A 56,204-nucleotide genomic window follows, 5' to 3' on the forward strand; every position below is an offset into this window, starting at 1 on the left:
CAAGGGCGGCAAGCAGTGCTCTCATGGGGGTGGCCCTTCGGGTCAGGCGGATGGCCGAACCATAAGATGTCGGGCAGATGGCCGCAATATTTCGACGATATTGCGCAAGGAAATAACTATCAGGCCGCACATGGTCGGCGTCTTTCGCCTGTTCGGCGCAGGTGGCACGGCCTCCGCGAAGGAGTCGCCGTACGCAAGGGACGACGTCGGCTGAGCGCAAACGGCCGCAAGACTTACGTTCGGCCACGGTCCGATCTTGCGCGCGAATGCGAGCCTCACTCCGTACGGTGGAGGCATGTTCTTCGAACCGCCACCCGCGCTGGAGGAGGACGCCTCCGCGGCACCACCCGGATTACCGATCTGGTACGCCCCGCCCGCCGACCAGGCCGGCACGATGACGCTGACCGGCCTGGAGCTGGCCCGCACCCCCAACGTCGTCGTCACCCTGCCGTCGATCACGGCCTACCGCGCCGGCTGCCTGCTCAACGTGGAGGTCGCCATGCGGCGGCACACGCTGTCGGCCGACGACTACCGGGCCCTGCAGATGTCCGTCTTCCCGGTCATGGTGCCGGGGGTGACCTCCGGCCGGCCGCTGCCGGACACCCTGCTGCGCTTCGGCGTCCGCTTCGCCGACGGCACCAAGGCCACCACCGTCGGGCAACGGTTCGAGCGGCTCAACATCCCGCGGGAGGAGCCGCCGGGACCGCGCCTGTCCTGGCTGCTCGGCGGCATGTCGATGCGCAGCGGCGGTGAGGATGCCGGCATCGTCACCCCGGTGGGACTGTGGCTGTGGCCGCTGCCGCCCAGGGAACCCTTCGAGCTCGCCCTGGAGTGGCCGGCCGGCGGGATCGAGCTGGGCTTCACCTCCCTGGACGGCTCGGCCATCGGCTCCGCCGCCGACCGGTCGGCCCCGCACTGGCCCCAGCAACCCTGACGGGGACCGCCCGCACCGGCGTGTGGCAGGGTGTCCCGATGCGGCGAATCACCGGACCGGCGGCGCCGGCGAAGCGGGGCCCGGCGTGAACGTGGGAGTCGCCGGGCAGGCGGCGGGCCTGTTCGCGGTCACCAACGTGGACGACCTGCTGATCCTGGCCCTCTTCTTCGCCCAGGGCGCCGGACGCCGGGGGGCGGCGGCGCGGGTGGTCGCCGGCCAGTACCTCGGGTTCCTGGCCATCCTCGCGGTGGCCGCGGCCGCCGCCTTCGGCGCGAGCTTCCTGCCCGACCCGGTCCTGCCCTACCTGGGCCTGCTCCCGCTCGCGCTGGGACTCAAGGCGGCCTGGCAGGCGTGGCGGAACCATCGCGACGGCGACGAGGACGCGCCCGCGGGCGACCGTGCCGGCGGGCCGAAGGCGCTGGAGGTCGCCGCGGTCACCTTCGCCAACGGCGGCGACAACCTCGGCGTGTACGTGCCGGTGTTCGCCACCGCGGGCGCAGGCGCGATGAGCGTCTACGTCGCCGTGTTCCTCGCCCTGGTCGGCGTGTGGTGCGCCGCGGGCAGGTACTTCGCCACCCGCCCGGTCGTCGCCAGGGTGCTGGGCCGGTGGGGGCACCTGCTGCTGCCGTTCGTCCTGATCGGCGTCGGAGCCCTCATCCTCGTCGAGGGCGGCGCCTTCGGCCTGTGAGCATGGACGCGCTCATCCGCGTGGAGGACAGCGCCGCCGACCTGTGCACGTGCCGCGCCCCTTCGAGCAGGCGTTCGCGGCGGCCCCCGGCCTTCGGGGACCTATCACCCCCGGAGGCGCCGGAACCCGATGTAGGTGATGACCAGCGCGACGACGACCACCACCGGACCGACGACGGCCCAGGTGGTGACGCCGCTCATCGCGCTGCCGCCAACAATGCCCAGCCCTTGGAGCGTCCACAGGACGCCGGTCGCGGCGAGGAGCAACCCGATCGCGACGATGATCCGTGCCTTCATGTCCCTACTCCCAGCTCGCCGATCACCTGTGCGGTGCTCGATACCGGCCACCGGAGCCGTAAGGTACAGCCTGCACCACCGCCCCGGCGCCCGTCCGGCGGCGGGACGGATTCACCGTTAGGAGATCTTCCCGCGGATGCGGTGCCGCCCAGCTCGGACTCCGCGCGGTTCACCGGGTCAGGGGCCGCGGAACGTGGCGCGGTAGGCGCTGGGTGAGACCCCCAGTTCGTCTTTCAGATGCAGGCGCATCGAGCCGGCGGTGCCGAAGCCCGCGGTGACGGCGATCTCGTCGATGGGCAGGTCGGTGCGTTCCAGGAGGGTGCGGGCCCGCTCGATGCGCTGCTGGGTGAGCCACCGCCCCGGCGAGGTGCCGATCTCGTCGCGGAAGCGCCGGGTGAACGTCCGCGTGCTGGTCGATTCCTGGGCCGCCAGTTCCTGGAGCGTGACGGGCCGGTGCAGGTTCTCCAGCGCCCATCGGCGGGCCCTGCCGGTCGAGGAGGTCCTCGGGTCCGGCATCGGGCGCTTCACGTATTGCGCCTGCCCGCCCTCGCGGTGTGGCGGGACGACGGAGCCGCGCGCCACCTCGTTGGCGACCGCCGCGCCGTGGTCGGTGCGGATCATGTGCAGGCACAGGTCGATGCCCGAGGCCCCGCCGGCGGAGGTGAGGACGCCGTCGTCGTCGGTGTAGAGGACGTCCGGGTCGAAGGCCACGTCCGGGAACCGCTCGCGGAACCGGGCGGACGAGCGCCAGTGCGCGGTCGCCCGCCGCCCGGCGAGCAGGCCGGCCGCGGCCAGCACGAACGATCCCGAGCAGATCGAGGCGATCCGCGTGCCGGGCCGGATCCGCGCCAGCGCGGCGGCGAGCGAGGGATCGAGCGGCTCGTTCCGGGGCTCGAAGTCGTCCGCCGAAGCCGGGACGACGACGGTTTCGGCCTCGGCCAGCGCCTCGGGGCCGTGCGCGACGGCGAGGGTGAAGTCGGCGTCGGTGCGGACGTCCCCGGGCTCGGGTGCGCAGGTCACGACCTCGTAGAGTGCGGCGCCGGCGGCCGAGCGCGCCTGGCCGAAGATCCGGTGCACGATGCTGAGCTCGAAGGACAGAACCCGGTCACGGGCCAGGACCGCCACTCGGTGGCGCGCGTCACCGCTGAAAGCAGCCATGGCCCGATCTTCGCACATGTTGTCCATCAGGCCAGTCGCCGGGGCGGTGCCGCCCGGAGCAGCCTTGACCTCATGAACGTGCTCTGGATTCTCGCCCACCCCGAACCGCGCTCGCTCAACGGCTTCCTGGCCACGGAGGGGCGGCGCACGCTCCGTGCCGAAGGTCACCGGGTCGAGGTGTCGGACCTGTACGCGATGGGCTGGAACCCCGTCGTCGACGCCGCCGGCTACGCCCACCCCCCGGCGGAGCGGTTCCAGGTCGCCGGCGCCGCGAAGCAGGCGTACGAGAGCGGCGCGCTGAGCGCCGACATCCGGGCCGAGCAGGAGAAGATCGACCGGGCGGACACCATCGTCGTCCAGTTCCCGATGTGGTGGTTCGGCATGCCCGCCATCCTCAAGGGCTGGTTCGACCGGGTCTGGCACCAGGGCTACGCGTACGGGTCGCGCGGCCCGAACGGCGAGTGGATCGGCTACGGGGACGGGTTCCTCGCGGGCAAGCGTGCGCTGGCGGTGGTGACCATGGGCGGGCCGGCGTGGTTCTACGGCGAGCGGGGCATCCACGGAGCCGTCGGCGAACTGCTCTTCCCGTTGCAGCACGGCACCCTGTTCTACGCGGGCGCGGAGGTGCTGCCCCCGGTGCTGATCACGGGCGCCGACAGGTTCACGCCCGAGGAGGGCGAGGCGGCGGCCAAGGAGCTGCGTGAGCGCCTGCTCGCGATCCCGGCGACCCGGCCGATCGCGTACCGGAGGCAGAACGGCGGGGACTACGACGACGACTTCGTGCTGCGACCGGACGTGGCACCGGGCCTGACCGGACTGGGAGCGCATGTGGCCTGACGCCCGGCAGGGGGTGTGCGGGCGCCCGTCCCCTGGGCGGGCGCCCGCGGTCCCAGGGGTCAGCAGTTGGTCTTCTTCTTGGTCAGGACGACCTTGTCCGGCATGGAGTAGCCGACCTTCTTCTTGCCGCTGGTCTTCGCGTTGACCCCGACGCACTTCCAGAAGAAGTCGTGGTTCTGCTTGACGAACTTCAGCTCGATCCACCGCTTCTGGTTGCAGTGGTTGTTGAAGTACACGGTGGTGGAGACGTTGCCGTCGCCCCAGGAGACGTTGATCTTGTTTCCCTTGGGCGAGGTGCACGAGGCCGACTTGCGGTGCACGCTGAGCGTCCCCGCCTCGGCCGTCGCGGCGGGCGAGGACGGGGCGGCGGCGTTCGCCGGGGTGGACACGGTCAGCATCGCGAGAGCGGCGCCGGCTCCGGCCAGCGCGGGAACGAGCTTCGAGTACCTCATGATCCTCTTCCTGTCTCGGTGACGTGGCGATCCGGGCCCCGGACCGGCTTCGCCTGCCGCTCCCGTCGGGCGGCGACCTCGGCGCCGGGGCTCGTTCACCACGCTGACCGCCGGCTCCGCGAGACGGCAAGGGATCTTTGTCCGGAGTACGTCCAGCGAAGTCTGGACGAACTCCGGACATTGGATCAGCGCACGTCAGCGGGTTCCGGGCTCCGGCGAAGGGCATGTGAGCGCCCGGCGCCCGACCCGGCGGCCGGCATGACGTACCTCAAGTGGTGGGTGGGCGGGTTCAGCGGTCGGCGCCCGCGGGGGCCGGGGTGAAGTCGCGGTGGCCCACGACGTCGGAGGCGGCGGAGGCGAGGTGGGCCAGGTCGTCGGAGGTCAGCTCGACGCCGAGGGCCGCCACGTTCTCGTCGAGCCGTTCGCGCCGGCGGGTGCCGGGGATCGGCACGACCCCCTGGGCCAGCAGCCAGGCCAGGGCGAGCTGCGCCACGGTGACGCCCTTGCCGGCGGCGAGGGTCTCGATCCGTCCCACCAGGGCGCGGTTCGCGGCGAACGCGGCGGGCTGGAAGCGGGGCAGCCCTCTGCGGGCGTCGTCGGGGGCCAGCTCGTCCAGGCTGCGCAGGCGATCGGTGAGCACGCCGCGCCCGAGCGGGGAGAAGGCGACGAAGCCGATGCCGAGCTCGTCCATGACCGCCTTCTCGCCGTTGTGCAGCACGTCCGGCGAGAACAGGGAGAACTCCGACTGCACGGCGGCGAGCGGATGCACGGCGTGCGCCCGCCTGATGGTCGCCGCCGAGGCCTCCGACAGCCCGATGTGGCGCACCTTGCCGGCCTTGACCAGCTCGGACATCGCCCCGACCGACTCCTCGATCGGCACGTCCGGGTCCACCCGGTGCAGGTAGTACAGGTCGATGACGTCGGTGCCGAGGTGGCGCAGCGACCGGTCGGCGGCGCGCCGGATGTAGGCGGGGGTGCCGTTGCGGCCGTGCACGGTGCCGTCGTCGTCGGTCTCCGCGGACGCCTTCGTGGCCAGCACGATCTCATCGCGGCGGTCGCCGAGGGCGCGGGCGATCAGCTTCTCGTTCTCGAACGGCCCGTACGCCTCCGCCGTGTCGATGAAGGTGACGCCCGAGTCGACGGCGTGCCGCAGCGTCGCCACGGACTCCCGCTCGTCGGCGCCGCCGTAGAAGGCGCTCATGCCCATCGCGCCGAAGCCGAGCGCGGACACGGTCAGCCCGTCGCCGAGTGGGGTGGTTCTCATGGTTGCTCCTGTTCGGTGACCGCCCGGTAGGCGGCGATCTTGGCGTCGATGGCGGCGAGGTGCTGTTTGGTACGTTCCAGTTGTTCGATCACGCGCTCCCGGTGCCGGGAGAAGAACGCCAGCCGTTCGGCCTCGGTCCCCTCACGCCGGCTCAGGTCGGCGATCACGCGCAGGTCGGCGATCGACATCCCCGTCTCGCGCAGCATGACCAGGCCGGCGATCCAGGCCAGGTCGCCGGCGCGGTAGCGGCGCCGGCCGCCGGGGTCGCGCGGGGCGGGGTCGAGCAGCAGGCCCTCGCGCTCGTAGTAGCGCAGCGCCTCGATGCCGACGCCGGTGACGCGCGCGACCTCGCCGATCGACAGGCCCTCCGGCGGGATCTCGACGTCGAGCTGGGGTAGCAGCAACTCGCTCATGCCCACCATCGTGCGACCTGTAGCGCGCTACAGGTCAAATCCGCCACGCCGGTCCCGCACGTCACCCGGCCGCGGTCGCGGCGGGACCGCACAGGCGCAGGCGCGGCCGCGACCTTCCGGCCGCGACCGCGCCTGTGACCGCAGGTGCCTCCCGCACCTCGGTGGTGGTCACCCGCCCGGCCGCCAGTCCGTCCGGCCGGTGAGCGGGTGCCGGAGCGCCGTCACATGGGATGACGCTTCAGGAACGTGTGCGCCGCCTCCCCCACGGCCAGCGGGTTCATGCTCTGCAGCCCGTGCGTGGCGTTGGGGATGCCGCACCGCTCGGCCTGCGGGAGCCAGTCCATGAGGAAGCGCTGCGTCGCGCGGAAGCCGGGCATGACGGACTCGCTGTCCAGGCCCATCACGGCGAGCACGGGCATGGCGGGCTTCCGCTCGGCCAGGCTGTCGGCCTCGGACGGCTTGAACCCCCACTGGGAGATCGCGGGGAAGTCCACGGTGAACGTCGTGTCGACGCACTCCTCGACCCGGTTCCACACGTCGAGCGGGCCGGTCATCTCGACGGCGGGCAGGAAGCTGGGCCCGCACACCGCCTCCATGTAGAGCTGCGCCGCGCCGAGCTTGTCGCCCGTCTCGTACACCTTCATGGCGTTCATGAAGGCGTCGATGTTCGCGGTGATCGCGTCGGGCTCCTCGCGCGGCAGGTACGGCTCCAGCAGGATCGCGCTGTGCGCCCGCTCGGGGTGGGACAGCAGGAACTGGAAGGCGATCACCCCGCCGAAGGAGAAGGCCATGATGTGGGCCTTGTCGATGCCGAGGTGGTCGAGCAGTTCGCGGACGTGCTCGGCGCCGCCCTCGATGCTGAGGGCGTCGCCGTCCAGGGTGCTGCCGTTGTAGCCGGCCCGGTAGTAGCTGATGAGCTGGTAGTCGTTCAGCAGCGGCGGGTAGAACCGCATCGGCGTGATGAGGCTGTCGGCGATGCTGGTGCCGTGGATGCACAGCACGGGCTCGCCTTCGCCGAGCACCGTGTACCTGAGCTCGCCGCCGGTGACCTTGGCCCGGCGGTCGTGCTCGACGTTCCATTCGCGCCCGATGTACAACGCGTCTCGCATCATGTCGTGGGCTCCAATCCGACCAGGAGGCCGGTCTCGTCGAGGCTGGGGACGAGGTCGAAGACGAGGAATTCGAGGTAGTGGCGGCCCCACAGCAGGTCCCAGAGCGGGAAGCGCTCGTTGAACTCCTCGCCGCGCTCGCGTGCCAGCCGCTCCTCCAGGTCCCAGATGAGGGTGTTGAACTCCTGGACGGTGAACGGGTAGCCGGCTCCGGCGGCGGCCGCGACGACCTCGTCCTTGGGCTTGTCCTTGAGCCGTTCGCACAGTTCCGGCCGCTGCGCCAGGGCGCGCAGGAAGTCGATGACGTTCGTCTCGCTCACGACAGCTCCTCGCCGGTGTATCGGGCGGCCACGTGGTGGACCAGGTAGTCGAGATACCGGGTGCCCCACATGTGCCGCCACAGGGTGGCGTCCCCGTCGAACGGCTCCCTGTCCTTCTCGATGATCACGCCCGCCTCCAGCCGGCCCACGACCCGGTCCGCGTCGGCCTCGGTGAAGTCGAAGCCCTCGTTGCGGGCGTGGAACAACATCCGGGACAGGTCCATGGGCGAGTAGCGGGCCAGGAACTCGGGACTCGATCCGGCCGTCTTGAGAAAGCGGACGAACTCCACCTCTGACACAGGGATCTCCTAGCTGTCCAGCGCGTGCCTGATCACGTCGTCGATGGCCTTCACGTCCTGCTCGGACAGGCCGAAGGTGGCCAGGTGGCCGAAGATGCTGTCGATCTCGCGGAAGGTGGCGCCGGGGATCGCCTCGGCGTACCGGCTGAGCTCGCCGGGCGGGAAGAGGGCGTCGCCGGTGAAGGCGGCGATCGTGGTGGCCGGCCGTACCCGGGCGAGGACGTCTCCCAGCGACTCGCCCGGCTCGCCCGGCCAGGCCGCGCGTGCCTTGCGCGCCTGGGCGAGCACGTCGTTCGGGTCCTGCGGGAGCCAGAAGTTCTCCCAGAAGCCGGCCACGAACGCGTCCACGCTGTCGAAGCCCAGGTTGCGCCAGACCTCGGCGCTGTCGTAGTAGAACGTGCGCGGCGGGGCGGTGAGCGCGGAGCCGTGCCCGACGCGGGCGAGGCCGCCGCTCACGTCGGCCGCGTCCGCGTAGGCGCCGCCGGCGTAGTTCGGGTCGGAGGTGATGGGCTCCTCCACCACGGTCTTGAGCCAGAGCTTGGTCCAGGCGGGCGGGGTGGGGGCGCCGGCGATGGGGGCGATGGCGCGGACGCGGTCGCCGAAGCGCAGCGCCCACTCGTACACCTGGATCGCGCCGATGGACCAGCCGAGCACCAGCTTGACCTCGCTCACCCCGAACTCCTCGGCCAGCAGGCGCTGCTGGGCGATGACGTCGTCGGCGATGGAAACCTCGGGGAAGGGGCCGGGGGTGTTGCTCGGCGCCGACGACGGCGGCAGGCCGAAGTGACCGGGCAGCACGATGAAGCTGGTACGGGGGTCGAGCGCGCGGTTCTCGCCGATCCACCCGTTGAGCACCTCGGCGGGCGCGCCGAGGAAGGTCGGGAAGACGACCACGTTGTCCTTGGCCGCGTTGAGCTCACCGAAGGTCTGGTAGGCCAGTTCGGCGCCGGGAAGGGTGGCGCCCGAGGTGAGCTGGAAGTCGCCGAGCTCGAAGGTGTTCATGTGGGGGGCTCCTGACGTCTTCACGTGTCGAATCGGAGGATGGTCTTGATGTTGCGGCCTGCCTTGAAGTCCTCGGCCGCCCGCTGGATGTCGGTGAAGGCGTACTCCTTGATCAGCGGCTGGACCGGGAGCCGGCCGCCGCGGATCAGGCGGGCCAGCAGCGGGATCAGGCGGTCGGGGTCGCTGTCGCCCTCGCAGACGCCGAGCACGCGGCGGCCGGGCAGCAGCCGGTGCACGTCCACGGAGACCTCCACCCCGTACGGGGGCGCGCCCACGACGGCGACGGCGCCGCGCGGCGCGAGCGCGTCGATGCCGGCCTTCAGCACGTCGGGGTTGCCGACGGCCTCGACGACGTAGTCGACGCCGGCTCCGCCGGTGGCCTCGCGCAGGGCGGCGGCCAGGTCCACGCCGGTCGAGTCGATCGTCATGGTGGCGCCGATCTTGGCGGCCAGCTCCAGCTGGGAGGCCCGGCGGCCGACGGCGATGATCTCGTTGACGGGGGTGAGCGCGGCGCCCATGACGGCGGCCAGGCCGACGGCGCCCACGCCGATCACGGCGATCGAGGTGCCGGGCTCGGGCCGCAGCGTGTTCCAGACCGCGCCGGTGCCGGTCTGGACGCTGCAGGCCAGCGGGGCGAGCAGCTCGAACGGCACGTCGTCGGCGATCTTGACCACGCTGCGTTCGTCGGCGATGGAGTGGCGGGCGAACGACGACTGGCCGAAGAAGCGCCCGCCGAGCGCGGCGCCGTTCCTGCTGATCGGGGAGGTGCCGTCCGCGCGCTTGCCGCCGATGAGGTTCTGCGGGATCCAGGTGGTGCAGTACGCCGGGTGTCCGAGACGGCAGGAGGCGCAGGCGCCGCAGGAGGTGAACGTGAGCACGACGTGATCGCCGGGGGCCACCTTCGTCACGCCCGGCCCCACCTCCTCCACCACGCCGGCGCCCTCGTGGCCGAGCACGCCCGGCAGGGGGAAGGGGATGTGGCCCGCGGCCATGGTGAGGTCGGTGTGGCAGATGCCGGCCGCCTCCATGCGGACCAGGACCTCTCCCCGGCGCGGGTCGTCCAGCTCGACGTCCTGAAGGGTGAAGGGCGCGCCTGGCGATTCGACGACGGCGGCCTGGGTGGTGGTGGTCACGGGGTCCTCCGATCGGCGAAGGCCAGGGGGTGGGCGGTGGTCACGGCGTGCCCCGTCCGGCGGAAGTGCCGACGGGAGTGCCGGCGGGGGTGCCGGCGGGGCTCAGGGTGTTGGAGCTCGTGACGCGGAACCACTCGCCCGGGCCCCACTCCGCGCCGTGCCCGATCGGCGGGGGCGCGCCCACGACGCGGGTGACGTAGTAGTCGAGCAGGCCGGGGGCGCGGCGGGTCCAGATCGAGCCGAGCTCGTCGTGGTGCCGCTGGCCGAAGTAGAGCCGGTCGGCGCCGCGGTCGCCGGAGCGGGCCAGGCCCAGCAGGTCGTACTCGAGCGGGCAGTCGTCCACGCCCGGCAGGTCGAGCGGCGGGCAGCCGCCGTACGAGACGTCCTGCCACTCGCCGGCGCGCCAGTTGCCGTCGCCGGACTTCGCCTCGTCGGCGGCGGCGACGAGGCCCGGGTCGAACAGCCGCAGGCAGACTTTGACCCGGGAGAAATCGGCGTCGCGCGCGCCGGGGGTGACCGGGCTGGGCCCGCGCAGCTCGAACATTCCCATGATGATGAGTTCGAAGAGCCGGCCGTCGCAGCCGGGGTCCTTGTAGGCGTTGAAGTGAATGGCCCAGAAAGGACTGTGCAGCCAGAAGTCGTCGATGCCGAATATTCCGGGGAACACTTCGGCGGGCTCTGGGCTGCGCCACCGGCCGGACAGTTCCTCGACCGTGAAGTCAGCGCTGATGTTCATCGGACCTCGCATATTCGATTCTTTTCCGGCGGCCCCGGCCGGCGTCAAAACAATGGCGCGTACAATGGCAAGTCGGCCGGGGCCGGCGATTCATGTGGGAAGCAGTTCCGGCGGCACGTGCGCGCGTACCTCGGCGGCGAGTTCGGCCACCCGCGCGCCCGCGGCGGCGACCACCGGATCGCCGCCCGCGCGCCCGGCCTCGCGGCAGCGTTCCACGAGGATGAGCATGCGCTCGTGCAGCAGCGCCCACGCGGGCTCGCGCCAGGGCACGAAGTTGCTCATCGCGTAGTACATCTCGTACGCGAACCCGGCCGTGCGCCCCGGATGCTCGGGCCCGGCGGGCAGCGCGGTCATGGCGTGGGCCAGCGGCCGCAGGACGTCCGCCATCATGCCGATGGACAGGCGGATGAGCAGGCCGAGCTGCTCCTCGCTCTCGTCGGTGTGGGTGAAGAAGCGGGTGAGCGCGTGCAGGACCAGCTCGTAGGCCACCGCCGCGGGCTCGGCGAGCCGCCGGGCCGCGGGGTCGGTGATCAGCGGCTGGGGCGCGGCGATGTCGAACGGCTGCCGCAGGTAGCCGGCCAGCGCGGGCCTGGCCGGTTCGAAGCCGGGGTCGCGGGCGCGCAGGTCGGCGTACTGCTCCCAGATGGCCAGGAAGCGGCCGTAGTGGGCCTGCCGCCAGTCGCCGCGCGCGCCCTCGCCCTGCTCGATGATCAGGTCGATCGCGGCCTGCGCGGACTTCAGGTCCGTGACCGCGACGAGCTGCGGCCAGCGGAACCGTTCCGGCGTGGCCTGGGCGCGCGGGGGACCGACGAACACCGCGCGCTCCCCCAGCCGGTCGCACAGGGCACGCAGCCCCTGCTCCAGGCCCCGGTACAGGTGCCCGATGGTCTGGTACTCCTGGCCGCGCGGCATGAGCTCGCCGGGGTCGAGGCCGGTGCGGGAGGGCGGGATCGGCTGGAACGACTCGGCGTCCTGCAGTTCCATGCCCTCGGGCCGCTCCAGGTACAGGAAGTGGCGCAGCGCCTGCTCGCCGAAGGGCAGCAGGTCGAGCTGGATGCCGGCGGGGAAGTAGCCGGAGCGCTGCGGGAAGTTCGGCCGGCCGAGCGTGGGCGCCGCCCCGATCGACGCCAGCAGGTTGGTGACCAGTGCCAGGTGCAGCATCTCCTCCACCGCGATGGAGCGCAGCACCCCGCCCCATTCGGTGACGGCCGCGGCCTGCTCGGGCGTGAGCCCCTCCTCCGTCCCGCTCTTCAGGCTGGCCTCGGCGAAGAGGTACTGACACAGGATCATGTGCTCCAGCTGTGAGGCCTCGTTGAGCAGCCACCACAGGTGTTCCCGGTTCGCGACCACGATGGGGGGCTCGGTCGGGGCCTGGGACATGCGCGGGTCCTCCTTCAGTCGTGCTGCAGTACGGCGCGGTAGCGCACCTGGCCGGCCTCCACGCGCTTCAGCACCTCGTTGATCTCGCCGAACGGGTAGCGCTCCACCCGCGGCGTGACCTTGCCCGCCGCCATCAGGTCGAGCACCTCGACCAGGTCGGCCCGGTTGTTGTGCGTGCTGCCCTTGATCGAGCACTGCTTGAACAGCAGCGTCGTCATGTCCTCGATGCGCAGCGGGCCGGTGACGCCCATGGTGACCAGCCGGCCGCCGTAACGCAGGCCGGACACCACGCGGGCGACGAGGTCGGCCGAGGTGGTGGTGGCCAGGATGACGTCGGCGCCGCCGGCGTCGGTCAGGGCCTGGCCGGGGTCGTCGGTCACCACGATGCCCTCGGACGCGCCCAGCTCCCTGGCGTACTCGGCCTTGTCGGGCGAGGTGGTGAGCACCACCGTCTCCAGGCCGTTCGCGGCGGCGAGCTGCACCGCCATGTGCCCGAGTCCGCCGACGCCGAGCACGCAGACGCGCTCGCCCGGCTTGGGGTCGGCGTTGCGCAGGCCGCTCATCGAGGTGAACCCGGCGCAGAAGGCCACGGCGGCGTCGGCGTAGTCGAGGCCGTCGGGCAGCAGCGTGCAGCCGGACTCCCAGGCCAGCATCAGGTCGCTGTAGCCGCCGCCGAGGTCCATCCAGGTCTGCGTGTGCGCGCAGGCCGTCGGATGCCAGCTCTGGCAGTGGACGCAACGCCCTTCGCCGCGCTGCATCCACGCGACGCCGACCCGGTCGCCCACCCGGAGCGTGGTGACGCCGGGGCCGAGCGCGACGACCTCGCCGACCGGTTCGTGTCCCGGCACGATCGGCAGCTGGACGGGCCAGTGGCCGCGGTGCACCAGGACGTCGCTGAAGCACATCCCGCACGCATGAATGCGTACGACGACCTGGGCGGGGCCCGGGGCCGGGTCGGGGAGGTCCTGGAACTCCCACGGTGCGTTGAGTCGGGTGATCACCGCTGCGCGCACGGTCTCCTCCTTCGCGCGGACAGATCAGGAGGCCACGATAAAGAGCGCGCCCGCGTCCCCGGCACCCCGACTTAACGCAGCCGGTGCGGTAATTCGGAGCCCGCCGGTCAGGGTGGTTCCGGGGGCGTGCGGACCTGACGAAATCCCGTCCGAAATACTTCGGGAGCGGACCGAGAATGGTACGAATGGGGGTCACTGGTCGCGTCGGTCGTTTCTGCGGGGATTTCATGCTTGTCGGTATCGCGCTGGCCGGCGGCCGAGGCGTGCGCGCCCGGCCGCTCACTCTTGAGTCACCCGGGCACATTCGGAGCAAGGCGGCCGTGTCCTTTCTCGGCCGGCCGCTCATCGAATGGCTCGTGCGGGCGTTCCGGGCCCAGGGGATAACGAGCTTCCATATGGCCGCGAATGGCCGGGAGAATCGTTATCAGGTCAAGGAGGCGGTGGGTTACGGCGAGCGTTTCGGCGTGTCCGTACGCTATTCGCGCCCCCGCTCCGACCGGCTGAACACCGGTTCGGGCCAGGCCACCCTGGCCATCCTGGACGAGCACGACCTGCGCGGCCACGCCGTGGTGTTCCCCACCGACTCGCTGTTCGAGCTGGACCTGGCGGCGCTGGCGCGCGAGCACGTGGCCAGCGGCGCCGTCGTCACGGTCGGCACGGTGTACCGGACGGCGGAGCAGGTGGCGGGCACCTACGGCACGCTGGTCGCCGACGAGTCGGGCCGGATCGAGCGGTTCGTGGAGAAGCCGGGGATCGAGACCGTGGCGTCGATGTTCGCCGACCTGTCCCGGGTGCCGATCAACGCCGGCCTGTACGTGATCGACTGCGCGCGGCTGCGCGGGCTGGGCGCGACGGCGGAGCTGGCCGCGCTGGCCCGGCACGGCCTCGACTGGGGCGGCGACCTGCTGCCGTGGCTGGTCGCGCACGGCCATCTCGTCCGCTGCGCGCCGATCGCGAAGGCGGGCGACCTGGGCAACCCGCGCGACTACCTGCTCACCATGGCCGAGGCGATGGCCGGGGGTCATCCCAGTCTCGAACTGCCCCGCGCGCCGGTCATCCACCCGTCCACGCTGGCGCGGCGCGACGAGGTCAGCGGGCTGACGCTGGCGGAGAAGCTGGCCGGCGGGCTCGTGCACATCGGCCCGGGCGCGTGGATCGGCAGGGACGTGGAGATCGGACCGGGGGTCGTGCTGCGCGACTCGTACGTCGGCGACGAGGCCGACCTGCACTCCTGGTGCCGCCTGGAGCGGGTGGCCTGCCTGGACGGCGCGATCATCGGCCCCGGCGCCCGGCTGAGCGACACGCACGTCGGGCTGATGGGGCAGGTGGAGTCGTCGCTGCGGCGGCCCACGGTCATCGACGGCTTCAGCGCGCTCGGTCACGAGGCGCGGGTCATGGAGGGGGCCCGGTTGAGCGGGGTCATCGCCCTCCCGGGCGAGATCGTGGAGGCGGGGCTGCTTCAGCCGCCGGCCTCGCCGACCTCATCGACGTCACCGACCTCTCCGACGTCGTCGGGCTCGTCCAGCCGGTCGTAGCGCAGGCGGGTCTCGATCGCGTAGGCGTGCGGCGCGTACGCGGTGCGCAGCCCCTGGAAGACCGTCCACGCCTCCTGCGGGTCGCGCTCGTCGGGCAGGCCCGCCTCCATCGCCACCCGCAGCGTGTCGGAGAAGTTGCGTTCCTCGCGCCCCTGGAGGCTGACCACGATGGGCGGCAGCCTGATGCACAGCCCGTCGGCCAGCCGGCGCACGCAGCGGGTGCCCGTGGCCAGCAGGGCGCGCGTGTGCGCGGGCGCCCAGTTCGGCGCGATCGCCTCGGTGAGCGCGGCCACGTCGAGCACGATGACGGCGGCCTTGAGCCAGTCGAGGTCGCCCGCGGGCCGGCGGAAGGTGAGCGCGGGATGGGCCCGGTGTGAGCTCTCCACCTCGGTCATCCAGCCCGTCCATTCGGCGAACAGGGAGTCGAGGTGGTCGCGCGAGCCGGTCCTGAGGTAGACGGCGAGCAGGTTGTCGGCGTCCCTGGGGTTGCAGACGCTGCCGCCGAGCCTGGCAACCAGCCGCTCGCGCCTGCCGTAGGCGTGCATGAAGCGGACGAGGTACGCGGTGATGGCGGCGAGCAGCAGCAGCCGGGAACTCCATTCGGCCTCGCGCAGCGGCGTGCCCGCCATCAGGGCGAAGCCGGCGTGCGAGACGCCGAGCCAGATCGCCGCCACGGCGAAGACGGCCAGCGGCCCGCACAGGTCGAGCAGCGGCTCCCGCGCGGCCGGCGGGAGGCGCCCGGAGATCGCGAGGAGGGGCGAGGCGACACCGCGCAGGGTGCCGCGGACGAGCCGGGTGGGTTTGCCCCGGGGCGTGAACACGGTCAGCATCACGCTCAGCCAGACGGCCGCCACGAGCGCGACGCCGGCTGAAGCTGTCAAGACGGCTGTCACCATGTGATGTATCCTCCAGCCCCTGACAAACCCACCCAAGAATCAGTTAATACTGGTAGTCGGAATACCACTTAGCGCGATATTTCGATATGGGCAGTATTTTTTGGCGATATACGGTTTTTCGGGCGGTTTTATCTGTCAGGCGTTCGCCGAAGCGCGTAACCGGGTGGCGAGTTCGAGCAGGGTGTCCGGGCCCAGCAGGTCGCGCAGGGGCACGTCCACGCCCAGGTCACGCCTCATCCGCTCCTTGAACCTGGTGGCGAGCACGGAGTCGAGGCCGAGCAGGGTGAGCGGCACGTCGACGCCGATCTCGTGCCCGGGCAGCGACAGGACCTGAGCCGCCAGATCGGCCACCCGACCGGCCACCTCACTCTCCGACAGCGCGGCCAGATCCGGCTTCGCCCCGGCACCGGCCGCCGCGGCAGGACTCGCCCCGGCGATGACGGCGGAGTCCTCCGCGCCCACGCCGGCGGGACCTCCCGAGACTGCGCCCGCGTCCGCGAGGGCGCTGGTGCCGGTACCGTTCCCGATGCCGGCGGTGGTGGTGGTGCGTGCCGTGGTCTTGGGGCCGTCCGGCCAGAAGCGGCGGCGCTGCCACGGGTAGCCGGGCAGCGGCACGCCGGCGCCGGGCTGGACGCGGTCCCACCGTGGCCGGCAGCCCAGCTCGTACGCGCGGGCGAGCGCCGCGGTCAGGGCGGCGCAGTCCGGCTCGTCCCGGTGCAGCGACGTCACCACGTCGGCCCTGGCGCCCGTGGCCTCGATCTCCTCCTCCAGCGCGGAGCCCAGCACGGGATGCGGGCTCAGCTCGACGAACAGCGTGGGGCGGCCGTCGGCGAGCGCGGCGCGGGCGGCGTCGGCGAAGCGGACGGGCAGCCGCAGGTTCTCGAACCAGTAGGAGGCGTCGAGCTCCTCTCCCCCGACGACCCGGTCCCAGGCGCTGGAGTGCACGGGGATGGCGCACGGGCCGGGGCGGAGGCCGGCCAGCTCGCCGAGCAGCCGCTCGCGTACGGGCTCCACCTGGGGAGCGTGCGAGGCGTAGTCCACCTCCACCCGGCGGCAGAACACACCCCGGGCCCGCAGCGGCTCGACGATCCGCTCCAGCGCGGCGGGGTCGCCGGACAGCACGGTGGAGTGCCTGCTGTTGACCACGCCCACACACGCCCGCCCGGCCTCCTCGCCGATGGCCGCGCGGACCTGCTCCTCGCCGAGAGCGACCACCCACATGGCGCCGGGGACGTCCAGCCGGCTCAGCACCCGGCTCCTCCTGGCGACGACGGCCGCGCCGTCGGCCACGCTCAGCGCGCCCGCGGTGACCGCGGCCGCGATCTCGCCCATGCTGTGGCCGATGAGCAGGTCGGGCTCGACGCCCCACTCCCGCCACACGGCGGCCAGGGCGACCTGCACGGCCCACAGGGCCGGCTGGATCCGGTCCACGCGGGTCAGCGGCTCGCCGTCGAGCAGCGCGTCCGCCGGCGACCAGCCCAGCTCGGCGTGCACGGCCTGCGAGCAGGCGCGCAGGTGGGCGGCGAAGCCGGGCTCGGTGGCCAGCAGCCGCCGCCCCATCCCCGCCCACTGGCCGCCCTGCCCGGGGAAGACGAAGACCACCTTGGGCGCTCCGGTGACGCGGCGCACGTCCCCGCCGTCGCGGACGAACCCGCGCAGGGCCGCCGCCAGCGACCGGGCGTCCTCCCCCGTCACGGCGAGCCGGTGATCGTGGTGGGACCGCCGCGCCCCCGCGCTGAAGCACACGTCGCCCACCTCGGGGGTGGAGCCGAGCAGGCCGGCGGGCACGGCCGGGTCGGCCGGCGCGACCGGGTCGAGCAGGTCGGCGTAGGCGGTGGCCAGGGCCCGGAGGGCGTGCGGGTCGCGGGCCGACAGCGGGAGCACGCGGCTGGGCCGGGGCCGGGCCGGTACGGGCGGGGCGGCCTGGGGCGCTTCCGAGAGCACGAGGTGGATGTTGGTGCCCGACATCCCGAACGAGCTGACCCCGGCCACCGCGGGCGCCGCCCGGTCCGGCCAGTCCTGGGTGCACAGGGCCAGTTCGACGGCCGTGCCGGGGTCGAGCAGGACCGCGTGCGGCTCCTCGACGTGCAGGGTCGCCGGCACTATCCGGTGCCGCACCGCCAGGGCCGTCTTGAGCAGCCCGGCCAGCCCGGCCGCGAACTCGGTGTGCCCGATGTTGGACTTGACCGAGCCCACCAGGCAGCGCCTGCCGTCCTCCCGGCCCTCGCCCATGATCGCGTCGAGCGCGGCCAGCTCGGTGCTGTCGCCGGTGTGGGTGCCTGGCCCGTGCGCCTCGACGTAGTCGACGTCGGCCGGCGCGACCCCCGCGTCGCGGTAGGCGGCGCGCAGCATCTGCTTGTGCCCTTCGAGGCCGGGCGCGACGAGGGACGGGCCCGTGCGGCCGTCGTGCGTGGCGGCGCCGCCCAGGATCACCGCGTACGGCCGGTCCCCGTCGGCCAGCGCGCGGGCCAGCGGCTTGAGGATCAGGGACACGACCCCTTCGCTGCGTACGTAGCCGTCGCCGGACACGTCGCCGAACCGGCACTTGCCCGAGCCGGAGATCACTCCCGCGTCGCCGAGCGAGAAGTACAGGTCGGGGACGAGCTGCAGGTTGGAGCCGCCCACGATGGCCAGCTCCACCTCGCCCGACCACAGCGCCCGGCAGGCCACGTGCACCGCGAGCAGGGAGGTCGCGCACGCCGCGTCCAGCCCCATGCTGGGCCCGCGCAGGTCGAGCAGGGTGGAGACGCGGCCGGGGAAGATCCCGGCGACGGCCGCGCCGAGCGCCGCGTGCATGTCGTACATGCCCGAGCGGCGCAGCAGGTCCCAGTAGCCCGAGGGCTGCAGGCTGGCGTAGACCCCCGTGTCGCTGCCCGCCAGGCTCTCCGCCGGGATGCCGGCGTCGTCCAGGGCCTCCCAGATGACTTCGAGCAGGACGCGCTGCTGCGGGTCGAGCCGGAGCGCCTCGAACGGCGTGACGCCGAAGAAGCGCGCGTCGAACCCGGCGACGTCGTCGAGGTAGCCGCCCGCGCCGCTGAGCACGTCGCGGCGCCTGCGGGCGGCGCCGTGCTCGACGTCGAACCGGTCCTGGGGGATCGTGCCGAGCACGTCCCTGCCCTCGCTGACGATCCGCCAGAGCTCACCGGGAGTTCGCGCGCCGGGTAACCGGCAGCCGGCGCCGACAATGGCGATGGGATCTCGCCCATGCTTGACGTTCATGCGCCCATTCCCATCCGCGCGCGAGACCATCGGAAATACCGGCGACGCCCCCGCGCACCCCTGTTGATTGGGTGTTCACGACATCACCTAAGGTCGGAGCGAGCACTCTGGTTGTCAATTATGAAATAACGCAATGCCGAATCCTGGACCCGGTTATTCATATGCCGTTCACAACGGGCAGTGCACGACGAGCCCCACGAGCGGGTCGTCCGGGGTGATCATCAGGGCCATCCGCAGGGTCTGCTCGCCCAGGCGGGGATGGCGGAAGCGCCGGGTGAGGCTGCGGTGCTCCTGCACGTCGTGCTTGCGCCACAGACCGGCGAACAGGGGGCTGAGCCGGGCGAACTCGGCGATCTTTCTGGTGACCCGCTCGTCGTGCGGCCACTTGGCCAGCTCGGAGCGCCACCGCGCGATGATGTCGCGGGTGTCGCTCTCCCAGTCGGGCAGCCGCTCCTTGGCCAGCGGCGAGCAGAGCATCCAGTGCAGCATGTTCTGGTGGCCGGGCGGCAGGCGGGACCAGTCCTCGTACCATTCGGCGGCGGCCTCGTTCCAGGCGAGCAGGTCGCAGTAGATGTCGGTGGCGTAGACCGGATACTCGCTGTGCCCCATCAGCTCGACCACCAGGTCGATCACGCCGCCGGTCCAGCCCTGCCCCGCCAGCGGCTGCGGGTTGGTGACCTGGCCGTGGACCAGGGTGTGCATGTAGCGGCGCTCGTCCTCGGTGAGGTCGAGCACCCGCGCCAGGCTGTCGAGCACCTGGACCGAGGGCTTGATGTCCCGGCCCTGTTCGAGGTAGGTGTACCAGGTCGGGCTGAGCCCGGCCAGCACGGCCACCTCCTCCCTGCGCAGTCCCTTCGTCCGGCGCGACGTGCCCGCCGGCAGCCCCACCTGCTCCGGCGTGACCCGGGCGCGGCGGCTCTTCAAGAACCGGGCGAGCTCCTGCCGGCTCCAGATGTCCCCTGACACGTAACCCCCGTACGACCCCCTAGGCATCACTGATCGGATCCGCCCCCAGAGTCTAGGAGCCGCACGGGCGATTTGTCACCGTCGCCGTTTTATTATTCGGGCACGGTCTGACGGGATTCGGAAAGGCGAATTCGGCGTGCCTTAACCGCTTATTGACATCGCCTCCGCGTGACGACGGCATTTCGTCCGGCGGCGGCCGCGGAGGCGGTGATTCGGACGCGGTTCCCGGCCGCCCAGTCAAGGCCTCATGACCGGACGTTCACCGGGCGTTCCGCGAATGTCCGGTCAGATCAGGCATCTCACCGCCGAACGTTTCATGGTGTGCGTCTCATGACCGGCCGGTTCACCGCGGTGTCCTGCGCAGTGCCAGCGTGGTGATGTCGTCGGACTGCTCGGCGGTCCCCACGAAGTGGCGTACGGCGCTGTCCACCGCCTCCAGCAGGTCCCCCGCGTTCACGCCCGGCCTGGCCAGCACCTCCTGGAGCCGGGCGGTGCCGTACAGGCCGTGGTCGGCGTTCCTGGCCTCGACCACGCCGTCGGTGTAGGTGAAGAGCGCGTCGCCGGGCCCGAGCCGCACGTGCCCCAGCGTGTACGAGCTGTCCGGCAGGATCCCCACGGCCGGCCCCGTCGGCGGCAGCAGGCTCTGCCGCCCGTCGGCGCGGACCATGACGGGCGGGTTGTGCCCGCCGTTGATGTAGACGAGGTCGCCCGACCGGGGGTCGAGCACGCCGAAGAACATCGTGGCGAAGTAGCCCTGTTTCAGATGGTTGCGGGCCATGTACCGGTTGGTCCCGACCACGGCCTGCACCAGCGGCCCCGCCCCCAGCGACAGCAGCGGCAGCGGCGCCGGGTACGAGGCGCCGCCGACGACGGCGGTGAGGTCGTCGCCGGAGAGCTGGACCAGCCCCGTGTGCTCGGCGGTGTGCCGCAGCAGGGTCCTGATCAGCGCCATGAACAGCGCCGCGCCCACCCCCTTGTCGCACACGTCGGCCACCACGAACGCCAGCCTGCGCCCGTTGACCAGGGTGAACACGTCGTAGAAGTCGCCGGCCACCTGCCTGGCCGGGCGGAAGCTGGCCGCGATCTCCCAGCCGTCCAGCTCCGGCATCGACTCGGGCAGGAACCCGGCCTGGATCTCGCGGGCGATGCTCAGCTCGCGTTCGTACTCGCGCAGGCTGGCCAGCGCGGCCATCTCCTCCACGGTGCTGCTGAGCTGCCATCGCTCGAAGCAGGAGTTGACCCGGCTGCGCAGCAGGCTGGGCAGGAACGGCCGGGTGACGTAGTCGAAGCCGCCGCGCACGCACTCCTCCAGCGCCCCGATGTCGTCGTCGGGGAAGGCCACGACGGTGGGCGTGCGCCCGTCTACCACGAAGCGCTGGCACAGCAGGGCCACCCGCTGCAGCCCGAGCGCGGCCGAGACGAGCAGCAGGTCGGGGCTGGGCCGGTTCAGCATCAGGTCGTCGGGCACGGCGTGCTCGACCTCGAAGCCCTCCAGGCGCAGCGCCCCGTCGAGCTCCAGCACGGCCGTGGAGCCGGTGTTGCCCGGCTCAGCGACGACCAGGGCCGTCGGCATCGGATCCTCCTCGCAGTCGCATGATCAACGTGTTGCGGTTGCGGCCGTCGGCGAACTCGTAGTGGAACTCATCGACCTTGCCCATGGCCAGGAGCAGGCCGTAGCCGCCTTCGTCGCGCTGGTGCGGCGGCACGGACAGCCGCGGCTCCGGGTCGTAGCCGCCCGGGTCGAAGGGCGGCGCGTCGTCCTCGATGCGCACCCGTACCTCGTCCTGGTCGACCTCGCCCGCGATGTCCACCACGCCCGCCGATCCCCGGTAGCCGTGCTGGACGATGTTCGTGGTGATCTCGTCGGTGGCCAGCCGCAGCCAGTAGGTCTGGCGGGGGTCGAGCCCCGCCTCCCCCGCCAGCACCTCCACGAAGTCGGCCACCACGCCCGCCATGGACGCGTGCTGGCCGTCAATCCTGAGCCGGCAGGCGAGCATCACCGCATCATGATGCTGCGGTCGAAGCCGGTGAGCCGGATGGTCTCGGCGACCTCCGGCTGCGTGCCCACCAGGGTGATCTCCGAGCCGCGCGGCAACTTCTGGTGCGCGAACACCAGGCAGCGCACGCCCGCGGACGACATGTACGTCAGCTCGTCGAGCAGCAGGACCAGCTTGGCCACCTGGCGGCCCACGGCCTGGCTGACCAGGTCGTTGAGTTCGGGCGCCGAGCGGCCGTCCAGTTCGCCGGCCAGCCGGATCGTGGCGGTGTCGCCTTCCACGTTCATGTTGATCTTGAAACTCATGACACTTCCTCTTCCTCCAACTAGTGCGTGACCAGGATCGCGACGCTTCTGGGGCCGATCACGAACCGCGTCTGGTCGGCCAGGGCCGGCTCGTGGCCCGGCTCGTGCGCGTCCTCGGGCGGCGCGGCGGCGGTGTCGGCGAACAGGTGCCAGGTCAGGCCGCGCGGCGGCGCCGGCAGTTCGAGGGCGTGCGCCTCCCAGTGGGAGTTGGCGGCGACGTACACGCAGTCGTCGCCGCCGCCGTCGAACATGGCGACCAGCACCCGGCAGTGCCCCGACCAGTCCGGCGACCAGGCGCGCACGCCGTGCCAGTGGACCGAGCCCGGCGAGCCGCCCCTGAGCACCGGGTGGGCGCGCCGGAAGGCGATGGCGCGCCGGGTGAAGCGGAACAGGTCGGCGTTCTCCTCGCGCAGCCCCCAGTCGACCCACGTCAGCGGCCCGTCGTGGCAGTAGGCGTTGTTGTTGCCGAGCTGGGTGCGGCCGATCTCGTCGCCGGCCAGCAACATCGGCACGCCCCTGCTGGCCAGCAGGAGCAGCAGCGCGTTCCGGGTCAGGCGGGCGCGGGTGGCCAGCACGGCCGGATCGTCGGTCTCGCCCTCCTGCCCGCAGTTCCACGAGTGGTTGGTGTCGTCGCCGTCCCTGTTGCCCTCGCCGTTGGCCTCGTTGTGCTTGTGGTCGTAGGAGACCAGGTCACGCAGGGTGAAGCCGTCGTGCGAGGTGATGAAGTTGACCGTGGCCGCGGTCCCCCTGCGGCTGTAGAGGTCGGGCGAGCCGACCATCCTGGTGGCCATCTCGCCGGTGACGCCGAGGTCGCCCTTAATGTACCTGCGCACGGTGTCGCGGTAGCGGCCGTTCCACTCCGACCATCTGCTGTAGTCGGGGAAACTGCCCACCTGGTAGAGCCCGGCGGCGTCCCACGCCTCGGCGATCAGCTTGCAGTCGCGCAGGATCGGGTCGTAGGCCAGCGACTCCAGCAGCGGCGGGTTGTGCAGCAGCTCGCCGTCGGGGCCGCGGCCGAGGATCGCGGCCAGGTCGAACCTGAACCCGTCCACGTGGAACTCCGAGGCCCAGTAGCGCAGGCAGTCGAGCACGAACCCGCGTACGACCGGATGGTTGCAGTTGAGCGTGTTGCCGGTGCCGCTGAAGTTGTAGTAGTGCCGATCCGGCGTGAGCATGTAGTACGTGGCGTTGTCCAGGCCCTTGAAGCTGATCGAAGGGCCGCGTTCGTCGCCCTCGGCGGTGTGGTTGAACACCACGTCGAGCAGCACCTCGATGCCGGCCCTGTGCAGCTCCTTCACCAGGTGCTTGAACTCGTCCACCTGCATGTGCTCGCGCCCGGTCGTCGCGTACGACGCCTTCGGGGCGAAGAACCCGATCGGGCTGTAACCCCAGTAGTTCACGCCGGTGAAGATGTTGTCGCTCTCGTCGAACTCGAAGACCGGCATCAGCTCCACGCAGTTGACGCCCAGCTCCTTCAGGTAGGGGATCTTCTCCACGAGCCCGGCGTAGGTGCCCGGCGCCGACACCCCCGAGGAGGGATGCCGGGTGAAGCCGCGCACGTGCAGCTCGTAGATCACCAGGTCCTCGTGCGGCAGGCGCGGCGGGCGGTCGTCCTCCCAGTCGAAGTCGTCGAGGGCGACGCGGGAGCGGTGCCGGTAGGGGCCGGCGCCGGTCAGCATCCGCGCGTACGGGTCGCTGAGCACCCTCGTGGCGTCGAACCGGTGGCCGAGCCAGGGCTGGTGCGGGCCGTCCACGCGGTAGCCGTACTCGAGGTTCTCCACGTCGAGGTCGAAGACGGTCATCGCGTAGACGCTGCCCACCCGGAACGCCTCGGGGAAGGGCAGCTCGGCCATGGGCTCGGCCGCGCCCGAGCGATACAGCACGAGCGTCACGGAGGTGGCGTGGTTGGAGAAGACGGAGAAGTTGACGCCTCCGGGCACCCGCGTGGCGCCGAACGGCAGCGACCGCCCCGCGCGGACGGAGAATCCGGAGATCCGCTGCGTGGGGTAGGCGTCGATCGGCTCCAGGGTGGTCATACGGTCAACGCCTCCACACCCTCGTCGACGGACTCCACCACGGTGAAGAAGCCGAGGAAGCCCGTCGCGTCCATGATCGCGCGTACGTCGGGAGTGAGCCCGGTGAGCGCCAGCCGCAGCGAGCCGCTCTGCGCGTGCCGGTAGATCAGCAGCAGCACCCGCAGGCCCGCGCTGGACATGTAGACCGTGCCGCTCAGGTCGAGCACGACCTGGCCCTCGCCGGGCAGCAGCGCGCGCAGGTCCTGCTGGACGCGTGGCGCGGTCTCGCTGTCGAGGCGGCCGTCGAGGGTGACGACCGTGACCCCGTTCCTGATCTGGTGCCGTAGTTCCATGCTCATGTCAGTCCTCCACCGGCGCGAGATGCGCGCGCACGGTCACCGGTGACGCGGAGTCGGGCAGTTTGACCGTCATCGCCGCGGCGTCGAACAGCTGGTACGGCGTGCCGTCCACCTCCACCCAGTCCAGCCGGACCCGGCCGGGCGGCAGCGCGTCGGGCGCCACCCGCAGCACCCGGTCGGTGAACCCGTCGGGCCGCGGGCGGAAGTGCAGCGTCAGCGGCTTCCTGTCCAGCAGCAGCCGCTGGTAGACGGTCGCCAGGAAGCACAGCTCGGCGGCGTGGCACATGCTCATCGAGTGGCTGCCCTTGAACCGCTCGGTGCCGAGCAGGTAGGGGTGGCCGTCGGCGAGCACGTTGAAGTAGACGCCGCCCTCGTCGTGGTCGAGGAAGAAGGCGTTGTAGAAGGCGGCCGACTCGCGCGCCCGGCGCTCGAACTCCGCACCGCCGGCCGTCCCGGCCAGGATCTGGTAGGCGAGGATGGCCTGCTCCTGCTGCCACCAGGCCTTCCTGTCGTGCCAGACGAAGCGGTGGATGTGCTCCCCCGGGCCCAGTTTGCGCTCGACCACGTCGTACCAGCCGCCACGCTGCGGGTCGCTGCCGAAGGGCGGCATCTTCTCGCCGATCTCGACGGCCAGGTCGCGGTAGCGCTCCTTGGGCCTGATGGACATCATCCGCATCAGGTTCCAGGCGATCTTGAGGTTGTGGCCGACGACCGCGCGGTCCTGCTGCCAGTGCCAGGTGGTGTCCGGCGTCCAGTCGGCGTAGAAGCGCTCCTGCACGTACGGGCTGTCCTTGCGCGGCATGTGCTCGGCGATCAGGTCGAACGTCTCCTCCAGCATGTCGGCGTGCCGCTCGTCGCCGGTGGCCAGCAGCAGGTTGATCAGGTACGCGGGCGCGTGGTCGCCGACGGAGTTCCAGTTCTTCCTGGACCGGTTGGGGCCCAGGGACTCGTGGTGCGGGCTGAGCAGGATCGGGTCGATGTGGGAGTAGTAGCCGCCCAGCTCGGGATCGCGGAAGAAGCGCTGGAACAGGCGCAGGGTGCCGTCGATGTCGGCGGCGATGCGCGGGTCGCCGGTCAGCCGGTAGAGCTGGGTGGGGCCGGCCAGGGCGTAGATCTGCTCGTACATCGGGATGGCGTCGTAGTCGTCGCCGAACTCGGAGGTGAACAGCTTGCGCTCGGCCCCGTCGCGCACCTCGACGCCGTGGTACCAGTACACGACGTCCTCGTCGCGGTCCACGAAGCGCATGTGGTCGCGCAGGTAGGCGGCGCCCTGCTCGGCGACGTCGAGGAAGTCCTCCTCGCCGGTGAGCATGTACGCCGACGACATGCCGTAGACCATGCGGGAGATCGTGTCGGTCTCCTGCACGACCTGCTCGCCCTTGTCCCCGCCGAGCCGCAGCTGCGTCCGGTAGGCGGCGTAGTCAATCGGCCCGTCGCCGAACTGGGCCTTGCGGTAGAAGCGGCCCAGCTCGCGGATCTGGCGCACCCACCAGTCGGGCTGCTCGAAGGTGTACTGTCCCGGCTGCTTGCCGAGGAAGGTCAGCGCCTTGGCCTCGACGGTGTACGCGCCGCCCTCGGGATAGAAGATGCCGTGCGCGAACACGTAGCCGCCCGGGGTGAGCAGCTGGTCGAGGTGGCCCGAGGCGTCCAGGTACGGCTCGGCCAGGTTGCGCAGGAACTGGGCGGAGGTGGTGTCGGTGAGCCGGACCTTGACCGCGCGGCCGTCGTTGGTGCGCAGGCCGATCACGCCGTCCGCGAAGCTCGTCACGTACCCAGCCACCAGGTCGGAGAAGGTGAAGTCGGGCCGGTAGGCGCGCTCGGCGGTCGAGTCGGCGGCGACCAGGTCGATGATCATGCGGGCGAACTCGGCGCAGTGGCCGGCGGTGCGGCCGGTGACCAGGTCGCGGTCCACCACCACGTCCTGGTCGGTGTAGAGCGCGCCCATGTTGCGGGCGTCGCCGACCAGGTTGTTGTGGCAGGTGACGCGGCGGCCCTTGACCACCTCGGCGATGGGGGCCGCCAGCCACAGGCCGTGGCAGATGATGCCCTTGACGATGCGGCGGTCCGCGAAGGCCGCCTTGAGCAGGCGTACCGCGGGGGCGAGCTCGTGCACGTCCTCGGTGTAGCGCAACCGGTCCGACACCATGCCCGACGGCACGATCAGCACGTCGATGCCGGACAGATCGGCACGTTCCAGGTCTCCCGTCACGGTGAACGGCTCCTGGAACTCGTGCCCGTGGAAGGTGAGGGCGTCCTGGCCCCACAACCGGGTGAGGAACTCCACCCGGGCGCCCTCCTCGGTGAAGCGCCGCTCGTAGTAGTGCAACTCCTGCTCAACGAAGTCGCTCTCCATCAGGATCGCGACGGTGCGGCCCGCCAGTCGCTTCTCACTCACGGTGTCCCTCTCACGTCGTCATCAAATGCACCAGAAACGGCCCCGGCTCGGCCAGCATGCGCCCGACGGCGGACTCCACCTGGGCGGGTTTGCTCACCTTGACGCCGGGGACCCCGAGGCTCCTGGCCAGCCGGACGAAGTCGATCTCCGGGTGGGCCAGGTCGAAGCCTTCGGGGTGGGGATGCGAGGCGATGCCGCGCTCGCGCCAGTACTGCTCCAAGTTGTCGTCGAGAAGCTGGTAGCGGCGGTTGTCGCAGATCACGAACCGGGCGGCGACGCCGTACCTGGCGGCGCTCCACAGGGCCTGGATCGTGTACATGCTGCCGCCGTCGCCGGTGAAGCCGACCACCTCGCTGCCGGGGCGGGCCAGCTTGATCCCGATCGCGCCGGGCAGGCCGACCCCGAGCGAGCCGCCCCGGGTCTGGAAGTAGGAGCCGGGCCGGCGCGGGGGGAGGTGCCGCAGCAGGGCGGGCGAGGCGGTCAGCGCCTCGTCGAAGAGCACCAGGTCCGCCGGGGCCCGCCGGGCCAGCTCGGCGGCGAACAGGTCCATCATGCCCGCCCCGTACGGTTCGGCCGGCGCCCGTCCGGGCAGGGGGCGCGCCGGGCCGAGCCGGGCGGCCAGGGCCGCCAGGGTGGGCTTCGGGTCGGCGGCGAGGGCGACCTCGGCGGGGATGTTCTTGGCGATCTCGTAGTCGTCGAGGTCGACGTGGACGATCCGGCACCCCTCCGCGAAGGGGCTGCGCAGCAGCGGGAACACCTCGGGGAAGAGGTAGGTGCCGACGACCAGCACGGCGTCGGCGTCCGCCACGGCGGCGGCGCTGTGCTCGCCGAACATGTGGCCGAGGTCGCCCCGGTGCAGCGGGTGGGTGGTGTCGATGACCAGCTCGGAGCAGTTCACCGTCCACACCGGGGCGCCCAGCGCCTCGGCGAGCGCGGCCAGCTCCGGCTGCGCGCCGGACACCGCGACGCCGTCCCCGGCCAGCACCACCGGGCGCCGGGCCGCGCGCAGCACGGCGGCGGCCCGGTCCAGCTCCTCGGGCACGGGCACCGTCGCCCGGCTGGGGATGGTGCTGGGCAGCGCGGGCTCGTCGGTCTCCGCGTCCAGGACGTCCATGGGCAGCGCCACGAAGACCGGGCCGCGCGGCGGCGTCATCGCCGTCTTGACCGCGCGGCGCAGCACCCGCAGCACCGAGCCCGGATGGGTGACCCTGGTGGCGTACTTGGTCACGGGCGTGGCCATCGCCACCAGGTCCACGGCCATCTGGCCGTCCATCGCCTCGTAGCGCACGCCCGCCTCGCCGGCGATCACGACGAGCGGCGAGTGGCCGCGCTTGGCCTGGTAGAGCATGCCGACGCCGTTGCCGAGGCCCACGCCGGTGTGCAGCTGGACCAGCGCGGGGCCGGCCGTCGCCCTGGCGTAGCCGTCCGCGATGCCGAGCGCGGCGGACTCCTGCAGGGCCAGCACGTACCGGAAGTCGGGCAGTTCCTCCAGGACGTCGAGGAAGCCCTGCTCCACCGTCCCCGGGTTGCCGAACATCACGGTGATGCCGTCGGCGGCGAACTGCTCGAAGACGGCCCTCTTGGCCGGGCGGCTGCTCACGGGTTCACCAGCCGTAGCGGCGCAGGCCGGTTTCGAGCACCTCGACCAGCTTCTCGCCGGACAGGTACGAGTCCGGCGTGGAGCGCCCCGTAATGAACGGGTAGTCGACGATGACCGAGGTCTCCTTGCCCACGTTGCCGTGGTAGCGCCCGTCCGGCGCGGTGGCGTCGCGCAGGATGTACTCCAGCGGGTACGGCGGCGGCCCCATGTTGAAGTCCACGCCGAGGAACCCCGTGCCGTCCTTGTAGTCGTACTCCTTGCAGTGGCCGGTCACGTGCTTGCCCCGCAGGATGCTCATGCGGTCCTCCCAGTCGCGGGCGAAGGCGAGGCAGGCGATGCCGTAGCACTCGGCCAGGATCGGCTTGTCCGCCCGGACGAAGGCGAGGATGAGGTCGTGCACGCGGCCGTTGTTGGCCAGGTCGACGATCGGCCCGCTGCCGCCCACGATGACGAGGGCGTCGTAGCGGCCGATGTCCCGTTCCACCCGGCCGAGCTCGCGGTGGTAGGCCTCGACCTTGCGCAGGTGGCCGTCCTCGCTGTCGTACGGCCGTTCCGGGATCCACTCGGCCAGGCTGAGCGGGTCGTCCAGCCGGTCGGACTCGTCCACCTGCCTGGCGGCGACGGCCACCTCAGGTGTGGTCACCGAGCGGCCGAGCGGCGGGTCCACGTAACCGGGGTCGAGGCTGGGCGGCAGGGCCTGGGGCCGTTTGCCGGTGGGAGTGGCGAACACGCTCCGGTAACCCTGCCGGTCGAAGGCGGTCAGCGGCCCGACGAGCTCTTCTCCCCAATATCCGAACTCGGAGAGAATAATAAGAATGGTGCGCGTCATACAGCGAATTGAAACAATCGCCGGGTTTCACGGACAAGGCCGGCCCGCCTATTCCGTCAAGTCCGGCAAATGACCTGATACTTCGTCAGGTGTCCCGGGCCTGCTTACGGAAAAGGCGGCAGAATGGTCGTCAGCCGATTCTGGAGGGTCGTGATGCCCGAGCAGCACCGGCCGGTCCTGCTGGCCGTGGACGACGACGACCACGTGCTCCGCGCGGTCCGGCGCGATCTGTCCCACGCCTACCAGCAGCGCTACCGCGTGCTCGCGTCGAGATCGCCGGCCGAGGCCGTGCGCCTGCTCGACACGCTGCTCGACCGCCGCGCGGAGGTGGCGCTGATCCTGTCGGACCAGCGGATGCCGGGGATGACGGGGATCGAGTTCCTGGCCGCCGCGGCCGAGCGCTTCCCCACCGCCCGCCGCGTGCTCCTGACCGCCTACGCCGACACCAGCGTCGCGATCTCCGCGATCAACGAGGTGCGGCTCGACCACTACCTCGTCAAGCCGTGGGAGCCGCCGGAGGAGCGGCTCTACCCGGTGCTCGACGAGCTGCTGGCCGACTGGGAGTCCGGCTACGAGCCCCCGTACCAGGGGATCCGGCTGGTCGGCCACCGGTTCGCACCGGCCACCCACCGGCTGCGCGACCTGCTCACCCGCCATCGCCTGCCGTTCAGGTTCGAGGAGGGGACGGGCGGCGAGGCCGACCTGCCCGTGGTGGCGCTGCCCGACGGGCGTTCCCTGGTCCGGCCCGGGCACGCCGAGGTGGTCGAGGCGCTGGGCCTGTCCAGCCGGCTCAGCCATCCGCACTACGACGTGGCCATCGTCGGCGGCGGCCCCTCCGGGCTGGCCGCCTCGGTCTACGCCTCCTCCGAGGGCCTGGCCACGCTGCTGATCGAGGCGTACGTGCCGGGCGGCCAGGCGGGCACCTCCAGCAGGATCGAGAACTACCTGGGCTTCCCCTCCGGCATCTCCGGGGTCGACCTGACCAGCCGGGCGGTCACACAGGCACGCAGGTTCGGCGTCGACGTGCTCGCCCCGGTCGAGGCCGAGCGGCTGAGCCGGGCCGGCCGGGCGTGCGTGCTGCACCTGTCCGACGGCAAGGAGATCACGGCGGCCACCGTGCTGCTGTCGACCGGCCTGTCCTACCGCAGTCTCGACGCCGCCGGCGCCGGCCGCTTCGAGGGCGCGGGCATCTACTACGGCGCCACGCTGACCGAGACCGAGTCGTGTGTCGGCCGGCCCGTGTGGATCGTCGGCGGCGCCAACTCCGCCGGTCAGGCCGCCCTGCACTTCGCCAAGCACGCCGGCCACGTCACCATGGTCGTCCGCGCCGCGAGCCTGTCCCACGGCATGTCGGCCTACCTGGTCGACGAGATCCAGGCGGATCCGGCCATCACCGTCATGACGAACACGCACCTGGTCGGCGCCGAGGGCTCCGAGCGGCTGGAGCGCATCGTGCTGCGCGACGGCGCGACCGGCGCGCTCCGCACGCACGAGGCCGAGCACCTGTTCGTCTTCATCGGCGCCAGGCCCAGGACGGAGTGGCTGGACGACATGGTGCGCAGGGACGAGCGCGGCTTCGTGCTGACCGGGCCCGACCTGGGGCCGGCCGCCGAGCTGCCCGCGTGGGACCTGCCGCGCCAGCCGCTGCTGCTGGAGACCAGCGTGCCCGGGGTGTTCGCGGCGGGGGACGCGCGGGCGGGCTCGGTCAAGCGGCTGGCCTCCAGCGTGGGCGAGGGCGCGATGGCGGTGTCCATGATCCACCGCTATCACTCGGAGAGCTGAGCCCCGGGCGTCCGCGCCGCCGGGGCGCCGTCCTCAGGGCCGCCGGTTCCCGAGCCGCCCGGGAGGCGGCTCAGGGGGAGCCTGACCACGAAGCGGGTCTCCCCCGGGCGGGTGGTGACCTCCATCGTGCCGCCGTGCCGCTGCGCCACGATGTCCATGCTGACGTGCAGGCCGAGCCCGGTGCCCTTGCCCAGCTCCTTGGTGGTGGTGAAGGGCTGGAACACCGTGGGCAGCACGTCGCCGGGGATGCCGGGCCCGTCGTCGCGGAACTCCACCACGGCGTGCCCGCCCTCGCGCCGGGTGCTGATCGCCAGTTCGCCCTCGCCGTTCATGGCGTCCACGGCGTTGTCGATGAGGTTCGTCCAGACCTGGTTGAGCTCGCTGGGGAACGCCTTCATGTCGGGCAGGTCGGCGTAGTCGCGGCGCACCCGTACGCCGCGCAGCTTCGGCGCCATGAGGGCGAGCGTGGCCTCCAGCCCCTCGCGCAGGTCCACCTCGCGTTCCGGCGCGCGGTCGAGGTTGGCGTAGGCGGAGGTGCGCCCGACCAGCTCCACCACCCGCCGGCCCGCCTCGGCCGCGTCCCGCGTGAGCGAGGCCGCCCGCAGCACCCTGGTCAGGTACGTCAGCGCCGGCTCGAACACCTCCGTCCGCAGCCCGGCGGCCAGCTCGTCGAGCCGGGCGGGGCAGGCGCCGTGCTCGGCCAGGACGTCGCTCAGGTCGGCGGCGTCCACCAGCCCGCGCTCGTACAGCCAGTCGGCCACCTCGTCGGCCGCCTCGGCCTCGGCCAGCGGGTCCAGCGGCACCCTGGGTGTGAGCTCGCCCTGCACGCGGGCGACCAGCCGCCACTCGGCGTCGTCGCAGGCCCGGCCCCACGCGACCGCGGCCTCGGCCAGTCGCGGCGTCAGGTCGCGCAGGTCGCGGGTGGCCCGCATGGCGGCCGCCGCCGGGTTGTTCAGCTCGTGCGCCAGCCCGGCGGCGAGCATGCCCAGCCCTTCCAGCATGCGGCTGCGGCCCGCCTGCCGTTCCATGGCGTTGATCCGCCCGGCCAGCACCGGCAGCAGCACCCTGGACACGGGCGGGCAGCGCTCCAGCATCTCGAAGAAGCCGTCCCTGTCGTAGGCGACGACCCGGGCGGAGCCCACGGCCAGCGCGCTGGCCAGGTACTCGGCGCTGGTGAGCAGCGGCAGCTCGCCGATGAACTGGTGCTCGATGCTGTCGCCGGTGTGCCTGGCCAGCACCTGCTCCCGTCCGCCGACCATCTTGGTCACCACGATCTGGCCGCCGAGCAGCACGTAGAAGGCGTCGGCCGGCTCACCCTCGGAGAACAGCGCGTCCCCGTCGGAGAGCTCCATGAACAGGCCCGTGCGCGCGACCCATTCGAGCTGTTCCGCGTTGAGGCCGCGGAACAGCTCGACGCCGCAGAGCCGCTCGGTCACCCATGCGGGGACAGGCACAGGTCCTCCGCCTTCCTTCCGTCGCGGCCGCGCAGCAGCCGGTAGGCGTGGGCGGCCGACACCAGCGTGACGTGGTGGTGCCAGCCCTGGAAGGAACGGCCCTCGAAGTGGTGCAGGCCCGACTCCCTGGACACCGCGGACAGCTCGGACACCGCCCGGTTGCGCAGCTTGATCAGCCCCGCCAGGTCGGGGACCCGGTTCCGGCCCAGGTCGGTCAGCCACATCGAGCGGTTGCCGACGCTGCGCCAGCTGTGCACCGGCTCGTACGGGCGCGGCAGCGCGCGTCCCGACACCACCTGCAGCCGGGGCCTGGCGGGCTCCAGCACCGGGCGGACCACGGCGCCGGGGCCGATCGAGGGCATGGTGTGCTGCGAGACCCGGACCAGGTAGGGCAGCCCGCGCTCGGCCAGCCCGCCGAGCAGCGACTCCACGCCCGGCATCGCCCTGGCGTCGGCCACGATGGGCGCGGGCGGCAGGCCCCAGTCGATCACCATCTCGTCGATCGCCTGGAGCAGGTGCCGCCAGGCCGGCCGGCTGCGCTCCTGGTCGGGCAGGCGCGCGCCGCTGCGCAGTTCCTCGTCCTCGTCCCACGAGCGCGGCAGCAGCAGCCGCCAGTTGACCGGGCATCCGCCCTCATCGCCCACCAGGACGACGGCCAGGCCGAGCTGGCAGTTGACCAGCCGCCCGGCGGAGTGCACGAACTGCCTGGCCACGCCCACCGACTTGGCGCCGTTCTTGGGGAAGACGACCTCTTCGAGCACCCACGCCTTGGGGCGGACGGCCTGGACGAGGATCTGCGCCAGCCGCTGCCGGACGAGCCGCCAGTTCCAGGGACTCTGGTTGACGAACTGCTGCAGGCACTGGTCGACGGGCCGGCCCGTCACCTGCTCGGAGATGCGCCGGATCGATTTGCGGCCGGGCACCGAGAGCAGGCCCTGGACGTACACCTCGCCCCATCGGCGCTGGTCGGAACGGAGGAAGGAGGAGAAGAGATCCTCACAGAAAGGCGAGAGCCATATCTCCCGCGTGTCCAATTCCGCATAAATGGTCATACGACCAACCCCTAGATATTTGAACTTTCCCCCTTTTCATCACTAATTATCGGAATCTCCGGGGCGGGGTGACAGGACGAGCTTATGCTGGCACTGCCACTTCTATATATGACGCTCAGATGTCGTCCCTGCGACAGGACGTCCCGCCGGCAAGGCGTCCCGCCAGCAAGGCGACGAGCCCCACGGGCCGGTCCGGCCGGCCCATGAGGCTCGACGAGGGACGCCGGGCGCCCGCGTTCAGTCGCCGCGCGTGATGAACTCGGCGGCGCGCTCGGCGATCATCACGACCGTGGTGTGCGGATGGGCGCTCACCAGCGTCGGCATGATCGAGGCGTCGGCCACGCGCAGGCCCTCGACGCCGCGCACCCGCAGCCGCGGGTCGACCACCGCGCCCGCGTCCGAGCCCATCCGGCACGAGCCGGCGAAGTGGTAGTAGGAGCCGGTGTTGGCCTTCACCCACGTGCGCAACTCGGCGCGGGTGGTGACGTCCGGTCCCGGCGCGACCTCTGTCAGGCCCCATTCGTCGGTGAACGCCTTGGTGCGGTAGAGATCCCTGGCGATCTCCACGACGGTGACCGTGCGCTCCAGGTCGTACGGGTCGCCGAAGTAGTCGGCGTTGATCAGGGGGTAGGCGGCGGGGTCGGGGCCGGCCAGGCGGACCCAGCCGCGCGAGACGGGCCGCACCAGCGCGGTGAGGCTGAGGATGACGTGCGGGTCCACCAGCTCCCGCACCGGCGCGATGGGCTTGCCCGTCTGCACGCGGCGCACCACGTTGGCGAAGAACTTCTCGCCGAACGGCGCGCGGTGCACCAGCGCCACCTCCAGGTCGGGCACCGGCAGGCCCTCCTCGGACCCGCAGAACACGGCCACCTCGGTCACCTGCCCGCGCGGGTCGTCGCCGGGCTTGGCCATGTAGCCGATGGGCCCGATGACCAGCGGGTGGTCCTGGAAGTTCGCGCCCACCCCGGGCAGGTCGGCCAGCACCGGGATGTCGTGCCCGGCCAGGTGCGCGGCCGGTCCGAGGCCGGACAGCATGAGCAGCTTGGGCGACTGGATGGCGCCCGCGCAGAGCACGACCTCCGCCTCGGCCCGCGCGGTGTGCGTGGCGCCGTCGCGGGTGTATTCGACGCCGGTGCAGCGCCCGTGGTCGAACAGCAGCCGGGTGGCGGGGGCGGCGGTCATGACGGTGAGGTTGGGCCGGCCGAGCGCGGGGTCGAGGTAGGCCTCGCGGGCGCCGTGGCGCCGGCCGTCCTTGATGTTGACGTGGTGCCAGCCCGCGCCGAACAGGCCGGCGTTGAAGTCGTCCAGGCGGGGGTGGCCGAGCTCCACGCAGGCGTCGATGAACGTGCGCGACACCGGGTTGCCGGTCTCGGCCGCGTCCATCACGGTCATGGGGCCGTTCCTGCCCGCCGTGGGGTTGTGCCCGTCCTGCTGCGCCTCCAGGCGCTGGAGGGTCGGCAGCACGTCCTCGAACGACCACCCGGGGCAGCCCTGGTAGGCCCAGGAGTCGTAGTCCTGGGGCCGGCCCCTGGTGTGCATCATGTGGTAGACGTTCGAGCCGCCGCCGAGGCCGCGCCCGGCCGCGCTGTAGACGCGGGAGCCGTCCAGGCCCGGCTGGGGTTCGCTCATGTACGCCCAGTCGAGGTCGGTCAGCAGCACCTCGTTCCACCGGTGCGGAGTCCTGACCGCGTCGGTGACCTGCGCGTCGCCGGCCTCCAGCAGCAGCACCGAGGCGCCGGGGTCCTCGCTGAGCCGGGCGGCGAGCACGGAGCCGGCCGCGCCCGCGCCGATGACGATGTACCTGTAACTGTCTGCCACGGTCGGCTCCTCAGGTGATCAGGTCGGCCGCGCGCTCGCCGATCATCATGGAGGCTGCGGCGGTGTTGCCTGCGGGGATGGTCGGCATGATGGAGGCGTCGGCGATCCGCAGCCGCTCGACGCCGTGCACGCGCAGCTCGGGGTCGACCACGGCCATCGGATCGCGGCCCATGCGGCAGGTGCCGACCGGGTGCCACACCGTGCTCGCCGTCGCGCGGACGTAGCCGCGCAGGTCCGCGCCGTGTCCCGGCGCGCTCTCGCGGTCGCGGAAGGCGGACATCGCCTCGGTGTGCGCCAGTTCTCTGGACAGCTCGATCCCGCGGACCAGCGCTCTGAGGTCCTCCTGGTCGCGCAGGTAACCGGGGTCGACGAGAGGAGGATCGCCCGGGTCGGCCGACCGCAGGGCGACCGTGCCCCTGCTGCGCGGCTGGGCGAGCACGGGCGCGAACGTGAAGACAGGCCCGTCGACGCGGTAGGGGTCCGCGACGAACTGCACGGGGCCGAACAGCAGTTGCAGGGCCGCGTCGTCGGGCGGGAACAGGCCGGCCTCGGCCAGCAGCTCGGGCGGCGGCAGCTCGGTGCGGGCGGTGTAGGCGACGCCGAGGATGAGGTGGTCGTGCAGGTTCGCGCCGACGCCCGGCAGGTCCACGGCGGGGGTGAGCCCGTGGCGGCCGAGGTCGGCGGCGGCGCCGATGCCGGACAGCATGAGCAGCTTGGGCGTGGCCAGCGCGCCGCAGGAGACGATCACCTCGGCGGACGCCCCGGCCCGGTGCGTCACGCCGTCGCGCACGTACTCCACGCCCGTGGCCCTCGTGCCGTCGAGCAGCACGCGGGTGGCCACGGCGCCGGTCTCGACGGTCAGCCGCGGATGACCCTTGAGCGGGTCGAGGTAACCGTAGGCGGTGCTCGACCGTTCGTCGTCCTTCGTCCGGGTGGACTGGTAGGCGAACGCGCCCTCCTGGGCCGCGCCGTTGTAGTCCCAGTCCTCGCCGCCGGGGTAGCCCAGCTCGCGGGCGCCGCTGATGAAGGCGCGCGACACCTCCGACATCCGCGTCAGGCGGGCGACCTTCATCGGGCCGCCGGTGCCGTGGTAGGCGTCCTGGCCGTGCTCGTGGTCCTCGGCCCGTTTGAAGCAGGGCAGCACCTGCTCGTACGACCAGCCGTCGTTGCCGAGCTCGGCCCAGTGGTCGTAGTCGCGGCGGTTGCCCCGGACGTACAGCATGGCATTGACGCTGGTGCCGCCGCCGAGCGCCTTGCCCTGCGGCAGCGGCACCGAGCGCCCGTCCAGCCCCTGCTGCGGAACCGTGAGGTACGGCCAGGTGACGGCCGGGTCGCCCCACAGGGAGGTCATGCCCGGGATGCCGCTCTGGCGCATCGCGGGGACGTCGGCGCCGCCCCCCGCCTCCAGCAGGAGCACGCGAGCCTGCGTGCGCTCGACCAGCCGGGCCGCGACGATCGCGCCCGCCGCGCCGGCGCCCACGACGACGTAGTCGTAGCCGTGGCCGTTGTCCGGGCTGTGATCCGGGCCGGACATCAGCGGCTCTCCGGCCCGATGATCCAGTGCTCGGTGGTGACGAGCCGGTGCACGTAACGCGGTTCGGTGAACGATTCCATGTCGGCCTCCGCCTTGGCGTACTCGGCCGAGCCGAGCGCCGCGGCCAGGTCGTCGCGGCTGTCGAAGGAGAGCAGGTAGGCGGCGTCCAGCACGGCCTCGCCGATGCCGTAGGCGCCGTCCCTGACGTGGCACTGCAGGTAGCGGCGCAGGCCGGGCACCCGGCTGACCAGGTCGGCGTGCGTGCCCAGGCTGCGGCTCCTGAAGTCCGCCAGCCGTACCCCTTCCTTCCGCTTGACCAGCACGATCAGCTTCACGCCCGTCGCGCCGGCGAGCTCGGGGCCCGCGACCACCTCGTGGGCGTCGGTGTCGAGCACGACCGTGCGCCAGAAGGCGGCCCAGCGCGGCTCGTCCTTGCGCGCGCCCTCCAGGAACTCGGGCGTCTGCAGCGATTCGAGCTGCTCACGCTCGTCCCGCAGCCAGATCTCCGCGACGCCGCTCCACAGCGGCTCGCCCTCACCCGGCCAGAACGGGATCCTGGTGTCGATGAGGTATTTCCTGATCTGGGGGATCTTGCTGGCGTACTCGACGGCGTGCACGTTCAGCCAGTACTGCTGGAACTCGTGTTCCGTCATTCCCGGCTTGGGGGCAGCGAAGATGAGTTGGTGGATCACGGTGCATTCCTCCGTCACTGGGTCTAGGCCGCGGTGATCGACTGCGCGTGCCTGAAGACGCCGCGCGGGTCGTAGGCCGCCTTGACCCGCTGCAGCCTGGGGTAGTTGTCCTTGTAGTAGAGGGTCTGCCAGGGCACGCCCGAGCGATTGAACGCCGGGTCGGTGATGTCCGGGTCGGGGTTGTTGATGTAGCAGCCGTCGGCCTGCTCGCCGGGCACCGGATATCCGCCGGTGGCCGACCAGACCGCGCCGTACAGGCCGCGCAGCCAGCCGATGTTGGCGGCGTCGGCGGCCGGGTCCTGCCACTGCGTCTCGAACAGCGTCCAGAACGCGGCGTCGCGGTGGGCGAGCGCGGTCCTGGTGGGCGGCACGGCGTTGATCGCGCCGCCGCTGAACCCGGCCAGCGTCACCGCGCCCGCCGGGTTGGCGAAGTCGGTGCGGTTGAGCGCGTCGTACATCGCGCCCGCCTGGACGGGCGTGTACGACTTGCGCAGGTAGGCCGACTTCGACGCCCCGCGCAGCGTCGGGTTGATGAACGACGGGATGCTGGCGGCGATCAGCCTGACCGCGTGCAGCCAGGGCAGCTTCTGCGCCGGCTGTGCCGTCACCACCGCGTCCACGCCGAGCCCGCTGGTCAGCGCCGCGAGGTAGCCGCTGAGCAGCCCCTCCGCGCCGGGGGCCGCCGCGTCGACCTGGGTGAGCAGGAAGACGTTCTGGGCCGAGCGGTGCGCCAGGGAGGCGACCCCGGACAGCGCCCTGGCCGGGGAGCTGGGGGCGGCGGCGGATTCGTACCAGGCGCCCCAGTTCGTGACCAGGGCGGTGAACTTGGCCCGGTCCAGCATGCTCCACGGGATGCCGACCGCGCTGAGCAGCACGTCCTTCGGCGGGTTGACGAGCAGCCCGCCGGGATCGGAGCCGGTGCGGCCGGGCGTGCGGAACCAGAACCTGGTGACGACGCCGAAGTTGCCGCCGCCACCGCCCGCGCACGCCCACCACAGGGCGTGGTGCGGATCGTCCGGGTCGCTGGTGGCCACGATCGCGCGGGCGGTGCGCGAGCGGTCCACGACCACCACCTCGACCGCGGCCAGATGGTCGATCACGGCGCCGAACTGCCGGGACAGGAAGCCGTAGCCGCCGCCGGTGGTGTGCCCGCCGATGCCGACCGTCGGGCACATGCCGCCCGGTATGGTCACGCCCCACTTCTTGTAGAGGGTCTCGTAGACGTTCGACAGCCGGGCGCCGCCCTCGACGGCGAACGCGCCGCGCCGGGTGTCGAAGTACACGTCGTTCAGCCCGGCCAGGTCGATGACCATCTTGACCTCGTCGTTGAAGACGAAGGGGGCCAGGCAGTGGCCGCCGGAGACCACCGAGACGCGCCTGCCCGTGTCCACCGCCTCCTGGACGGCGGCCACCACCTGCTCGGTCGAGCTGACCACGCGGACGTAGTCGGGCCGGCCGACCCAGCGCTGGTTGTAGCCGACGGTCAGCTCCTGGTAGCGGGGGTCGCTCGGGTACACGGTCGCGGGGGCGGCCACCGGGCCTCTGTCTCGTGCTCTCGTCGCGGCGGCGGCGTCGGCGTCGTCCATCAACGTCACCGCCACCGCGCCCGTGGCGGCCGCGGCGCCACCCAGTAATCCACGCCTCGACAGGCCTTTCATGGATCGTTCCTCCTCGCCACTATTGGTCCTCCACTAGCCCTTGGCCCAGGTAGCCGTCACGGGCGCCGGGCAGGGCGTAGAAGAAGCCCCCGCCTTCCGGCCGGGTGAACGCCTCCATCGGCTCGCCCTTCAGCCGTTCCTGGGCCTGCAGGAAGTTGACCAGCCTGCGCTGGTAGCTGACGAAGACCAGGCCCTGGTCGAGCAGGCCGTCGGCGTCGAGCCCGCGCGAGTAGTTGAAGCCCCTGCGCAGCATGGCCTTCTCCGGGCCCGCGGTGCGCGGGTTGGCCAGCCTGATGTGCGCGTCGAGCGGGATGCGCTCGCCCCGGGGGTCGTCGGCGTAGCGCGGCAGGTCCGTCTCCCTGGAACCGTCCAGGGGCGCGCCCGAGTCCTTGCGGCGGCCCATCACGCGTTCCTGCGCGGCCAGCGAGGTGCGGTCCCAGCGTTCGACGAACATCCTGATCAGGCGGACGGCCACGTACGTGCCGCCGAGGGCCCAGGCGGGCTCGCCGTCGCCGGCCCCGACCCAGACCGCCCGGTCCATCAGCGCCGCGTTCCCCGCGTCGGGGTTGCCGGTGCCGTCCTTGAAGCCGAGCAGGTTGCGGTTGTCCGTGGCGCCCGCCGTGGCGAGCGCGTCCGGGCGGGCGAAGCCGTCCTGGGACCAGGCGAGCCTGAGGCTGTCGCCGGCCGCCCCGGTCAGGCGGCGCAGCGCGTGCAGGCACACGTCGGGGTGGTCGCCCTGCACCAGCACCAGCAGGTCGCCGTGGGTGCGCGCCGGGTCGAGCCGGTCGTTGGCCAGCAGGCCCATGGGATGCAGCTCGGCGGGGCGGCGGTCGGCCAGGCCGTACCTGGCGTCGAAGAGGGAGGCGCCGACGCTGAGCGTCACCAGCGCCGGCTGGTCGCCCTGGCCGAGCAGGAGAGAGCTGTCGGACGGGGGCAGCGTGGCGGCGTTGGGCGCGGGGGCGCGCCCGGCCATGAGGGCGTCCATCTCGTCGGACAGCGTCCGTAACGTTCCCGCCAGCGCCGTCCTGTCGCGGTCGCGGCAGTGGAACGCGGCGACCAGGCACGCGAGCGCCGGTCCGGTGAGGACGCCGGGCTGGTGCTCGCCTCGGAACGATCCTCTCGGGACCCGCCCGTTCCCCGCTCCGCCGCCGGCTCGCCCGTCTTGGGCGCCGGCCTGACCGTTCGCCGGCGGGCCCGCCAGCAGGGTCGCGCCCGCCGCGCCGGCCGCGAACCCCGCGCCACCGGTCGCGGCGGCGGTCAGGAACGCCCGCCGCGACGGCCGGCTCCGCGCTCCGCTCTCCTCAGCCATGTCGCATCGACTCCACGTGGTGGTCAGAACCCCCTCATGGTGTCCTGGGCCACGGCGGAGAGCGCCGAAATGGGTTGGAGTCCGTTATCTCCGGCCCGGTCGGGCGGGCGACCTCACGAAGTACCGCGCCCGGCGTTGCCTTCAGGCGGCCGATGAGAGATCGCCTGGCCACCCGTTCCGTGCCGGAAGGCGGGCGGCACGGACGGTCACCGGCCGGTCGTACGGCCAGTCACGCGGCTCATCACGCGGCTCGTCACGCGGCCGATCCGCTCAGTGCGCGCGCCTCCTCGTCCTCGACCTGCCGGTTCCACTCGCGCTTCGAGGACTGCCAGCCGTCCTCGTCGCGGCCCAGCCGCCAGTAGCCGGAGATCGACAGCCGCTCCAGCGGCACTCCGCGCTCGATCCGCAGGTACCGGCGCAGATCCTTGACGAAGGTCGCCTCGCCGTGGACGAACGCGTGCACCGTGCCGTCGGGGAAGGCCGCCGCGCGTACCGCGTCCACCAGGGCCCGCCCCACCTGACCGCCGTCGCGGTGCAGCCAGACGATCTCGGCGTCGCCGGCGCACGGCAGTTCCTGCTCCTCGGCGGCGTTCTCCACCTCGATGAAGACCTTGGCGGCCGCGCCGGCCGGCAGCCGCTCCAGCGCGACGCCGATGGCCGGCAGCGCGCTCTCGTCGCCGGCGAGCAGGTGCCAGTCCGCCTCGGCGCTGGGCGCGTACGCCCCGCCGGGGCCGAGGAAGCGCAGCACGTCGCCGGGCGCCGCCCGCATCGCCCACGGCCCGGCCAGGCCCTTGTCCCCGTGGCAGACGAAGTCGATGGTCAGCTCCCGTGTCAGGGGATTCCAGCCGCGCACGGTGTAGGTCCGCGTCACGGGCCAGTGCTCGCGGGGCAACTCCTCCCGGATCACGCCCATGTCGAACGGCTCCGGATAGGCCACTCCCGGCACCGGGAACAGCAGCTTCACGTAGTGGTCGGTGAACTCGCCCGCGGTGAACCCGGCGAGCCCGTCGCCCCCGAGCACCACCCTGATCATGTGCGGGCTCAGCCGCTCAGTCCGCCGCACCACGCCGGTGGTGCATCTGGGCGCGCGCCGCTCCGTCGCCATGGGTACTCCCTCGTCTCGCGGTAATTAGGCAAGCCTAACTTAACCAGTTGGCCAGCGCCCTAAGGTGAGGCCCGCTCGCGACACAGCCCCGCACATCTCCGATACTTCCCGAAATGTCAGGAGTTTTGACACAGCCTTGTCACGATCGCGGTGACGATTGGTTGCCACATCCTCATGCTCTGTTATGGTCCCTCCTTGTCCCCATTTGGGGCAACCTTTACTTCCCTAGGAGGAACATGCGGAACGCGAAGAAGGTAACCGTCCTCACCGCGGCCGTGGCGACCGCCACCGCGCCCCTGCTGGCTCTCGCCACCCCGGCGATGGCCGCGCAGCCCGCCGCGACCGCCACGACCGTCCAGGCGCAGCCGCTCGAATGGCTCTCCCTCGACGCGCTCACCGGCTCCAAGCTGGTGCAGCGGGTCAAGGAACTGCTGGGCAAGGGCTACGTCCCCACATCCCTGAACGTGACCAACGCGGCCAACCCGCAGTACACGTCCCTCTGGACCAAGGACGCCGGCCGCAAGGTCAACGTGCTGCAGGGCGTGAAGGCCGGCGACCTGGCCAAGCGCATCCAGGAGCAGCTGAAGGCCGGCTACCAGCCCAAGCTGATCAGCGGTACGGGCACGGGCGCCGGCGCGGTCTTCGCCGGGGTCTTCGAGAAGACCACGCAGCTGGCCAAGTCCGAGGTGAGCCTGACCAAGGAGACCTTCACCAAGGTCAACCAGGAGCTCGCCGCCGCCGGCTACAGCCTGGCGTCGCTGGACGTGTACGGCACGGTGGAGCGGCCCCTCTACGCGGCCGTCTGGATCGCTGGCGCCGCCACGGGCACCCTCCAGGTGACCCTCGGCCAGACCGTCCAGGAGCGCGGCAAGGAGCTGCTGGAGAAGACGAGGCAGGGCCTGCGCCCCGTCCTCATGGCCGTCGAGCCCGGCAGCCTCTACACCACCGTGTGGGGCAAGGGCAGCGTGAGCGGCATCAAGGAGTACCTGAACCTGTCGAAGACGACTTACGCCCTCAAGTCGGCCCAGATGAAGGTGCTCGGCTACCGTCCGCAGATCCTGAGCGCCGAGGACGGCGTCATCGCGTCGATCTGGACCAAGGGTTAGACGTTCTCCCGGTGACTTCCCGGTGACGTGAGCCCGGAGAGCACCCCTCCGCCGTTCCCGCGGTTTCGTCCCGCGGCGAGCCACGCGCGCGAGCCGTCACGGAGGGACGTGCGCCGGTGACTCACGGCACCGGGAGGCGCCGCGGCGTCCTCCGGCACGCCGCCGGGAGGCGCCGCGGCGTCCTCCGGCACGCCGCCGGGAGGCGCCGCGGCGTCCTTCGGGACGCCGCCGGGATGCTCGGTGTCGCGGCGCGGACGGCCGCGTTGTGGGGGGTTGGGGCGCCGCGGGTCATCCGAGGGCTTTCTCCAGCTGCTGCTTGCTCATCTTCGAGCGGCCCTTGATGTCGCGGCGCTTGGCCTCGGCGTAGAGCTGGTCCCTGGTCCGGCCGGCCGCCCCGGTGTGCGAGCGCAGCCCGCCCCTGCGGCTCGACGACATGTCCTTGGTGGAGGTCTTGCTGGCCGTACGCGACTCGCCCGCCCTGGCCCGTTCCTTGTTCACCGTACGGGCGGCGATCTCCTTGGCCCGTTTGCCGCTCTCGCCGCGTTTCTTGGCACTGTCCTTGACGTGCTCGTACTGGCGTTCCCGCTTGCTGCTTGAACCGCGAGGCATGATGTCCCCCTTTTCGTGGGTTGACGCGTTTGGACGGCATCTACCCACCGGCGCGGCACGAAACGGATGAGCCCGGAGTCAGACATCCTGCACTTAAGGGAACCAAGGGGCTGAAAACCCCATGCCGCTTCGGCGCGGCCGAGCCGGACGTGCCGAATCGCGCTTTCCTCCCGCATCCCGATTTTTACGAATAAGAGCGGCGAACCTGGGCATGTGGCATCCCATTCTTTGCCGACAGCGGAAGGGATGACTCCCCATGGCAGGCCAGGCCAACTCCCGAGACGTCGTCCAGCGCCCCGACGGCAGCTGGGCGGTCACCAAGCCGGGCGCCCAGCGGGCTCTGTTCACGGCGGACACGCAGGCGCAGGCGGTCGAGCGGGCCGGCGAGCTGCTGCGCCGCGACGGCGGCGGCGAGCTGCGCGTCCACGGCACCGACGGCAAGGTCCGCGACCAGCGCACGATCGCCCCCGGCAACGACCCCGTCCCACCCAAGGGCTGACGCCCTCAGCAGGCCAGGGGGTCTGTCGCAGAAACAGCGTCAGGAGCCGAGGCGGGTGATCTCAGGCGCTGACGGCGTCAGGAGGCCAGGCGGGTGATCGCGGCGAGCGAGCGGTCGACGTCCGCCTCGGTGGTGGTCGCGTTCGACACCGAGATGCGCATGTACCGCCGCCCGCGCCAGGTCGTGCCGCCCGCCCAGCAGGTGCCCTCCGCCTGCACGGCGGCCACCGTCCTGTCGGTGCGCGCGTCGTCGCCGAAGCGGACCAGCACCTGGTTGAGCACCACCTCGTTCGCCACCTCGAACCCCGCGGCGGTCAGCCCGCCGGCGAACCTGCGGGCCAGCGCGCAGCAGCGGTCGACCAGCGCGGCGACCCCGTCTCGGCCCAGCTCCCGCAGCCCCGCCCACACCGCGAACCCCCGGGCGCGGCGCGAGGACTCGGCGGTCAGATCCGCGCCGACCGGCACGCCGCCCGAGCCGACCAGGTACGCGGCGGCCAGGGACATCGCCCCCGCGTGCGCCTCCGGCCTGGCGCAGAACGCGAACGCCGAGTCGTAGGGCAGGTTCAGCCACTTGTGCCCGTCACAGGCCCAGGAGTCGGCCAGTTCCAGCCCGTCCACCAGGTGCCGGGTCGCGGGGCTGGCCGCGGCCCACAGGCCGAACGCCCCGTCCACGTGCGCCCAGCCGCCGTGCCGGTGCACGAGTTCGCACGCCTCGCGGAGCCGGTCGCAGGCGCCGGTGTTGACGTTGCCCGCCTGGAGGCAGACGACGGTGGGCCCCTGGGCTCCCGCGTGCAGCACCTCGCGCAGCGCCCCGACGTCGATGGCGCCGTCAGGCCCGGCCGGCACCGCCTCGACGGCGTCCGTGCCGAAGCCGAGCAGCCGCAGCGACCTGTCGATGGTGGCGTGCCGCTCCGCCCCGGCGATCACCCGGATGCGCGGCGCCCCGGCCAGCCCGCGCCGCTCCACGTCCCAGCCCGCGTCGGCCAGCACCTGGTGACGGGCGGCGGCGAGGCCGACCGTGTTGGCCGCCTGGCAGCCGGTGACGAAACCCGCCGACGCCTCCCGCGGGATGCCCAGCAGCTCCTTCAGCCAGCCGCCCGCGGCGCTCTCTGCCGCGATCGCCGCCGGGGAGGTGACGGCGTTCGTCGCGACCTGGTCCCAGCCGGCGGCGAGGATGTCGGCCCCGGTCGCCGCCGGGAGCGCGCCGCCGACCACGAACCCGAAGTACCGCGGCCCCGCACTGGCCACCAGCCCGGGCTCGGCGGCGGCGATCAGGTCGGTCAGCACCCGCTCGGGCGGCGTGGGTCCGGCCGGCAGCGGACCGCCGAACGCCTTGGCCAGCGCCTCCTGGTCGACCGGCAGCCCGACCGGCCGCTCCGCCAGCGACCGCCGGTATCCGGCCGCGTTCTCGGCGGCCGAGCGGAAAAGACCCTCCAACTCCTCCATCGACGCACCTTATCTCCGGACCTGCGCCACAGCGAGGGCCGGCCCGTCAGCGCTGCCCGGCCGGCTCCCCCACGGCCGTCCGCTCGGCTCGCATCGTTCGCGACCGGCGTACGACCGGCGGCCCGGCTCAGCCTTCCGCCGCCGGCGTACGACCGGCTGGCCCGGCTCAGCCTTCCGCCGCCGGCGTACGACCCTCAGCCCCGCTCGGGTCGACCACGCACGCCTCGTCCTGCAGATTCCGCGGCCAGGCGGCGTTCTCCACGATGCGCCGGTAGTCGGGGCATCGGGTGAAGTCGTCGGCGCCGCACTCCATGAGGTGCTCGATCAGTCTCTTGGACGCGGCGATCTCCTCCAGGCGCCGGGCCAGCTCCTCGTGCCGGCGCCGCAGCAACGCCCGGCGTTCGGCGCGGCCGGCGGCGTCGAGCACGCCGCGGATCTGCTCCAGACTGAGGCCGCCCGCCTTGGCCCGGATGATCGTCATGACCCGGATGACGTGGTCGCGGGTGTAGCGGCGGCGCCCGTTCACCCGGGAGGCCGGGGTCAGCAGGCCCATCGACTCCCAGTGGCGCAGCACGTGCGGCGCCAGGCCGAACCGCTCCGCGAGCTCTCCGATGCGCATCGAGTCGCTTGACTTCATGTTGACATTAACTTGCGGAGCCGCCCCCCGCGTCAACCCCTCGCGAACGTTCGTCCGGCCTGTCCCCGCAGACACACAGCGGTGCGTGACGCCCTGTTCACAGATGACAGCGCAGGATCGTAAGGTGTCAGGGTGAAGGTCGAGATCATCCGGCCGGTCTGGCGCCCGCGGCGCAACTGACCGGCGCCCGACGCGCGGGACGTGGCCCCTATCCCTTCGGCCTCCGGGCCGACGCAGACAAGGAACAACCCCCCATGGCTCAGACCAGTCCACCCACTCCCGCCGAGGCGGGAAACGACGGCCAGCCCGCGCTCAAGCGGGTGATGGGCCCCGGCCTGCTGCTGCTGTTCATCGTCGGAGACATTCTCGGCACCGGCATCTACGCGCTGACCGGCCAGGTGGCCGGCGAGGTGGGCGGCGCCGCCTGGCTGCCCTTCGCCATCGCCTTCGTCGTCGCCCTGATCACCGCCTGCTCCTACCTCGAACTGGTGACGAAATATCCGGAGGCGGCCGGAGCGGCGCTCTACGTGCATAAGGCGTTCGGCAAACACGTGCTGACGTTCCTGGTGTGCTTCGCGGTGATGTGCTCGGGCATCACCTCGGCCTCCGCCGCCTCGCGGGCCTTCGCCGCCAACCTCGTCACCGGCTTCGGCCTGGAGGCGGGCAACACGGTCATCCTGCTGATCGCCCTGGCCTTCATGCTGCTGGTGCTGGCGGTCAACCTGCGCGGCGTCGGCGAGAGCGTCAAGCTCAACGTGGTGCTGACCGCGATCGAGCTGTCGGGTCTGCTGCTGGTCATCGTGCTCAGCATGTTCTTCATCCTCGGCGGGCAGGCCGACTTCTCCCGCGTGGTCGCCTTCGAGACCCCGGCCGACAAGAGCGTGTTCCTGGCCGTCAGCGCGGCGACGTCGCTGGCGTTCTTCGCCATGGTCGGGTTCGAGGACTCCGTCAACATGGCCGAGGAGACCAAGGAGCCGTCCCGGATCTTCCCGCGGATGATGTTCACCGGGCTCGGCATCACCGGTGTGATCTACGTGCTGGTGTCCATCTGCGCCGTCGCCGTCGTCCCCGTCGGGGTGCTCGCCGAGAGCGAGACGCCGCTGGTGACCGTGGTGCAGACGGCCACGCCCGGCGTGCCGATCGCCGACCTGCTGCCGTTCATCTCGATGTTCGCCGTCGCCAACTCCGCGCTGATCAACATGCTGATGGCCAGCCGGCTCCTGTACGGCATGGGCAAGCGGGGCGTGCTGCCGCCGTTCCTGGCGAAGGTGAACGCCGTGCGGCGCACCCCGCACGCGGCGATCGTGTTCACCACGCTGCTCGCCATGGCCCTCATCACGTTCCTGTCGCTCGACCCGGAGAGCCCGGTCGTGTCGCTGCTGGGCGGCACGACGTCGCTGCTGCTGCTCGCGGTGTTCGCGTTCGTCAACGTGTCGGTGCTGGTGCTGCGCAGGGAGGACACCGGCGTCGAGCACTTCAACGCCGGCCGCGTCCTGCCCGTGCTGGGCACGATCACCTGCCTCTATCTGGTGCTGCCCTGGTCGTCGGGGCGTCCGGTGGGCCAATACCAGATCGCGGGCGTGCTGCTGGCGATCGGCGTCGTGCTCTGGCTGCTCACCTGGCTGTCCCGCAGAAACAGAGCCTGACCACGCCGGGGCCCGCACGCCGGGCCCCGGCTCGTCAGCCCTGCCGGGACGAACGCCGCCCGTCAGCCGTCGCGGGGCGGGCCGGGCCGGCCCGCCGGTCGCCGGGGCGGGTGGGTGTCGCGCCTGTCACATCACGAAACGGAAGAGCGGGCTCGACGGGTCGATCTGCTCGATGCGCGGAGGGGCGGCCTCCATCCGCTTCAGCAGGGCCGGCAGGTCGGCAGGGCTCGACAGCTCGATGCCGACCAGCGCGGGGCCGGTCTCGCGGTTGTTGCGCTTGACGTACTCGAACAGGGTGATGTCGTCGTTGGGGCCGAGCACCTCGTCGAGGAAGCGGCGCAGCGCGCCCGGCTCCTGCGGGAACTCGACCAGGAAGTAGTGTTTGCGCTCCTCGTGGACCAGGGCGCGTTCGACGACCTCGGCGTACCGGCTGACGTCGTTGTTGCCGCCGGACAGCACGCAGACGACGGTGGCGCCCTCCTGGACGCCGGCCATGGACGGGGCGCTGAGCGAGGCGGGCGCGAGCGCGCCGGCCGGCTCGGCGATGATGCCGTCGACCTGGTACAGGGCCAGCATCTCGCTGCACACGCGGCCCTCGGGCACGGCGACGAGCTCGGCCTTGGAGGCGGCGATGAGCGGAAGGGTGAGGGCGCCGGCGCGGCTGACGGCGGCGCCGTCGACGAAGGTGTCGATGGAGTCCAGCGTGACCGGTTCGCCGGCCGCGACGCCCGCGGCGACGCAGGCGGCCCCGGCGGGCTCGACCCCGACCACCCTCGTCTCCGGATGCCACTCCCCCAGCCAGGCCACCGACCCGGCCAGCAGCCCGCCCCCGCCGACCGGGAGCACGACCACGTCGGGCGCGCGGCCGAGCTGGCTCACCGCCTCGCGGATGACCGTGCCCTGCCCCGCGATCGTCCTCTGGTCGTCGAACGCGGGCACCAGCGTCGCCCCGGTGGCCGCGGCGTCGGCTCCCGCCGCCGCGGAGGCCTCGTCGTACGTCTCGCCGCCCAGCACGATCTCGATCATGCTGCCGCCGAGCGCGCGGATCCGGTCCCGCTTCTGCCGCGGCGTCGTCCTGGGCAGGTAGACGCGGCCGCGCACCCCCAGCGTCGAGCAGGCGTAGGCCACGCCCTGCGCGTGGTTGCCGGCGCTGGCCGCCACCACGCCGGCCCGCTTCGCGGCGTCGTCCAGCTGCGCGATCAGGTTGAACGCGCCGCGCACCTTGTACGAGCGGACGGTCTGCAGGTCTTCGCGCTTGAGCCAGATCTCGGCGCCGGTCAGCTCGGAGAGCCGGGCGCTGCGCTCCAGCGGCGTCGTCGCCACGATCCCCGCCAGCCGCCGCGCCGCGGCATCGACGGCCGCGGCGTCCACCTGTACGGCGTCCACCCGCGCGGCGTCGGTCTGCGCGGCGCCGGCCGAAGCGGCGTCCACCCGTGCGGCGTCGCCGCTTCTGCCTCGATCAGCCATTTCGTATTCCTCTTCAAGCGTTTCGCTCGCTCATCGCGCGGCGCGGCCTCCGTGCCCGTCGCGTCACCGCCGAGCCCCAACGCTCCCCCGTACAGGCGATATCATATCGACGATCCTCGAACCGTCTGAATCGTCGCCGAATCCGTCTGAAGGACATGACCACCGACACCGAACTGTCGCCGGACTCCGCTCAGCTCCTTGAGGTCTTCAAGGCGCTGGCCAATCCCGTGCGGCTCCAGGTGCTGCGGTGGTTGCGCGATCCGGAGAAGCACTTCCCGGTTGAGCAGGGTATCGCGGATCCGTACGAGGTCGGTGTCTGCGTCAGCCACATCCAGGCCAAGCTCGGGCTCGCGCAGTCGACCGTGTCCGCCTACCTGGCCGCGCTGGAGCGGGCCGGCCTGGTCCGCTCGACCCGGGTGGGGAAGTGGACGCACTACCGGCGCGACGAGGCGAACATCGCCCGGATCGTCGCCGTACTGGGCGACTCGCTGTAACGCGCCGCGACGCCCGGCAGGGTGATCGGCTTGACCGGGTCGACCCCCAGCTTCGCCGCCGCGTGCCCCCTCGGCGTCGCGTGCCCCCTCGGCGTCGCGGGCCCCCTCGGCGTCGCGGGCCACCTCGGCGTCGCGGGCCACCTGGCCCGCCGGGAACACCAGCTTCGAGCCGGTGGCGATCGACCTAGTGAGCCGGTTTTGAGATTCGGTCGCAGTAGCGGCAGATGCGGTCGAGGATCTGGTCGGCGGTCCTGGTCCACTTGAATGGCTTGGCGTCCTCGTTCCAGGATTTGATCCACTCCTCCAGCGCGGTTTTGAGCGCGTCCAGAGAGCAGAAGTTGCCGCGCTCCAGGCAGCGTCGCTCCAGCTCGGCGAACCAACGTTCGACCTGGTTGATCCAGGAGGAGTAGGTCGGAGTGAAGTGCAGGGTGAAACGTGGGTGGGCCAGCAGCCAGGCGTGCACGACCGGCGCCTTGTGGGAGGACAGGTTGTCGCAGATGAGATGGACCGCCAGGCCCGGCTCGACCTGGCGGTCGATCTCCTCCAGGAAGTCGCGGAAGTCGATGGCGCGATGCCGGGCCGACAGCTTGCCGATCACCTTGCCGGTGGCCGTGTTGAGCGCGGCGAACAGATCCACGGTGCCATGCCGGACGTAGTCGAAGCTGCGCCGCTCGGGCACCCCGGGCAGCATCGGCAGCACCGGCGCGCTCCGCTGTAACGCCTGGATCTGCGGCTTCTCATCGACCGCGAACACCGCCGCATGAGCCGGCGGGCTCAGATACAGTCCGACCACGTCCCGGATCTTGTCGATCAGCAGCGGGTCGGTGGAGATCTTGAAGTCCTCGGTGCGCCAGGGCTGCAGCCCGAACGCCCGCCAGATGTTGCCCACGCTGGTCGGCGAGATGCCCACCCGGCGGGCCAGTTCCCGTTTGGACCAGTGCGTCGACCCCGCGGGGCACCTCCTCCAGCGTGCGCACCACCACCTCCTCCACCTGGGCGTCGGTGATGGTGCGCGGCACGCCCGGCCGCGGTTCATCGCTCAGCCCGTCCAGCCGGCGGGCCAGGAACCGGCTGCGCCAGCGCGCCACCGTCTTGCGATCCACCCGCAGCCGCGCCGCCACCGCCACATTGCCGCCACGGCCGTCACCCTCGGCACAGGCCAGCACGATCCGCGCCCGCAACGCCAGTCCCTGAGCGGTCGAGCGCCGCCGGGCCCAACCCTCCAACGTCCGCCGCTCCTGCTGCGACAACACCAGCGGTTGAAGCCTGCTGTCCGCCATCTCTCCAGCAGACCTCACCCACCAGACAACGTCACCACGGCTCAACGAATCAGGGACGAAATACGCCTCATGTGGTGACCCTCATGCTCATGACCAGCTCACTAGGCCGTCGCGCCTACGCCACTACCGTGCCGGCGCTTCCGGTCGGCAGGCCGGCGCGGTCGGGGAGCATGCGGGGCAGAGCGCGTAGCCACGTCTCCAGGTCGGCCGGCCACCATCGCCCGGCCATCAGCCGGCCGAGCTCCTGGGCCACCGCCGACGACGACGCGGGCACCGGCACCACCCGTACGGGCGCGGCCCCCGCCAGCACCCCGAGCCACCAGTGCCGCCACGTCTCCGGCATGCCGTCGGGATCGAGCACCAGGTAGTAGTCGGGCAGCGTCAGCCGGTCGGCGCGCAGTTCGCCCAGAGCGGCCTCGATGGCCACCTCCAGTCCGCCGACGGGTTCGGTGCCGTCGAAGAAGCCCGTCCACGCCGCGGCCACCCCGGCCAGCGGGTCGGCGTCGTGCACCACGTACGTGGCCGCCGACCGTCCCGCGAGCTCCGTCACCTCGGCCGGGCCGCGCTCGCCGCGCGGGATGGCCCGTACGTTGTGCAGTCCGTCGAGGCCCGCGACCACGTCCCCGGCTCCGTCCCCCGCCACCACGACCACGGTGCTGGTCAATCGCCGCATACCGGACAGTCTATGGTCGGCGCTCGGCCGCGGGGATCGGACGGACGCCGGCCGGTCCCCGCCCCGGCCGGCTCGGGTGATGCTTACTTCGACAGGTAGAGGGTCTTCCAGGTGCCCGCGTACAGGCAGTTCAGGGACGGCTTGGCGGTCTTGAACTCGGAGCAGACCTTGAGCTCGACCTGGTACACGTGGCTGTACTTGAAGGAGAAGGGCTTCGGCGTGCGGTAGGAGCAGTCGCGGACGCTGTGGTGCCGGAACGGCAGGTTGTTCCCCTTGCGGTAGGTGATGCGGAAGACCGCCCAGCCGCAGGCGCTGCCGCGGGTGTTGTCGTACACCTTGCCGGTGATCTTGACGTGGTGGGCGGTCGGCAGGACGGCGTGGTCCTCGCCGACGGCGGACAGGGTGCCCCAGGCCTTCGCGGTGTGCCGGGGTGCGTGGTACGGGCCCCACGCGGAGCCCGTGTCGGCCTGGGCGGCGGGGGCGACGGCGGCGAACGTGGCGAGGGCGGCGGTCGCGGCGGCGGTCAGGCCGGCGAGGGTCCGGGAGATCGACATGGCGGGGATGTCCTTTCGGGAGGTGTGACCACACTGTGCGCCGGATCGATTTCATGGCGCTTACCAGGGGTCGGCGTCCACTTTCAGCCTCCTTGCACGGGACTGTCCACTACAGAAACCCGTCATCCGATTCGAAAATAGGAGTGTACTCTCATAAGAAAGTGAACTTCCAAAAAAGGAGCCGGGCATGAGCGGTGACGTCAACGGCCTGCACCATGTAGGTCACATCGTGCGGAGCATGAACGAGGCCATCGAGCTGTACCGCCGGCTGGGATTCTCGGTGTCGGCGCCGGTCCATCCCGTGCTCCCCGGGGCCGCCGAGGCGTTCGGGGTGGCCAACGCCCACGTGCACTTTTCCGGCGGCTTCGTCGAGCTGGTGGCCGTCATCGGGGACGGCTCGCACCTGCCCGCGGGCACCCGTCCGATCCCGCTGGAGGTGCCGGAGGAGAGACGGGCGGGGCTGGAGGCCGCGATCCGTGTCACCGTCGCGAACATCGCCGCCTTCGCCGAGCGGTTCGAGGGCGTGCACATCATGATCGCCGACACCCGCGACCTCGACGGCGTGGCGGCCCGGCTGACGGCCGGGGACGTGCACCATGGCGGCGTGCACGCCGTCCAGCGGCCCGTGGAGACCGGCGCCGGGATCAGCATGGAGCCCGCCCGCTACCTGGAGATCTCCGATCCGGCCCTGGCACCGGGCCGGGTACCGGAGGGCCGGATCGGCTTCGCCGAGAACCTGCCCGGGGGCGCGTCCCCGGCACCTGTGGATCATCCCAACGGGGCGACCGGGCTGGCCGAGTGCGTCCTGTGCGTGGACGACGCCACGTTGCCCGAGGTGAAACGGCGCTACGCCACGTACTTCGAGGGTCCAGCGGGCATGGGACAGACGGGAGTCACGGTCGTCGCGGCGTCGGCGCTGGGCGAGATGTTGCCCGGCGAGCGTCCGGCCGCGCTGCCGGCGTTCGTGGCGTACGCGGTCACCGTGCGCGACGTGGCCGCGACCGAGCGGCTGCTGCTCGGCAACGGCGTCCCGGTCGCCAGGACCACCGACGGGGAGGCGTTCGTCCCGGCCGGCGCCGCGCTGGGCACGGCGATCGTCTTCCGCCAGGAGGGTACGGGTGACTCACGCCTGTGACCTTGAGCGTGCGGCAGGTCTGGGGGCTTGCGGGTCTGCGACCGAACTGATCGGGACCAGCTGTGTTCGCCGCCGTCTCGACGGTCTCACGCTGCCCTGCGGCTCCCGCGAGCCGGCGCGGGCAGCACACCGGGGTACGCGAGCCCGCGCAGGCAGGCGTACCGGAGAAAGCCGTGGACGTGGTGCGGGCGCGGTCTTTACGCTCGGGTGCGTAAGCAATCAACGTGAGACTTCCGCTCGGTGACGGAGCCGGTGTGGGGCGCGCGTCCCCGACCCACACCGATACTGGACGGTTCCCGGCGTTGACCACGGGTCGGCACATTTGGACGCCGACGACCCCGGGTGGTCCGTCCCGCCGCGCGGCGAAAGGGACGCGCCGTGCTTCCGGCCACCTATCGCCATCTTCTGCGTACCCCTGGTGCCGCCGCCTTCTTCCTGACCTCCGCCGCCGGCCGGGTCGGCATCGCGATGACCAGCCTCGGCCTGGTCTGGCTGATCCACGCCCGAACCGGCTCCTACGCGGTGGCGGGCCTGGTGACCGGCGGCTTCGCCGTCGCGGAGGCGCTGGCCGGGCCGCAGCTCGGCCGGCTCGTCGACCGCTTCGGCCAGACCCGGGTCCTGCCGCTCGCCCTGCTCGCCCACGCCGCGGCGGTGGCCGTACTGCTCACCCTGGTCGCGTCCGGCAGCCCCGCCTGGCTGCTGACGGCGGCGGGGGTCGCGGCCGGCGCGAGCATCCCGCAGCTCGGCGCGCTGTCCGGGGCTCGGTGGGCGGCCCTGCTCCGCGGCGGCCGATCCGCTGAGCTGCCCGCCGCCTTCGCGCTGGAGTCGCTCAGCAACGGGTTCGCCTACCTGGCCGGTCCCGTGCTGGTCAGCGTGGCGGGGGCGAGCGGGCATCCGGCGTTCGGCTCGGCTCTGGCGGCGACCTTGGTGGTGGGCGGCGGGCTGGCGTTCGCCGCCCAGCGCCGCACCGCGCCGCCGCCGGCCTCCGAGGCCGCGGAGCGCCGCCGGGCCGGGCGTTCCCTGCTGCGGCCCGGTTTCGCCGTGCTGGCCGGGATCAACCTGGCCATCGGCGTGTTCTTCGGATCCATGCAGGTCTCGGTGACGGCTTTCGCGGTCGAGCACGGGGTCCCCGCCGCCGCCGCGCCGCTCTTCGCCGCTTCGAGCTGCGGCGAACTGCTGGCCGGCTGGCTGTACGGGGTGCGCCGGTGGCGGGCGGCGCCGCGGGTGCAGCTGGCGGCGGGGACGTCCGTCCTGGCCGTCTGCTGCCTGTCGTTGCCGGTGACGGACTCGTTGCCCGGGTTGGGGGTCGCGGTGGCGCTGACCGGGATGACGATCCCGCCGATCCTGGTGATCACGAGCGTACTCACCCAGTCGGCCGTGCACCGCTACGTGCTCACGCAGGCGTTCACCTGGCTGAACTCCGCGAGCGCGGCCGGCTCGGCCATCGCGGCGGCGGCCTCGGGACGGGCCGTGGACACGTTCGGCGCCCCAGGCGGCTTCACGGTCGCCTCGGCGGCCGCCCTCACGATGACAGTGCTGGCACTGACCGGCCTGCGCGCGCTGCGACCCGCCGCCGGCGAACCCGCCATCGACCCATGACCCCACCGGCACACCGGTGTCACCCGCCCAGCGTGCGCTTGAGGTGGAGGAGGTGGGCGCGGCGGGTGTGGGCGCGCCAGGCCAAGGTCAGTGACGCTGCCACGAACAGCGCCCCGACCGCCAGCGGCGGCAGCGGCCCCGTGCCCCGGATGACGGCGATCGCCGTCACGAGCGCGGTCGCCGTGACCGAGGCGGCCACCGCGATCCAGGCCGCGATCACGCGTTCGGTCGCGAACAACGGCGCTCTGCGGGTGAGCACCCAGCCCCCGTAGCAGGCCCAGGCGAGGCAGAACCCGGTCAATACGGCGAAGGCCGTGTGCGTGCCTCCGGGCAGCGGCCCCGGCTCGGTCGCCCACAGGGAGGTGACGAAGACCGCGCCCACCAGGCCGGCCAGCAGCGCCGTCACCGCGCGGATCCGCCGTCTCTTCGACAGGGACGACTCCAGCCGTTCGATCATCTCCTGCGCCGAAAGACGCGGCTCCTCCTGGATCATGGCCGGTATCCCTTCTCCGTCAGATGTGCACGCAACAGGCGACGCGCCCGGCTGAGCCGGGACTTGACCGTTCCGGCCGGGATGCCGCAGATCTGCGCGCACTCCTGCACGGTCAGGTCCTCCAGGTAGAACAGGACGAGGATCTCCCGCTCCAGTACGGGCAGGCCGGCCAGCCCCGCCATGACCTCGGCCCGCTCCACCAGCGCCTCGGCCGGATCGTCCGCGACCGGTTCCTCCGGCGGCCGGGCCGCCTCGGCCCTGGCGTACTCCGCGCGCAGCCGGTCGGTGACCGAACGCCGGGCGATGATGAACAGCCAGGGCCGGAACCGGGCGGGGTCCCGCAACCTGGGCAGGCCGCGGACGACCGCCAGCCAGATCTCCTGCGACACGTCGTCCGCCCGCTCGGCGTCCAGCATGCGGCGCGCGTACGTCCAGACGGGCAGCCGCCACCGCCGCACCAGCTCGGCGACCGCCGCCCGGTCGCCCAGCTGGGCGTTCACCACCAGAAGCTCGTCGGTCATGTCGTCCCTTCCGTCAACGAGCACAGTCGGGCGAGAGGACCGTCAGGTTCACGGTTCGGCTGGAGTTTCGTCCGGCCGGTGTCAGACGGGCGGCCAGCCCAGGGGGTACGGCGTCGAGTCCGCCGCCGGCTCACCGCCCGCCTCGGTGAAGGCGTTCATCGCCGCGACGAGCTCCCGGCGCTGCTCGGGCGACATGCGGGCGACGATGGAGCCGATCTCCCGCCGGCGGTGGGCCATCACCTGGTCCACGATGAGCCGCCCCTCCTCGGTCAGCCGCATCAGGCTCTCGCGCCGGTTGCGCGGATTGACCTCCCGTACGATCAGCCCGGCGGCCATGAGCCGGTCGGCCATCCGCATGGCCGTGGACGAGTTGACCCCCAGCAGGTCCGCCATGGTGACCAGCTTGGTCTCGCCGTGGGTGGCCAGCACCACCATCATGCGGAACTGCGGCAGGGTGACGCGGTCCTCGACGGCGCTCATCGATCGTGCGGC

At 71.9% G+C, this 56,204-nt stretch carries 53 protein-coding genes and 1 pseudogene (1 of these 54 running past the window's edge); 12 read left to right on the forward strand and 42 right to left on the reverse strand.

Annotation, left to right across the window (positions count from 1 at the left end; translation table 11 throughout):
- The 3 genes from B0I32_RS59215 to B0I32_RS44060 form a co-directional block, all read left to right on the forward strand.
- Positions 1-214: hypothetical protein (locus tag B0I32_RS59215; RefSeq protein WP_219912323.1), on the forward strand; the 214-nt coding region annotated here is incomplete at its 5' end.
- Positions 215-295: 81 nt separating this feature from the next.
- Positions 296-934, forward strand: a complete 639-nt coding sequence (locus B0I32_RS60470; RefSeq protein ID WP_106249874.1) for a hypothetical protein — start codon at positions 296-298, stop codon at positions 932-934.
- Between the two features lie 85 nt (positions 935-1,019).
- Entirely contained in the window at positions 1,020-1,622 is a 603-nt protein-coding gene (locus tag B0I32_RS44060; RefSeq protein WP_106249876.1) for a cadmium resistance transporter, read from the forward strand.
- 104 nt (positions 1,623-1,726) lie between these two features.
- Here the strand turns inward: B0I32_RS44060 and B0I32_RS44065 are convergent, their stop codons facing one another.
- A complete protein-coding gene (locus tag B0I32_RS44065; RefSeq protein ID WP_106249878.1) occupies positions 1,727-1,918 on the reverse strand; it encodes a hypothetical protein in 192 nt (63 codons plus the stop codon).
- A 177-nt stretch (positions 1,919-2,095) separates the two neighbouring features.
- A complete protein-coding gene (locus B0I32_RS44070; RefSeq protein ID WP_219912325.1) occupies positions 2,096-3,076 on the reverse strand; it encodes a GlxA family transcriptional regulator in 981 nt (326 codons plus the stop codon).
- Positions 3,077-3,148: 72 nt separating this feature from the next.
- Between B0I32_RS44070 and B0I32_RS44075 the strand changes: the two genes are divergently transcribed.
- On the forward strand, positions 3,149-3,913 hold the full coding sequence (locus tag B0I32_RS44075) for an NAD(P)H-dependent oxidoreductase (RefSeq protein WP_106249882.1): 765 nt from the start codon (positions 3,149-3,151) through the stop codon (positions 3,911-3,913).
- Between the two features lie 59 nt (positions 3,914-3,972).
- Here B0I32_RS44075 and B0I32_RS44080 read toward each other — a convergent pair whose 3' ends face one another.
- The 11 genes from B0I32_RS44080 to B0I32_RS44125 all read right to left on the reverse strand — a co-directional run bounded on the left by B0I32_RS44080 (position 3,973) and on the right by B0I32_RS44125 (position 13,034).
- Entirely contained in the window at positions 3,973-4,365 is a 393-nt protein-coding gene (locus B0I32_RS44080; protein ID WP_106249884.1) for a hypothetical protein, read from the reverse strand.
- Positions 4,366-4,654: 289 nt separating this feature from the next.
- A complete protein-coding gene (locus B0I32_RS44085; protein WP_106249886.1) occupies positions 4,655-5,629 on the reverse strand; it encodes an aldo/keto reductase in 975 nt (324 codons plus the stop codon).
- Complete coding sequence (locus tag B0I32_RS44090) at positions 5,626-6,042, reverse strand: MerR family transcriptional regulator (RefSeq protein WP_106249887.1); 417 nt, start codon at positions 6,040-6,042, stop codon at positions 5,626-5,628. Before B0I32_RS44090 ends, B0I32_RS44085 begins: the two co-directional genes overlap by 4 nt.
- Before the next feature lie 221 nt (positions 6,043-6,263).
- Complete coding sequence (locus tag B0I32_RS44095; protein ID WP_219912326.1) at positions 6,264-7,154, reverse strand: alpha/beta fold hydrolase; 891 nt, start codon at positions 7,152-7,154, stop codon at positions 6,264-6,266.
- Positions 7,151-7,471, reverse strand: a complete 321-nt coding sequence (locus B0I32_RS58305; RefSeq protein WP_181308439.1) for a Nif11 family protein — start codon at positions 7,469-7,471, stop codon at positions 7,151-7,153. The genes B0I32_RS44095 and B0I32_RS58305 overlap by 4 nt, the downstream gene beginning before the upstream one ends.
- Positions 7,468-7,770, reverse strand: a complete 303-nt coding sequence (locus B0I32_RS58310) for a hypothetical protein (RefSeq protein ID WP_181308441.1) — start codon at positions 7,768-7,770, stop codon at positions 7,468-7,470. The genes B0I32_RS58305 and B0I32_RS58310 overlap by 4 nt, the downstream gene beginning before the upstream one ends.
- Before the next feature lie 9 nt (positions 7,771-7,779).
- Positions 7,780-8,772, reverse strand: a complete 993-nt coding sequence (locus tag B0I32_RS44105) for an alpha/beta fold hydrolase (protein WP_106249890.1) — start codon at positions 8,770-8,772, stop codon at positions 7,780-7,782.
- A gap of 20 nt (positions 8,773-8,792) precedes the next feature.
- Complete coding sequence (locus B0I32_RS44110; protein WP_106249892.1) at positions 8,793-9,905, reverse strand: NAD(P)-dependent alcohol dehydrogenase; 1,113 nt, start codon at positions 9,903-9,905, stop codon at positions 8,793-8,795.
- Positions 9,906-9,945: 40 nt separating this feature from the next.
- Complete coding sequence (locus B0I32_RS44115) at positions 9,946-10,641, reverse strand: hypothetical protein (protein WP_106249894.1); 696 nt, start codon at positions 10,639-10,641, stop codon at positions 9,946-9,948.
- Positions 10,642-10,731: 90 nt separating this feature from the next.
- Positions 10,732-12,021: a ferritin-like domain-containing protein gene (locus B0I32_RS44120; protein ID WP_106249896.1), complete on the reverse strand. Its 1,290-nt coding sequence runs from the start codon at positions 12,019-12,021 to the stop codon at positions 10,732-10,734.
- 14 nt (positions 12,022-12,035) lie between these two features.
- Positions 12,036-13,034 (reverse strand): alcohol dehydrogenase catalytic domain-containing protein, encoded by a 999-nt coding sequence (locus B0I32_RS44125; protein WP_146178531.1) that lies wholly within the window; start codon positions 13,032-13,034, stop codon positions 12,036-12,038.
- Positions 13,035-13,261: 227 nt separating this feature from the next.
- Here B0I32_RS44125 and B0I32_RS44130 point away from each other — a divergent pair, with 227 nt between their 5' ends.
- Entirely contained in the window at positions 13,262-14,569 is a 1,308-nt protein-coding gene (locus B0I32_RS44130; protein ID WP_181308442.1) for a sugar phosphate nucleotidyltransferase, read from the forward strand.
- On the opposite strand, the gene B0I32_RS44135 is transcribed toward B0I32_RS44130, so the two are convergent.
- The 11 genes from B0I32_RS44135 to B0I32_RS44185 form a co-directional block, all read right to left on the reverse strand.
- Entirely contained in the window at positions 14,494-15,450 is a 957-nt protein-coding gene (locus B0I32_RS44135; RefSeq protein ID WP_146178532.1) for a hypothetical protein, read from the reverse strand. The genes B0I32_RS44130 and B0I32_RS44135 overlap by 76 nt on opposite strands.
- A gap of 150 nt (positions 15,451-15,600) precedes the next feature.
- Positions 15,601-18,684, reverse strand: coding sequence for a type I polyketide synthase (locus B0I32_RS44140; protein WP_181308444.1), 3,084 nt, complete (start codon positions 18,682-18,684; stop codon positions 15,601-15,603).
- Positions 18,685-18,852: 168 nt separating this feature from the next.
- A complete protein-coding gene (locus B0I32_RS44145) occupies positions 18,853-19,650 on the reverse strand; it encodes a helix-turn-helix transcriptional regulator (RefSeq protein ID WP_106249905.1) in 798 nt (265 codons plus the stop codon).
- A gap of 343 nt (positions 19,651-19,993) precedes the next feature.
- Complete coding sequence (locus B0I32_RS44150; protein WP_106249936.1) at positions 19,994-21,223, reverse strand: PP2C family protein-serine/threonine phosphatase; 1,230 nt, start codon at positions 21,221-21,223, stop codon at positions 19,994-19,996.
- Complete coding sequence (locus B0I32_RS44155; protein ID WP_106249937.1) at positions 21,198-21,647, reverse strand: ATP-binding protein; 450 nt, start codon at positions 21,645-21,647, stop codon at positions 21,198-21,200. Before B0I32_RS44155 ends, B0I32_RS44150 begins: the two co-directional genes overlap by 26 nt.
- Positions 21,647-21,952: an anti-sigma factor antagonist gene (locus tag B0I32_RS44160; protein WP_106249939.1), complete on the reverse strand. Its 306-nt coding sequence runs from the start codon at positions 21,950-21,952 to the stop codon at positions 21,647-21,649. Before B0I32_RS44160 ends, B0I32_RS44155 begins: the two co-directional genes overlap by 1 nt.
- A gap of 20 nt (positions 21,953-21,972) precedes the next feature.
- Positions 21,973-23,988 (reverse strand): glycogen debranching protein, encoded by a 2,016-nt coding sequence (locus B0I32_RS44165; protein WP_219912327.1) that lies wholly within the window; start codon positions 23,986-23,988, stop codon positions 21,973-21,975.
- Positions 23,985-24,326, reverse strand: coding sequence for an STAS domain-containing protein (locus tag B0I32_RS44170; protein WP_219912328.1), 342 nt, complete (start codon positions 24,324-24,326; stop codon positions 23,985-23,987). Before B0I32_RS44170 ends, B0I32_RS44165 begins: the two co-directional genes overlap by 4 nt.
- Before the next feature lies 1 nt (position 24,327).
- Positions 24,328-26,721 (reverse strand): AGE family epimerase/isomerase, encoded by a 2,394-nt coding sequence (locus tag B0I32_RS44175; RefSeq protein ID WP_219912329.1) that lies wholly within the window; start codon positions 26,719-26,721, stop codon positions 24,328-24,330.
- Positions 26,722-26,731: 10 nt separating this feature from the next.
- Entirely contained in the window at positions 26,732-28,321 is a 1,590-nt protein-coding gene (locus B0I32_RS44180) for a thiamine pyrophosphate-binding protein (RefSeq protein ID WP_106249941.1), read from the reverse strand.
- A 4-nt stretch (positions 28,322-28,325) separates the two neighbouring features.
- Positions 28,326-29,150, reverse strand: coding sequence for a type 1 glutamine amidotransferase domain-containing protein (locus tag B0I32_RS44185; RefSeq protein WP_106249943.1), 825 nt, complete (start codon positions 29,148-29,150; stop codon positions 28,326-28,328).
- Between the two features lie 153 nt (positions 29,151-29,303).
- Between B0I32_RS44185 and B0I32_RS44190 the strand changes: the two genes are divergently transcribed.
- A complete protein-coding gene (locus tag B0I32_RS44190; protein WP_106250209.1) occupies positions 29,304-30,932 on the forward strand; it encodes an NAD(P)/FAD-dependent oxidoreductase in 1,629 nt (542 codons plus the stop codon).
- On the opposite strand, the gene B0I32_RS44195 is transcribed toward B0I32_RS44190, so the two are convergent.
- The 8 genes from B0I32_RS44195 to B0I32_RS44230 form a co-directional block, all read right to left on the reverse strand.
- On the reverse strand, positions 30,917-32,386 hold the full coding sequence (locus B0I32_RS44195; protein ID WP_146178534.1) for a sensor histidine kinase: 1,470 nt from the start codon (positions 32,384-32,386) through the stop codon (positions 30,917-30,919). The two genes, B0I32_RS44190 and B0I32_RS44195, sit on opposite strands and share 16 nt — an antisense overlap.
- Complete coding sequence (locus tag B0I32_RS61860) at positions 32,365-33,438, reverse strand: IS701 family transposase (RefSeq protein WP_106249946.1); 1,074 nt, start codon at positions 33,436-33,438, stop codon at positions 32,365-32,367. Before B0I32_RS61860 ends, B0I32_RS44195 begins: the two co-directional genes overlap by 22 nt.
- Positions 33,439-33,675: 237 nt before the next feature.
- Positions 33,676-35,256 carry a GMC family oxidoreductase gene (locus tag B0I32_RS44205; protein ID WP_106249948.1) on the reverse strand — a complete coding sequence of 527 codons (1,581 nt, stop codon included), beginning with the start codon at positions 35,254-35,256 and terminating at the stop codon, positions 33,676-33,678.
- Positions 35,257-35,266: 10 nt separating this feature from the next.
- The gene (locus B0I32_RS44210) at positions 35,267-36,790 is read right to left on the reverse strand and encodes a GMC family oxidoreductase (RefSeq protein WP_106249949.1); all 1,524 of its coding nucleotides are present in this window, start codon (positions 36,788-36,790) and stop codon (positions 35,267-35,269) included.
- Complete coding sequence (locus B0I32_RS44215) at positions 36,790-37,482, reverse strand: EthD domain-containing protein (protein ID WP_106249951.1); 693 nt, start codon at positions 37,480-37,482, stop codon at positions 36,790-36,792. Before B0I32_RS44215 ends, B0I32_RS44210 begins: the two co-directional genes overlap by 1 nt.
- A 23-nt stretch (positions 37,483-37,505) precedes the next feature.
- Positions 37,506-39,140, reverse strand: a complete 1,635-nt coding sequence (locus tag B0I32_RS44220) for an FAD-binding oxidoreductase (RefSeq protein WP_106249952.1) — start codon at positions 39,138-39,140, stop codon at positions 37,506-37,508.
- 19 nt (positions 39,141-39,159) lie between these two features.
- Positions 39,160-40,449, reverse strand: a complete 1,290-nt coding sequence (locus B0I32_RS44225; protein ID WP_106249954.1) for a Dyp-type peroxidase — start codon at positions 40,447-40,449, stop codon at positions 39,160-39,162.
- Between the two features lie 253 nt (positions 40,450-40,702).
- Positions 40,703-41,554: a siderophore-interacting protein gene (locus B0I32_RS44230; RefSeq protein WP_106249955.1), complete on the reverse strand. Its 852-nt coding sequence runs from the start codon at positions 41,552-41,554 to the stop codon at positions 40,703-40,705.
- 236 nt (positions 41,555-41,790) lie between these two features.
- Here B0I32_RS44230 and B0I32_RS44235 point away from each other — a divergent pair, with 236 nt between their 5' ends.
- Positions 41,791-42,660, forward strand: a complete 870-nt coding sequence (locus B0I32_RS44235; protein ID WP_106249957.1) for a hypothetical protein — start codon at positions 41,791-41,793, stop codon at positions 42,658-42,660.
- Between the two features lie 288 nt (positions 42,661-42,948).
- Here B0I32_RS44235 and B0I32_RS44240 read toward each other — a convergent pair whose 3' ends face one another.
- A complete protein-coding gene (locus B0I32_RS44240; RefSeq protein ID WP_106249959.1) occupies positions 42,949-43,269 on the reverse strand; it encodes a plasmid stabilization protein in 321 nt (106 codons plus the stop codon).
- A gap of 256 nt (positions 43,270-43,525) precedes the next feature.
- On the opposite strand from B0I32_RS44240, the gene B0I32_RS44245 reads away from it, so the two are divergent.
- Positions 43,526-43,768 carry a DUF2188 domain-containing protein gene (locus tag B0I32_RS44245; protein ID WP_106249960.1) on the forward strand — a complete coding sequence of 81 codons (243 nt, stop codon included), beginning with the start codon at positions 43,526-43,528 and terminating at the stop codon, positions 43,766-43,768.
- Positions 43,769-43,845: 77 nt separating this feature from the next.
- On the opposite strand, the gene B0I32_RS44250 is transcribed toward B0I32_RS44245, so the two are convergent.
- The gene (locus B0I32_RS44250) at positions 43,846-45,213 is read right to left on the reverse strand and encodes a pyridoxal phosphate-dependent decarboxylase family protein (RefSeq protein WP_106249962.1); all 1,368 of its coding nucleotides are present in this window, start codon (positions 45,211-45,213) and stop codon (positions 43,846-43,848) included.
- Positions 45,214-45,379: 166 nt separating this feature from the next.
- Positions 45,380-45,850: a MerR family transcriptional regulator gene (locus B0I32_RS44255; protein WP_245956431.1), complete on the reverse strand. Its 471-nt coding sequence runs from the start codon at positions 45,848-45,850 to the stop codon at positions 45,380-45,382.
- A gap of 254 nt (positions 45,851-46,104) precedes the next feature.
- Here B0I32_RS44255 and B0I32_RS44260 point away from each other — a divergent pair, with 254 nt between their 5' ends.
- A complete protein-coding gene (locus tag B0I32_RS44260) occupies positions 46,105-47,496 on the forward strand; it encodes an APC family permease (RefSeq protein ID WP_106249965.1) in 1,392 nt (463 codons plus the stop codon).
- Between the two features lie 126 nt (positions 47,497-47,622).
- Here the strand turns inward: B0I32_RS44260 and ilvA are convergent, their stop codons facing one another.
- Positions 47,623-48,963, reverse strand: coding sequence for a threonine ammonia-lyase IlvA (gene ilvA, locus B0I32_RS44265; protein ID WP_106249967.1), 1,341 nt, complete (start codon positions 48,961-48,963; stop codon positions 47,623-47,625).
- 155 nt (positions 48,964-49,118) lie between these two features.
- Between ilvA and B0I32_RS44270 the strand changes: the two genes are divergently transcribed.
- Positions 49,119-49,457: an ArsR/SmtB family transcription factor gene (locus B0I32_RS44270; protein ID WP_106249968.1), complete on the forward strand. Its 339-nt coding sequence runs from the start codon at positions 49,119-49,121 to the stop codon at positions 49,455-49,457.
- Between the two features lie 184 nt (positions 49,458-49,641).
- Here B0I32_RS44270 and B0I32_RS44275 read toward each other — a convergent pair.
- The 3 genes and pseudogenes from B0I32_RS44275 to B0I32_RS58315 form a co-directional block, all read right to left on the reverse strand.
- Positions 49,642-50,737: pseudogene (locus tag B0I32_RS44275) on the reverse strand (IS630 family transposase).
- A 115-nt stretch (positions 50,738-50,852) separates the two neighbouring features.
- On the reverse strand, positions 50,853-51,410 hold the full coding sequence (locus B0I32_RS44280) for a hypothetical protein (RefSeq protein ID WP_106249970.1): 558 nt from the start codon (positions 51,408-51,410) through the stop codon (positions 50,853-50,855).
- Between the two features lie 83 nt (positions 51,411-51,493).
- Positions 51,494-51,964 (reverse strand): hypothetical protein, encoded by a 471-nt coding sequence (locus tag B0I32_RS58315; RefSeq protein WP_181308447.1) that lies wholly within the window; start codon positions 51,962-51,964, stop codon positions 51,494-51,496.
- A gap of 187 nt (positions 51,965-52,151) precedes the next feature.
- Here B0I32_RS58315 and B0I32_RS44295 point away from each other — a divergent pair, with 187 nt between their 5' ends.
- Complete coding sequence (locus B0I32_RS44295) at positions 52,152-53,099, forward strand: VOC family protein (protein WP_106249975.1); 948 nt, start codon at positions 52,152-52,154, stop codon at positions 53,097-53,099.
- Between the two features lie 378 nt (positions 53,100-53,477).
- A complete protein-coding gene (locus B0I32_RS44300; protein ID WP_219912330.1) occupies positions 53,478-54,698 on the forward strand; it encodes an MFS transporter in 1,221 nt (406 codons plus the stop codon).
- Positions 54,699-54,717: 19 nt separating this feature from the next.
- Here the strand turns inward: B0I32_RS44300 and B0I32_RS44305 are convergent, their stop codons facing one another.
- The 3 genes from B0I32_RS44305 to B0I32_RS44315 form a co-directional block, all read right to left on the reverse strand.
- The gene (locus B0I32_RS44305; RefSeq protein ID WP_245956432.1) at positions 54,718-55,191 is read right to left on the reverse strand and encodes a hypothetical protein; all 474 of its coding nucleotides are present in this window, start codon (positions 55,189-55,191) and stop codon (positions 54,718-54,720) included.
- Positions 55,188-55,712, reverse strand: coding sequence for an RNA polymerase sigma factor (locus B0I32_RS44310; protein WP_106249976.1), 525 nt, complete (start codon positions 55,710-55,712; stop codon positions 55,188-55,190). Before B0I32_RS44310 ends, B0I32_RS44305 begins: the two co-directional genes overlap by 4 nt.
- Before the next feature lie 81 nt (positions 55,713-55,793).
- Positions 55,794-56,204: the 3' portion of a MarR family winged helix-turn-helix transcriptional regulator gene (locus tag B0I32_RS44315; protein ID WP_106250215.1), read on the reverse strand. The gene runs 93 nt beyond the window's last position; only the last 411 of its 504 coding nucleotides appear in the window; its start codon lies off the right edge, out of view; its stop codon occupies positions 55,794-55,796.

Source organism: Nonomuraea fuscirosea (genome assembly GCF_003001935.1).
Taxonomy (GTDB): domain Bacteria; phylum Actinomycetota; class Actinomycetes; order Streptosporangiales; family Streptosporangiaceae; genus Nonomuraea; species Nonomuraea fuscirosea.

Bases quoted from the DNA above. Each gene is read 5' to 3' on its own strand.
- B0I32_RS60470 (WP_106249874.1), top strand. From the start codon at position 296: ATGTTCTTCGAACCGCCACCCGCGCTGGAGGAGGACGCCTCCGCGGCA.
- B0I32_RS44065 (WP_106249878.1), bottom strand. From the start codon at position 1,918: ATGAAGGCACGGATCATCGTCGCGATCGGGTTGCTCCTCGCCGCGACC.
- B0I32_RS44070 (WP_219912325.1), bottom strand. From the start codon at position 3,076: ATGGCTGCTTTCAGCGGTGACGCGCGCCACCGAGTGGCGGTCCTGGCC.
- B0I32_RS44075 (WP_106249882.1), top strand. From the start codon at position 3,149: ATGAACGTGCTCTGGATTCTCGCCCACCCCGAACCGCGCTCGCTCAAC.
- B0I32_RS44080 (WP_106249884.1), bottom strand. From the start codon at position 4,365: ATGAGGTACTCGAAGCTCGTTCCCGCGCTGGCCGGAGCCGGCGCCGCT.
- B0I32_RS44085 (WP_106249886.1), bottom strand. From the start codon at position 5,629: ATGAGAACCACCCCACTCGGCGACGGGCTGACCGTGTCCGCGCTCGGC.
- B0I32_RS44090 (WP_106249887.1), bottom strand. From the start codon at position 6,042: ATGAGCGAGTTGCTGCTACCCCAGCTCGACGTCGAGATCCCGCCGGAG.
- B0I32_RS44095 (WP_219912326.1), bottom strand. From the start codon at position 7,154: ATGATGCGAGACGCGTTGTACATCGGGCGCGAATGGAACGTCGAGCAC.
- B0I32_RS44105 (WP_106249890.1), bottom strand. From the start codon at position 8,772: ATGAACACCTTCGAGCTCGGCGACTTCCAGCTCACCTCGGGCGCCACC.
- B0I32_RS44115 (WP_106249894.1), bottom strand. From the start codon at position 10,641: ATGAACATCAGCGCTGACTTCACGGTCGAGGAACTGTCCGGCCGGTGG.
- B0I32_RS44120 (WP_106249896.1), bottom strand. From the start codon at position 12,021: ATGTCCCAGGCCCCGACCGAGCCCCCCATCGTGGTCGCGAACCGGGAA.
- B0I32_RS44130 (WP_181308442.1), top strand. From the start codon at position 13,262: ATGCTTGTCGGTATCGCGCTGGCCGGCGGCCGAGGCGTGCGCGCCCGG.
- B0I32_RS44140 (WP_181308444.1), bottom strand. From the start codon at position 18,684: ATGAACGTCAAGCATGGGCGAGATCCCATCGCCATTGTCGGCGCCGGC.
- B0I32_RS44150 (WP_106249936.1), bottom strand. From the start codon at position 21,223: ATGCCGACGGCCCTGGTCGTCGCTGAGCCGGGCAACACCGGCTCCACG.
- B0I32_RS44155 (WP_106249937.1), bottom strand. From the start codon at position 21,647: ATGCTCGCCTGCCGGCTCAGGATTGACGGCCAGCACGCGTCCATGGCG.
- B0I32_RS44160 (WP_106249939.1), bottom strand. From the start codon at position 21,952: ATGAGTTTCAAGATCAACATGAACGTGGAAGGCGACACCGCCACGATC.
- B0I32_RS44165 (WP_219912327.1), bottom strand. From the start codon at position 23,988: ATGACCACCCTGGAGCCGATCGACGCCTACCCCACGCAGCGGATCTCC.
- B0I32_RS44170 (WP_219912328.1), bottom strand. From the start codon at position 24,326: ATGAGCATGGAACTACGGCACCAGATCAGGAACGGGGTCACGGTCGTC.
- B0I32_RS44185 (WP_106249943.1), bottom strand. From the start codon at position 29,150: ATGACGCGCACCATTCTTATTATTCTCTCCGAGTTCGGATATTGGGGA.
- B0I32_RS44190 (WP_106250209.1), top strand. From the start codon at position 29,304: ATGCCCGAGCAGCACCGGCCGGTCCTGCTGGCCGTGGACGACGACGAC.
- B0I32_RS61860 (WP_106249946.1), bottom strand. From the start codon at position 33,438: ATGACCATTTATGCGGAATTGGACACGCGGGAGATATGGCTCTCGCCT.
- B0I32_RS44210 (WP_106249949.1), bottom strand. From the start codon at position 36,790: ATGTCCGGCCCGGATCACAGCCCGGACAACGGCCACGGCTACGACTAC.
- B0I32_RS44220 (WP_106249952.1), bottom strand. From the start codon at position 39,140: ATGAAAGGCCTGTCGAGGCGTGGATTACTGGGTGGCGCCGCGGCCGCC.
- B0I32_RS44225 (WP_106249954.1), bottom strand. From the start codon at position 40,449: ATGGCTGAGGAGAGCGGAGCGCGGAGCCGGCCGTCGCGGCGGGCGTTC.
- B0I32_RS44230 (WP_106249955.1), bottom strand. From the start codon at position 41,554: ATGGCGACGGAGCGGCGCGCGCCCAGATGCACCACCGGCGTGGTGCGG.
- B0I32_RS44235 (WP_106249957.1), top strand. From the start codon at position 41,791: ATGCGGAACGCGAAGAAGGTAACCGTCCTCACCGCGGCCGTGGCGACC.
- B0I32_RS44240 (WP_106249959.1), bottom strand. From the start codon at position 43,269: ATGCCTCGCGGTTCAAGCAGCAAGCGGGAACGCCAGTACGAGCACGTC.
- B0I32_RS44245 (WP_106249960.1), top strand. From the start codon at position 43,526: ATGGCAGGCCAGGCCAACTCCCGAGACGTCGTCCAGCGCCCCGACGGC.
- B0I32_RS44250 (WP_106249962.1), bottom strand. From the start codon at position 45,213: ATGGAGGAGTTGGAGGGTCTTTTCCGCTCGGCCGCCGAGAACGCGGCC.
- B0I32_RS44255 (WP_245956431.1), bottom strand. From the start codon at position 45,850: ATGAAGTCAAGCGACTCGATGCGCATCGGAGAGCTCGCGGAGCGGTTC.
- B0I32_RS44260 (WP_106249965.1), top strand. From the start codon at position 46,105: ATGGCTCAGACCAGTCCACCCACTCCCGCCGAGGCGGGAAACGACGGC.
- ilvA (WP_106249967.1), bottom strand. From the start codon at position 48,963: ATGGCTGATCGAGGCAGAAGCGGCGACGCCGCACGGGTGGACGCCGCT.
- B0I32_RS44270 (WP_106249968.1), top strand. From the start codon at position 49,119: ATGACCACCGACACCGAACTGTCGCCGGACTCCGCTCAGCTCCTTGAG.
- B0I32_RS44280 (WP_106249970.1), bottom strand. From the start codon at position 51,410: ATGCGGCGATTGACCAGCACCGTGGTCGTGGTGGCGGGGGACGGAGCC.
- B0I32_RS58315 (WP_181308447.1), bottom strand. From the start codon at position 51,964: ATGTCGATCTCCCGGACCCTCGCCGGCCTGACCGCCGCCGCGACCGCC.
- B0I32_RS44295 (WP_106249975.1), top strand. From the start codon at position 52,152: ATGAGCGGTGACGTCAACGGCCTGCACCATGTAGGTCACATCGTGCGG.
- B0I32_RS44305 (WP_245956432.1), bottom strand. From the start codon at position 55,191: ATGATCCAGGAGGAGCCGCGTCTTTCGGCGCAGGAGATGATCGAACGG.
- B0I32_RS44310 (WP_106249976.1), bottom strand. From the start codon at position 55,712: ATGACCGACGAGCTTCTGGTGGTGAACGCCCAGCTGGGCGACCGGGCG.